Here is a 57671-nt window from a genome sequence, read left to right as displayed (position 1 = left end):
ACCCGATTAGGCTTTGAGGTAGATTATGATCGTGTGATTTTCTCTTCAGCTTTTAGAAGTTTACAAGACAAAACGCAGGTAATCCCACTTTCAAAGACAGACTTTGTTCACACCAGGCTCACGCATAGTTTAGAAGTTTCTGTTGTCGGAAGATCTTTAGGAAGGATTGTTGGTAAAAAAGTAATTGAAAAACATCCTCATCTATCAGCCACGCACGGTTATCATTTTAATGATTTTGGTGCTATTGTTGCCGCAGCAGCATTGGCACACGATATTGGCAATCCGCCTTTCGGTCACTCCGGTGAAAAAGCTATTGGCGAATATTTTAAAAACGGAAATGGCAAGCGTTTTAAAGCACAATTAAGTGAAAAAGAATATCACGATCTTACCCATTTTGAAGGTAATGCAAATGGCTTTAAATTATTAACTGAAACAAAAAACGGAAATAAAGACGGACTCCGATTATCTTACGCTACCTTAGGAGCTTTTACCAAATACCCTAAAGAATCTTTACCACACAAACCTACCACAGAAATTGCCGATAAGAAATTCGGTTACTTTCAAAGTGAAAAAATTATTTTTAAAGACGTTGCTGAAGAATTAGGTTTAATTGAATCCGGCAAAAGTGGCGACATTCACTTTAAACGTCATCCGCTCACTTTTTTAGTTGAAGCTGCCGATGATATTTGTTACACGATTATCGATTTTGAAGACGGCATTAATCTTGGACTTATCGACGAAAGTTTTGCCTTAGAATACCTTATTAAACTCGTAAAAAACAATATTAATACTGAAAAATTTCACGCGTTAACCAACACGCAAAGCAGATTAAGTTATTTACGTTCTCTCGCCATCAATACGCTTATAAAAGATGCTGCACGTGTTTTTATTGAAAATGAAGAAGCCATTCTTGAAGGGAATTTTCACGAATCTCTATTAGACAGATCGAATTATACCGCTCAAATAAAAGATATTATTAGCTTAAGTGTTGAAAAAATTTATCAAAGCCAAGAAGTAATCGAAAAAGAAATTGCCGGTTATAAAATTATCGCTACGCTTTTAGACACTTACACCAAAGCCATTGAAAATAGTGTGAAACATGAAGAAACGAATTATGATCAACTCATTTTAAACAGCTTTCTCAAAGATTTTGAAGTAGAAGAAAAATCGACTTACCAATGGCTTATTCAATTAAGTTCTGAAGTAGCGTCACTCACCGACGGGAATGCGCTAAGAACTTTTCAGAAATTATCGGGAAGTAAATTAGGATAATACCTCTTCTATTTTTTGTTGAATCCTTTCCGCAGAAATGCCAGCTAGATCTCTTAGTTCGGCTGTGGTTCCTTGCTCGATGAATTCATCTGGGATTCCTAGGTTGATAATTTTTGAAGTGAATTGATGTTGATTAGCGAAAGCTAAAACCGCTTCTCCCGCTCCACCGGAAATCACACCATCTTCGACCGTGATCACTGTTTTGTATTGCTGAAAAATTTCAACGAGCATTTCTTCATCTAAAGGTTTTACAAATCCTAGATCATAATGCGCAACTTTTTCCGGTTGTTGAAGTTGTTGGAGCGCTTCTTCAACTTCTGTTCTAATCGTTCCGACAGAAATAATCGCGAGTTCACTTCCGCTTTGAAGTTTTTTTCCTTTACCAATTTCAACTTTCTGAAAATCTTTTTGCCAATCGGTTATTAATCCTCGACCTCTTGGGTAGCGAATTGCGATCGGATTTTCCAAACCTAAAGATGCGGTGTAAAGAATATTGCGAAGTTCAATTTCATTTGAAGGGGTTGCAATAATTAAATTGGGAATGCAACGTAAATACGCAAGATCAAAAACTCCGTGATGCGTAGCGCCATCGGCACCCACTAAGCCGGCTCGGTCTATACAAAATATTACCGGTAAATTTTGCAAAGCCACATCGTGAATTAATTGATCGTAAGCGCGTTGTAAAAATGTTGAATAGATCGTGCAAAAAACGATTTTTCCCTGCGTAGCCATTCCTGCAGCGAGTGTTACCGCGTGTTGTTCTGCAATACCAACATCAAAAGCACGATCGGGAAACTCATTCATCATATATTTTAAAGAACTTCCCGTAGGCATTGCCGGAGTAATCCCGATAATTTGCTCGTTGGTTTTTGCTAATTCAACGAGCGTGAGACCAAAAACGTCTTGAAATTTAGGGGATAAATTTTCATTATTCTTCGGAAGTAATTCACCTGTGGTCTTATCAAATTTCCCCGGAGCGTGATAAGTCACTTGGTTTTCTTCCGCTTGCTGTAAACCTTTTCCTTTTTTGGTGATGAGATGAAGAAATTTAGGTCCTTTCACCTTTTCTAACTCTTCAAAAGCTTTAAAAATAGCTTCAAAATCGTGCCCGTCGATAGGTCCGGAATAATGAAAATTTAAAGCTTCGATCATATTATCTTGCTTGGGTTTTACGCCAATCTTTGATTTTGATAAATATGCTTTCAACGCACCAACACTTGGGTCGATTCCAATCGCATTATCATTTAAAATCACCCATAAATTCACTTTCGTGACCCCGGCGTGATTAAGACCTTCAAAAGCCATTCCGCTAGCGATCGAAGCATCACCGATCACTGCAATATGATTTTTTTCTGATTTTCCATTTAACTTCGAGGCAATCGCCATCCCCAATGCGGCAGATATTGAAGTTGAACTATGGCCAACTCCAAATGTATCAAAAATACTTTCATTGCGTTTTGGAAAACCGCTTAAACCATTCAGTTTTCTGTTCGTTTCAAAAATATCTCGGCGACCGGTTAAAATTTTATGTCCGTAAGCTTGATGACCAACATCCCAAACCAACAGATCTTCCGGGGTTTTAAAATAATAATGCAAAGCAATGGTTAATTCAACCACGCCCAAACTCGCTCCCAAATGCCCTTCTTTGGTAGCCACAATATCTATAATAAATTCTCGTAATTCTTTAGCGACTTGCAACAAGTCTTGCTTGTCGAGCTTTCTTAAATCTTCCGGAGAATTGATGTTTTGCAATAATCTTGATGCCATACGACAAAGGTAAAGTTTGAAATTGTATTTTTGGCTTATGTTAACTCCTTTTGACGATACTTATTTTATGAAAAAAGCGCTTATCGAAGCGCAAGAGGCTTACGACCGTAATGAAATTCCGGTAGGAGCAATTATTGTGAGTAACAATACAGTGATCGCTCGTGGGCATAATCTTACAGAAATGCTTAACGATGTGACTGCTCACGCAGAAATGCAAGCCATTACTGCTGCTGCTAATTTTTTAGGCGGAAAGTATTTAACCAATTGCACCCTTTACGTGACTTTAGAGCCTTGCCAAATGTGTGCCGGTGCGTTGTATTGGAGCCAGATCTCTCACGTAGTTTTTGCGGCAAAGGATGAACATCGCGGCTATCGCGTAATGGGTGGAAAATTACACCCGAAAACAAAAATCACCGAAGGTTTACTAGAAGAAGAAGCTTCTACATTGCTGAAAAAGTTTTTTATTAAAAAACGAAATTTGAATTAAACACGTAATGGGAAATTCAATTTATAAAAAGATAGGACTGGTTGCCGGTCCGCTATTATTTTTACTTACCCAATTATTTTTTCAACCGGAAGGACTTTCAGAAAAAGCAATTTCTGTATTAGCGATCACACTTTGGGTGGCCGTTTGGTGGACGCTAGAAGTGGTGCCGATCGCAGTTACATCCTTACTGCCCATTATACTTTTTCCGTTAACCGGTGCGATCGATATTAGCACGACTACCCAAGCTTATGGTCATAAATATGTGTTTTTGTATTTAGGCGGATTTATTCTTGCGATCTCTATAGAACGATGGAATTTACATAAAAGGATCGCACTTTATATTATAAGTGTGATCGGTACGGGACTGAAAAAAATTATTCTCGGTTTTATGGTTGCTACAGGTTTTCTCTCGATGTGGATCTCTAATACTGCAACCGCCGTAATGATGTTACCGATCGGTATGGCAATTATTTCTCAGCTTAAAGAAACAAAAACCGATCAAAAAGAAAGTGAGCGTTTTGCCAAAGCTTTGATGTTAGGTATTGGCTATTCAGCATCGATCGGCGGAATGGCAACACTCATCGGAACGCCGCCAAATATTGTTTTGGCGAGTATTTTAGAAAAAACTTATCAGGTTGAAATTTCATTTTTTCAATGGATGTTGTTAGGGGTTCCGTTAGCGGTTTTATTAATGTTTATCGCTTGGAAGTATTTAACCTCGTTCGCGTTTAGCTTTCAGCAGAATCAATTCCCTGGAGGGAAAGAAGAAATTAAACGTTTACAGAAAGAATTAGGTCCGCTAGGTTTTGAAGAAAAAACTGTTTTAGTGGTATTTTGCTTGACCGCAATTTGTTGGATGACGAGAAGCTATTTATTAGCGCCTATTTTACCGGGAATCGATGATACCATTATTGCTATTGCCGCGGCATTACTTATTTTCTTATTACCTACAAAAAATAAAACGCAGAAAAGTTTATTAACCTGGGAACAAGCGGTAGAATTACCGTGGGGAGTTTTGCTATTATTTGGTGGCGGTTTGGCTTTAGCAGAAGGATTTGCAACTACTGGTTTAGCAGAATGGATCGGTCAACAAATGACGTCTTTCGAGCATATTTCGTTATTCTTGATGCTGATTTTGATTGTAGCATCCGTAAACTTTTTAACTGAAATTACTTCGAACACCGCCACAACTTCGATGATGTTACCGGTTATTGTGCCAACCGCTTTGGTTTTAAATGTTCATCCTTATCCGTTAATGATCGGCGTTGCTTTGGCCGCTTCTTGTGCGTTTATGCTTCCGGTGGCAACACCGCCGAATGCGATTGTGTTCGGTTCAGGATATTTGACCATACCCAATATGCTGAAAACCGGCGTTTGGATGAATATTCTTTCGATTATTCTAATTGTGCTGTTAATTTATTTGGGGTTGCCTATTATTTGGGGTTTAGAGCTGAATGAATTTCCGAAGTATTTAAAGTAAATCGGCTAATTCTTCTATGTTTTTAATGTTGTAAGTTGGTTTTTCTGCTAACGGAAACCAACTTTTACCTTCTCGTTTTACAAAAGCAGTTTGCCAACCACACGATTTTGCTCCCATAATGTCCCAAGCGTGTGCGGCGACCAGCAAACACTCTTTAGCTTCAATAGATTTTGGTTGAATTTTCTTATACACTTTTTGATTTGGTTTGTAGGTCTGAAATTTTTCAACGCTAATAATTTCATCGAAAAGAGAAGTTAATTTAGCTAAATTGGATTCATTATTCAAATAATTTTCAACAGAAACTTTGAGCGGGTTTAAATCTAGCAAGGTTTCATTTACATCAAAAAAACAGTGTTTTGGGCTTCATTATGAATTTATTTAAATTGAATTGTTAAGGTACAAGATGTATTTCGATTTTTTTTGAAGTAAATTATATGTTTAAGAATATTTTATCTTTGAATAATGTAGTTGCCCCAATTTCATTTTATGAATAAGCTAATTCTGTTATTTCTATTGGTAAGTTTTGTTGGTTTTTCGCAACAGACGACTCCTTTTTTTAAAAGTTATACAAAAAATGACTATCAGGGAGAAAATTCGAATTGGGATATTTCTCAAGATAGTTGCGGTACCATTTACACGGCCAATAATTATAAGTTGTTAGAATTTAATGGTGATGAATGGAAGAAATACAGCTTGCCAAAAGATGTGGTTATTCGTTCTACAGAAGTGATTAACGACACTTTATATACAGGAGCTTATCAGGAATTTGGATATTGGACGCATAATGAAAAGAATGAATTAATTTACACCAGCTTATCCCCAAAACTGAAAAGTGGTTTTTTTAAAAACGATGAGATTTGGAAGATTTTTCCGTATAAAGAAAATATCGTATTTCAATCGTTTAAAGGGATTTATATGTTGAATAACCGTACGAAACAAGTGAGTAAAATCGCTTTTCCGGAGGTCTCAGCAATTTTCACGTATGAGTTTAATGATCAGATTTATTTAACTACAAAAAACGCCGGTGTTTTTAAACTGAAAGATGGGGTTTTTGAGTTTGAAACCTGGAGTTTACCGCTTCAAAATTATACTTTACAATCACTTGTTGCGTACAAAGGAGGAGTTTTATTGGGAACTCAGCTCAACGGAATTTACTACGTAAAAAACGGAGAGATTACTGAATGGATCCCTAAAGATTCTGAGATTATTAACGGGATAGAAATTAATAATTTAAGCTGGATCGATAACAAATTATGTATTGGTACCATTAATAATGGTTTATTAATCGTTAATGCTGAAAAGGAATTGTTATACACCATTAACACGACCAACGGATTGTTGAACAATACTATTTTGAGTCAGTTTGAAGATAAAAACGGTAATCTATGGCTTGGTTTAGATAATGGTTTGGCGTGTGTTTTTCTTAGCTCGCCCTTGTATATGTTTACCGATAAAAGCGGTCAATTAGGAACGCTTTATGCTGTGGAACGTGGTAACGACAAATACACGGAGTATCTAGGAAGTAACCACGGAGTATTTATAAAAAATCAAAACGGACTTCATTTTCTTGAAAACTCTAACGGACAAGTTTGGAATTTAAACCGAATTGATGATGAAATAATTTGCGGGCACAACAATGGTACTTTTCTGATTAAGAATAAGGTTTTTAAGCCTATTAGTGATTTAAGTGGTGGTGTACGTTTTATTACTACGGAAGAAGAAAACACCTATTTACAGGCGAATTACACAGGCCTAAGTGAATTTAAAAAAACTAACGATTCTTGGGAAATCGATAGCTATGATAAGGTTAAATTTAGAATTAATGAAGTAGCCATCGATGAAAACGGAAACTATTGGGTAAACTCTCCTCACAATGGTGTTAGTCATTACAAATTCAAAAATAACTCTTTGCAATTAGAGCGTTTTTACGATGAGAATGAGGTAAAACATATATTTCAATTAAAAAATGTGGTTTACCTAACTTCTAAAAACAAAATTCTAAAATACGACATTATTAACGACACGATTATTAAAGATCAATTGTTAACCGATAAGCTATTCCCTTTTGAAGATGTGATGGCATTTCAGGATAAATTTATTGTCACCAAAAACGGGAGTAACGTTAATATTTTAGATATCACTTCTAGCAAAACCTTAAAACTTTCTGCTAAAATTACCGAAAATAAACTGGTGCAAGATTTTGACTACGCCAAGGCTATCAACGATTCTATCTATCTTTTTTTAGATGACGGTTATTTGTTAGCAGATATGAGCAGTCACGAAATAGAAGTGCAAGAAAATACTTCGCCATCGATTTCAAGTTTAAGCATTAACGGTGAATTAAAGAAGATAGATAGCTTATATGAAATTCCGTATAAAAAGAACTCTATCAATATTTCGCTTACCAATTATAAACCTGCCAATTACATTCAGCATCAATATAAATATAAGTTGGTGGGTTACGACAAATCTTGGAACACGTTAGACGATAATAAATTAAATTTTGAAAATCTTCCGCGTGGTGATTATGAACTTTTGGTGAAAAATATCTCCGGAAACAGAGAGAGCAAAACACTCCATTACCAATTTATAATTTTGCCTCCTTGGTACTTTAGCAATCAAGCGATTATAGGTTATATCATTTTAGCGATCCTTTCTTTTTACCTCGTTAACCTTTACAACAAGAAAAGGTATAACAGAAAGCAAAAGCGTTTTGAGCGAGAACTGGCTTATAAAAACGAACTCGAATTAAAAGAAGAAAAACTAGAAAACAATAAACGCTTAGCTGAATTAGAAAAGAAACAGCTAAAAGACCAGTTAGATTCTAAACGTAGAGAGCTGGCTACTTATGCAGCAAGTATGGCGAAAAAAGAAGAAATTCTGAATCAGCTTGAAAGTGAAATTAACAAGGAAGAAATTAAAAATGAGCATAGTAAACTTTATGATCGTTTAAACAATTTCAAAGAAAATCAATCTCACTCGGATGATGATTGGAAACTTTTTGAACGAAACTTCAATGAGGTTCACGATGATTTCTTCAAAAAATTACAGGAGCAATTCCCCGAGCTTACTCCAAAAGATCTAAAATTATGTGCCTACTTAAAAATGAATTTAAGTTCTAAAGAAATTGCACCACTAATAGGCATTACTTACAGAAGTGTAGAACTACATCGTTATCGCTTAAGAAAAAAGCTTGACCTCGATAAAAAAGAAAATCTAGTTAAGTTTTTATTGTCGATAGACTAGAAGAGTTAAAGCGAAAACGTTGTAATTAACAGTTTTAAAACTCATCAATAACACATCATTTGAGATATTTCGGCAAAATATTATTCATCAAAAGAATATATAAATTACTGATATTAAATAATTTATATATTTTTTACTTCTTGATGAGTTTAGATATATTTTAAAATAATCTTCGAAAACATCCTCTTTATAAATTTGACAATCAATAAGGCTTTAAATTAACATATCGTTAATATTTAGGCTTCTTATTGAAAGGTTAATAATCTTATTAATTAAAGCTATTTAAACACACATGAAAACACATTTACTTGCATTGCTATTCCTTTTCACAGGATTTACGCTATTTGCACAAGAAAAGACAGTTACAGGTACGGTAACTTCAGCAGACGATGGTATGCCATTGCCTGGAGCGAATGTATCTGTTCAAGGTTCTACAACCGGAACCACTACAGATTTTGATGGTATTTACGAAATCGTATTAGAAGAAGGCGATGTTCTTACCTTTAGCTATATTGGTTTTGTAACACAAGAAGTTTCTGTTGATGGTCAAGAAATAATAGATGTTTCACTAAAGCCAGATCTAGAATCTTTAAGTGAAGTAGTGGTTGTTGGTTATGGTGAACAAAAAAGAGAAGATTTAACCGGATCGATTGCAACGATCGATTCTGAAGAAATTCAAAAAACACCTAACTCAAACGTGATGCAATCCGTTCAAGGAAAAGTACCTGGAGTTCAGATTGTATCAGCAGGTTCTCCTGGAGCTTCACCTACAGTGCGTATTCGTGGTTTGGGCTCTTTTAACTCAGGAAGTTCTAGCGTATTATACGTAGTAGACGGAGCATTTTACAATAATATTGACTTTTTAGATTCAAAAGATATTAAATCTATTAACGTGCTTAAAGATGCTTCTTCTGCAGCTATTTACGGTGTTCGTGCAGCTAATGGAGTTGTAATTATCGAAACTAAAAAAGGAACAAGAAACAAAAAACCTGTGATTGAATATGATACGTACACTGGTATCCAAGTTGCTCAAAATGTTTTAAAAATGGCAAACGCAGAGCAATTTGCTACAATGGCTTACGAGTCAGGTTCAGAAGCAGATGCTCAATTCATTTTAAACGCAATGCAGCGTTATGGTCGTAGTGAATTAAACCCTAATGTGCCAGATGTAAATACAGATTGGTATAATGAAATTCTTAGAGAAGGTATTATTACTAGTCACGGAATAAGCGTTACCGGTGGTGGTGAAAACTCTACTTATTCGGTAGGAGCAAATTACTTTGATCAAGAAGGTATTCTTGATATGAAAAATGAATACGAAAGATTAAACCTTCGTTCTAAGTTAGATATTAATGTAACTGACAGAATTAAGGTAGGAAGCAGCTTTATTTTTAGTAATGCTACACAATACAGTCCTGAAGGTTCTGCTTGGTTTAAAGCTTATCACGCAGTGCCAATTATGCCGGTGATCGATCCGCAAAATACAGATGCATTTCCTACAAGATATTCTAACGCTCAATTATTAGGATACAGAGGTACTCAAAACCCTTTTCCAGATATGCGTTACAATAAGAACCAGTTAAAAGTAAGAAAGATTTTAGCGAACACTTATTTAGAAACAGAGATTATCGAAGATAAATTAACTTTTAGAACTTCGTATAGTCACGATTATTCAACAATAGAAGGCCATTATGTGAATTTACCTTATACATTAGGTAATAATGTGGAAGGTTTTTCAAGTATAAGAAGAGAACAAAACAATTACTCTAATCAATACTGGGATAATACTCTTACTTACGAAGATAGTTATGGTAAGCATAACCTAACATTAATGGCGGGTCACTCGTATAGAGATGAGGCTGCTAATACGTTTAGCGCAACAGGTAGAGACATCCGAGGAATACGTTTAGAAACTAGTCAATTTTTAAATTTTGCAGACCCTTCTTCATTTAGCGGTAATGTTAACGAAAATGGTGCAAGAATTTATGGATTGTCATTCTTTGGTAGAGCTGCCTATAATTTTGATAGCAAATATTTATTATATGGTACTTTACGTTATGACGGTTCTTCTAAGTTTACACAAGATCCTTGGGGGTTATTCCCTTCTGTAGGTACAGGATGGGTACTTTCTAAAGAAGACTTTTTGAAAGATAGTAGTGCATTAAACTTTCTTAAGTTAAGAGCAAGTTGGGGGCAATTAGGTAATGATAATGTTGGTGCAAGTTCAGGGTCTAACACTATAAATAATGTTTATGGAATTTTTGGCGGACAGCCTTATACAGGCTACACTTCTTCTAGTGTATTCACTGATAATGAATGGGAATTAGTAGAAGAATTTAACTTCGGTTTAGACGCAGAGACTCTAAACAATAGATTATCATTAAGTGCAGATTATTTTATAAGAGATACAGAAAATGCTATTTTACCAATTACAATCCCTGTAATTAATCAAGTTTTAAACCAAAATGCTGGTACTATACGTAACCAAGGTATAGAACTTTCTGCAACTTGGAGTGATAATATTAATGAAGATTTTAGCTATTCTGTGGGAGGTAACTTTACATCGATCAAAAATGAAGTAACTGCTATTCAAAATGAACAAGGTTACATTAACAGTGGTTCTGCAGAATTTAGACAAAGAACTGTCGTAGGAGAGCCTCTTCAATCTTTTTATGGTTTAGAAGTTGTAGGTGTTTTCCAAAATGAGACTCAGGTAAGTAATAGTCCATTTTTAGGAAATAACCCGGAAGCACAATTACAACCGGGAGATTTAATCTTTAGAGATCAAAATGGTGATGGGGTGATTAACGATGAAGATAGAGTTTTCTTAGGTAACTTTTTACCGACCTACACTTATGGAGGAAATATTAGCTTAAATTATAAAAACTGGGATTTTTCTCTAAGTGTTTATGGTCAAGGTGGTAATAAAATTTTAAACAGAAAAAGAGGTGAGATTATTTATACCAACGATACCAATATGGATGCAGATTTAGCAATTAACAGATGGCATGGTGAAGGTACAAGTAACAGCTACCCTTCTTCTGCAGGTTTACGTAAATCTTGGAACCAACAGTTAAGTGATTTCTGGATCGAAGATGGAGATTTCTTCAGAATTCAGAATCTTCAAGTAGGTTACACCATTCGTAACGAAAAATTGCCTGAAATTCGTTTAAACTTTACCGCAGAAAGACCTTTAACTTTTTTCAAGTATAATGGTTTCACCCCAGAAATTACAGATGGTGTAGATCGCCAGACATATCCTATTCCGGCAGTTTATACTGTGGGCTTAAATGTTAAAATCTAAAAAAAACAACTATGAAAAATATATATAAAGTTTTATTAGTATTCGGTTTGTCTGCAAGCATATTCTCTTGTAGTGATGAATTTGATACAAGAACCGGACAATTAAATACCGGAGACCTAGATTATACAGATCCTTCAGAAATGAGCGGAGCTTTAGTAGGAGCTTACAATGCATTTTCTACAAGAGGCTGGGAAGAAGCTCTTCTTTTAGCCGTTCGTGGTGACGATGTTAATGCAGGTGGTCTGGGTGATCAACAGCCATTTGCAGATACAGATAACTTCATTTACAATAACGGGTATTGGATGTACAATTCTTTATGGAATTTACATTATTCAGACATTATCGACCTAAACACTGCTATCGTTCAGTTAGAACGTTATAGAGAGTTTATGGAGGGTGAAGATGATCTTCGTGCTCAGCAATATATCGCAGAAGTTAGAGTTCTTCGTGCTTGGTTACATCTTAACGTAGCTAGAACCTGGGAAGATGTGTTCATTTACAGAACTAACAACCCATTCGAAGAGATCGAGGCAAATGGAGTTTCGTCTAAAGAAGAAGTAATGCAATTTATCATCGATGAAATGGATGAAGCAATACCTAACCTACCTAACGTACGACCAAACGAGCGTACAGATTTTCCTGGTGGTGTAACTGCTTATACGGCTTATGCTTTAAAGGCCATGGCGAATCTAGAATTAGAAAATTATCAAGGTGTTGCCGATGCTGCCGGAGAAATTATTAATAGCGGAAGATTTTCTTTATATCCTGATTTCTACCAATTATTTAAAATTCCTGGAGAGCTTAGTAATGAGTCTTTATTAGAAATGCAGTTTGATGAATTAGGTTCTGATGTTGGAGGTACTTTTTATCACAATTTCGCTCCTTTTGGACCACAAGGTTGGACTCCTGCCAGAGAAAATGCATCATCTGGTTGGGGCTTCTTCGAGCCAAGTATGAAGTACATTAAATTTATGCTAGATCGTAATGAAACTGTACGTTTAGAAACAAGTGTTTTATTTACCGATAGAGGAATAAATGAATTAAATGAAGATGGTTATACAGATTTACCAGCATTTGTATCTAATACAACGCCAAGTGGAGATGTGATCAACGATTATGAAAGAGCATATTTTGCTAGTGGAAAACATTATTTACCATCAGATCAGTTACCAGAAGAGCAAAATAGCTACGGTTCTGCTAAAAACTTTATTGTTACTCGATATGCAGAAGTATTATTAATGTATGCTGAAGCTGTGACAAGAGGAGCAACTCCAACAGCAGGTAGTGCTGCAGAAGCGGTTAACCAGGTTAGAAATAGAGCAGGATTAGCAGATTTACCAAGTGTAACATCAGAAGATGTAATGGATGAAAAGTTTGCAGAATTAGCTATGGAATGGGGTATCCGATATTATGATATGATACGATTAAACAACTATTCAGAGCTTAGTTATGACGGAAGATCTTTTTCAGAAAGTTCAGAATACTTGCCTTATCCTCAAGAACAAGTTGATGCGTTACCATTAACTAATTAATAACTAAAAAAAGGAAGATCATGTTTAAACAGTATATAGTTAAAAAATTAAGCTTGCTATCGTTAGTTTTAGTGATTGCGGCAGCATGTCAACAAGAAGAGATCGACGATATTACAAAAGTAGATCCGGGAGAAGATCAAGCAGCTCCGGAAGTAGAAATTACATCACCAGGTGATGATACAGATTTCCAGACCACTACTGAAACTGTGATGATTAATATTGCCTTTGAAGCCACCGACGATATAGAAATCACTGAAATTTCTGTAGACTTAAACGGCGAAGAACTCGAATTTTACGATGAATTTACGGATTACAGAATTGTAGATAAAGAAGTCCCTTACGAACTTAGTGATGGAGAATACACCCTTACTGTAACAGTAACCGATATTGCGGGGAATACTACTTCAGAAACCATTAATTTCAGTAAAGAAACAGTGCCGTATGTTCCGCAATTTGACGGAGAAGCTTTTTATATGAATTTAAACGGCGGTTACGCTGACTTAATTTCCAATCGAGAAATTACAGCAGTTGGTGAACCAGGCTTTGCAGGCGAAGCACAAATTGGCTCTAATGCGTATGCAGGAAATACAGATTCATATCTTACCGCTCCTGTCGAGGGTTTAACATCATTAACTTTTAGTGCTACTTTTTGGTATAAATTAGATGCTGATCAAGAAAAAGCAGGCATTATAACTGCAAGTGCATTACAGAACCCAGAAAATCCTGAAGGACCACAAAACCTTAGAACAAGTGGCTTTAGATTTTTCAGAGAAGGTACAGACGTTTTTAAACTTAATATTGGTAATGGTTCAGCTGAAGCTTGGAACGATCCGGGCTCTTCAAACATATCTTCAGGTGAATGGACACATATTGCTTTTACTATCTCTGAAACAGAAACTGTTATATATTTTAACGGAGAGGCTATAAATACTTCAACTTTAGACGCTCCTATGAGTTGGGAAGGTGTAGATCTTATTTCTATAATGTCTGGTGCGCCAGGATTTACCGAATGGGGACACCTTTCTGATTTAAGCTATATGGATGATCTTAGGTTTTTCAATAAAGCTTTAACTGCGGAAGAAGTAAACGAGGTGATGGGGTATACAGAAGAATAAAATGTGTGTTTAATTAAAACACTTGAATTAGCTATGATCCCGGAACAATCGAACTATAACTTTTAGTTCCGGGATCTCATTTTAAAAATTCATCAATATTAACTTGTTGAAAGTAACTTTTCTTTCTTCAAGATTATCTGTAATTTCTATGAAAAACCTACGCATTTCAATACTATTTTTATTCAGCCTAATTTTTTTTATTAGTTGTTCTGAAGAAGATAACTATACTTATGAAGATCCATATACTGGTGAAGAAGGTCCCGAAGTAGATCCTGTTAGCGACGAAGAGTTATTAGATATCGTACAAACAGAAACTTTCAAATATTTCTGGGATTTTGCAGAACCTAATTCGCAAATGGCCAGGGAACGTTATCACCCAAATGAAGGTACAGACCCAACTGTTACTACCGGTGGTTCCGGCTTTGGTTTAATGGCAATGATTGTAGGTGTAGAAAGAGGTATTGTGTCTAGAGCAGAAGCTTTAGAGCGTTTAGATAATATTGCAGATTTTTTAGCAAACACCGATCGTTTTCACGGCGCTTGGTCACATTGGATCAATGGCGAAACAGGAAACACACAACCCTTTAGCCCAATGGATGATGGCGGAGATTTAGTTGAAACTTCTTTTTTAGCACAAGGGATGATTGTGGTAAGAGAATACCTGAAAAACGGTACGCCAGAAGAACAGGCGATTGCACAAAAATACGACGAGCTTTGGAAAGGGATCGACTGGGAATGGTATACTAATGGTGAAGATGTTCTATACTGGCATTGGTCACCAAACTACCAATTTCAAATGAATATGCCACTCGAAGGTTATAACGAATGTTTAATCACTTACGTCATGGCAGCTTCCTCTCCAGATCACGCGATTGATGCACAAGCCTATCATCAAGGTTGGGCTAGAAATGGTAATATTACAGCTAGTAATTCAACCTATGGTTTACCACTTGTTTTAAGACATAATGGTCATTTACAATATGGCGGACCTTTATTCTGGGCACACTATTCGTATTTAGGTTTAGATCCTAGAAACTTATCAGATCAGTACGCAAACTACTGGCAACTCAACCAAAATCACACATTAATTAACTACAATTATTGTGTTGATAATCCTTCAAATTTTGCAGGTTACGGCGAAGACTTTTGGGGCTTAACCGCAAGTTATACCAGAAATGATGATGGTACAATTGGTTATACCGCACATTCGCCAACCAACGATCGTGGTATCATTTCTCCAACCGCAGCAGTGAGTTCCATCCCATATACTCCGGAAGAATCACTTGCGTTTATGCATAATTTATATGAAAACCACCATAGCCTTAGCTGGGGTCCGGCTGGTTTTTATGATGCAGTAAGTTTAATCGGAAACGATTGGGCAGCAGAGCGCTACTTAGCGATCGATCAAGGACCAATGATCGTAATGATTGAAAATTATAGAACCGGTTTAATCTGGGATCTATTTATGCAAGCACCCGAAATACAAAACGGACTTGATAATCTAGGATTTACCTATTAAAAAAATCAAATGAAAAAATTAACGCTTTTACTCTTATTTATAGCCTTCGGAATTAATTCTGCCTCTGCTCAAATAGAGAAGAAAAAATTTAAAGAGAAAGTAGAAATCGAAACCGAATTAGGCTATCTGCTTTACACTCCGGAAGATTATAAATCTTCAAAAAAAGATTATCCGTTAATCGTTTTTCTGCATGGAGCCGGCGAGAGAGGTAGAGATCTAGATAAAGTAAAAGTTCACGGTCCTTTTGATTATATGCAAAAAGGAAATGAGATCGATGCGGTTATTCTTGCTCCACAATGTCCTGCTGAAACTTATTGGCAACCTCATCAAGTAGCAGGATTAATTAAATCGATCATCAAAAAATACAACATCGATGCGTCTAGAGTTTATCTCACCGGTTTAAGTATGGGTGGTTATGGTACTTGGGCTGTCGGAGGTGAATATCCAGAACTTTTTGCAGCAATGGCACCGGTTTGCGGAGCTATTTACAGACCTATTTATAGAAATGCGCAACATCTAAAAAATATGCCGATCTGGATTTTCCACGGAGCTTTAGACGATGTTGTCCTGCCAGAAAACAGTAATAAGATGGTAATGGCCTTACACAAAGCCGGAAATCAACATGTAAAATACACAGTTTATCCTTTTGCCAATCATAACAGTTGGACAGAGACCTACAACAATCCCGAATTTTACGAGTGGTTACTCAGCCAAAAACAATAAACTTACAATGAAAAAATTAAGCTTAAACATATTCACTGTTTTTACTTTAATATTCTTTTTCGCTTGTAAAGAGAACACGAAGACAAGTGAAACTACTTCTGAAGAGATTAATAAAACTGAAAAAGATGCTACGCAATTAAGCGATGACGAGCTTTTAGATATCGTACAAAAGCAAGCCTTAAAATATTTTTGGGATTATGCTGAACCTAACTCAGGCTTAGGAAGAGAGCGTTTTCATCCTGATGGTAATTATCCAAACAAAGATCCTCAAACGGTTACCACCGGAGGTTCTGGCTTTGGTTTAATGGGCATCGTTGTCGGCATGGAGAGAAACTTTATCGATCGTGAAGAAGCCGTAAATCGTTTAGACAAAATTGCCAATTTCTTAGAAAATACACCTCGTTATCACGGAGCTTGGCCACATTGGATCGATGGGGAAACTGCCAATACCGAAAGTTTCGGTTCAGATAGTAAAGATAATGGTGGCGATATTGTTGAAACCTCTTTTTTAGCACAAGGTTTTATCGTGGTAAGAGAATACCTTAAAAACGGAAACGAGAAAGAAAAAGCCGTAGCTGAAAAATTCAATAAGCTGTGGAACGGTATCGAATGGAATTGGTACACGAATAACAAAAACGGCATCTTTTGGCACTGGTCACCAGATTATGAGTTCGAAAAGAATTTTATGATTGAAGGTTATAATGAATGTTTAATTACTTACGTAATGGCAGCATCCTCTCCAAAACATAGCATCAAACCGGAAGTTTACCACGAAGGTTGGGCACGTGGCGGAAACATCACCACCGATAAAGAAGCCTACGGAATTCCACTAATTTTAAAACACAATACCGTTGGCGACAAAGGTGGGCCTTTATTTTGGGCACATTACTCGTATTTAGGTTTAAATCCAAAAGGATTAGAAGACAAATACGCCAATTATTGGGATTTAAATGTAAATCACTCAAAGATCAATTACGAATACTGCCAAGAAAACCCGAAAAATTCAAAAACTTACGGTAAAGATTCCTGGGGATTAACCGCTAGTTATACGAAGAATAAAGATGGTGGTATTGGCTATGCAGCACATTCTCCAGATGATGATCGTGGAGTAGTCTCTCCAACCGCAGCTGTGAGTTCTTTGCCATATACGCCGGAAGAATCGATGCGTGCTATTCGTCATTTTTATACCGATTTAAATGAACTTACTTGGGGTCCTGCCGGATTTTACGATGCTTTTAGCTTAGATAACGGTGAATGGGCAGCCAAAAGATATTTAGCGATCGATCAAGGGCCGATGATCGTGATGATCGAGAATTACAGAACCGGATTAATTTGGGACTTGTTTATGCAAGCTCCAGAAGTTCAGCAAGGTTTAGATAAACTTGGTTTTACCTATTCAAAATAATAAGAAATGAAATTTAGCCTCAACATATTCGCATTTCTTTGCTTAACAGTTTTAATCGGTTGTAAAGACAATTCTTCCGAAGAAAAAAAAGCTGAAAAGACAGAAGCAAATCAAAAGCCGAATATCGTGTTTATTATGGCCGATGATCACGCGGTGAAAGCGATAAGTGCTTACGGAAGCGAAATAGGTAAACTTGCTCCTACTCCCAACATCGATCGTTTGGCTAAGAACGGAGCTATTTTCAACCAAAATTACAATACCAATTCACTTTGTGGGCCAAGTCGTGCAGTAATTTTAACCGGGAAACACAGTCACCAAAACGGTTTTAGAATGAATGGTGAACGCTTCGATAACACGCAGCAAACTTTGCCGAAAATTCTTCAGCAAAATGGTTATCAAACCGCGGTTATTGGTAAATGGCATTTGTCTGACGAACCTACAGGTTTCGATTATTGGAAAATTTTAGACGATCAGGGAAAATATTATAATCCAGATTTTATTACTGCGGAAGATACCACACGAGTTACCGGTTATGCGCAAGATCTCATCACCGATTATTCTATCGATTGGATGAAGCAGCGAAATGAAGAACAACCCTTCTTTTTAATGGTTCATCACAAAGCGCCGCACCGTAATTGGATGCCTGCTTTACGCCATACTACTTTGTACGATTCAGTTGAATTTCCTTTGCCGGATACATATTTCCCAGATTTTGAAAATCAGCAAGCGGCAGAAGAGCAATTGCAAACCATTTATGAAGATATGTATGAAGGTCACGACCTAAAACTAAGCAAACATAAAGGGACCGACTCGTTAGCAGCCAATCCTTGGAAAGATGATTTTAAGCGAATGACCGCTGAGCAAAAAGAAAAATGGAATGCTGCTTACCGACCTAAAAACGATGCGTTTTGGGAAAAAGATCTACACGGTAAAGATTTAGCCAAGTGGAAAGGTCAGCGCTACTTAAGAGAATATATGGCAACGATCGCTTCAGTAGATGAAAGCGTTGGGCGCATTTTAGATTACTTAGAAGCCCAAGGTTTAGATGAAAATACCTTAGTGGTTTACACTTCAGATCAAGGATTCTATTTAGGCGAAAACGGTTGGTTCGACAAGCGTTATATGTACGAAACTTCGTTTAGAATGCCGCTGTTAATGCAATATCCTAAAGAGATTGAAGCCGGTTCAGTGATTTCTGAAATGACACAAAATTTAGATTTCGCTCCTACCTTTTTAGATATGGCAGGAATAGAAATTCCGGAAGACATGCAAGGAATTTCATTTAAAAAAGTGCTTTACGGTGAAGAAGCTGAAATTGGTAGAGATGTTATTTATTATCATTACTACGATTTCCCGGCATTTCATATGGTAAAACGGCAATACGGAATTAAAACCGATCGCTACAAGCTTATTCATTTTTACGATGATATTGATACTTGGGAATTTTACGATTTAGAAAAAGACCCAAAAGAACAAAACAACCTGATTAATGCCGAAGAATATCAAGATGAAGTTGAAATGATGCATCAAAAATTAGATTCAGTTCAGCAACATTATCAAGTTACCGAAAAAGAGTTTGAAACTACTCCAAAAGAAAAAGTAGATCAAGCCTATAAAAATTTTGAAAGATTAAGAGGAACCCCTATAAAATAAACCTACAGTTATGATCAAGAAAACAATCGCAGCGGTTTCGTTAAGTTTCCTAAGTTTTACACTTAGCGCGCAGCAAAAAGAAAATACCTATACCGGTCCAAAAATCAACAAAACCGAGATGGACCAAAAAGTCAATTCGCTATTAGAAAAAATGACGATTGATGAAAAAATAGGTCAGTTAAACTTATTAACTCCCGGTGGCGGCGTTGCTACTGGAGCTGTAGTAAGTGATAACGTTCAGCAAAAAATTAAAGACGGAAAAGTAGGCGGTTTATTCGGTGTTTCAGGTCCAGAGAAAATTAAGATCGCTCAAGAATATGCGGTAAACGATACCCGTTTAGGTATTCCGTTATTGATCGGTTCCGATGTAATTCACGGGTACAAAACCACCTTTCCAATTCCGTTAGGTTCAGCTTCAAGTTGGGATATGGAGTTATTAAAGCAAACCGCGCAAGTGGCCGCTAAAGAAGCAACTGCCGATGGTATTAACTGGAACTTTTCTCCAATGGTCGATGTTTCTCGCGATCCGCGTTGGGGTCGTGTAGCTGAAGGCGCCGGAGAAGATGCGTATTTAGGTTCGCAGATCGCTCGTGCGATGGTAGAAGGTTACCAAGGTATGGATCTAACCGAAACCAATACGATGCTGGCAACCGTAAAACACTTTGCTTTATACGGAGCTCCAGAAGCAGGAAGAGATTACAACACGGTAGATATGAGCCGTGTAAAAATGTTTAACCAATATTTACCTCCTTACAAAGCAGCAGTCGATGCCGGTGTGGCGAGTGTAATGAGCTCATTTAACGATGTAGATGGTGTTCCTGCCACAGGAAACAGATGGTTGTTAACCGAATTATTACGTGAGCAATGGGGTTTTGATGGTTTTGTAGTTTCAGATTATACTTCTTTAAATGAAATGATCGCCCACGGAATGGGAGATTTACAAGACGTTTCTGCTTTAGCTTTAAAAGCAGGTTTAGATATGGATATGGTAGGTGAAGGATTTGTAACCACTTTGAAAAAATCTTTAGAAGAAGGAAGAGTAACCGAAGAAGAAATTACCACTGCTGCCAGAAGAATTTTAGAAGCAAAATATAAGCTAGGTTTATTTGAAGATCCTTACAAATACTTAGATAAAAAGCGTGTTAAAAAAGACATTCTAACCAAAGAACACAGAGCTCTAGCGAGAAAAGCAGCAGCGCGTTCTTTTGTGTTGTTGAAGAATGATCAAAACGTACTTCCGATCGATAAGAAAGCTAAAATTGCCTTAATCGGTCCGTTAGGAAATAACCAATCTAATATGCCGGGAACTTGGTCTCCAACAGGCGACTTCAAGAACGCAATTCCGGTGTTAGAAGGTTTAAAAAATGTAGCTCCAAAAGCGAAAATCACTTACGCTAAAGGAGCAAATATTACAAATGATGAGCAAATGGCTAAAAACGTAAATGTTTTTGGACCTAAAGTTGAAATTAGCGAAGAATCACCAGAAGAACTTTTAGCAAAAGCCTTAAAAGTGGCTAAAGATGCCGATGTAATTGTGGCAGCGGTTGGTGAAGCTTCAGAAATGAGTGGTGAAGCCTCTAGTAAAACCGATCTGTTAATCCCGGAAAGTCAAAAAGTATTGATTCGTGAATTGGCTAAAACAGGAAAACCGATGGTATTGGTATTAATGAGTGGTCGTCCTTTAAATATTTCAGAAGAAGCACAACTTCCGGTAGATATTCTTCAGGTTTGGCATTCGGGTGTTGAAGCCGGGAATGCAATTGGAGATGTGATTTTTGGAGATTACAATCCTTCAGGAAAATTAACGGCATCTTGGCCAAGAAATGTAGGGCAAGTACCGGTATATTATTCAATGAAAACTACCGGGAGACCGGGGACTCAAGAAGGTTTCGAAAAATTTAAATCGAAATATTTAGATGTAGATAACTCTCCGCTTTATCCTTTTGGTTATGGTTTAAGTTATACTGAATTTGAATATGGAGCAACAAAACTTTCTTCTGAAGAAATGAATATGAGCGGCAACATCACCGTAAGTACTACGGTTACCAATACCGGAGATTATGATGGTGAAGAAGTAGTTCAGCTTTACATTCACGATAAAGTGAGAAGTATTACGCCACCACAAAAGCAACTTATTGGTTTCCAAAAGATCAGTTTAAAGAAAGGAGAATCGAAAACGGTAGAATTTACCATTTCAGCAGAAGATTTAAAATTCTACAACAGCAGCTTAGAATATGTAGCAGAACCAGGTGAATTTGAAGTAGGAATTGCGCCAAGTTCAGATTTTGAATTTACAAGTACTTTCAATTTAAAAAAGTAAAATAAGTTAGTGTTAAGTTGATGAAGTGAGTAGTTGTTTTCTCTAAAACGCTACTCATTTCATTACTTAAAAAGAAGTGAAGCAAAAGCAATAATTCAAGAAAGAAACAATTATTCTTTTTGAAGCAATGAGAATTTTTTAAACCTTATCTTTACAGGTTAATATTCTTATCACACAAACACAATTATACTATGAGCAGAAAATTAATTTTACCGATTATCATATCTACTTTAGGAGGTTTTCTATTTGGTTATGATACCGGGGTAATTAACGGAGCACAGCTTTACTTTAAAGACTATTTTGGTTTTTCTACTGCAGAACAAGGTTGGGCAGTTGGTTCAGCTTTAATTGGCTGTATTTTTGGTGGTTTAGGAGCGGGTGTTCTTGCAGAAGCTATCGGTAGAAAAAAATCACTTCTTTTAGCCGCATTTTTATTTTCAATCTCCGCAATAGGAAGCGCCTTAGCAGATTCTCTTCTAGGTCTTTCAATTTATAGAATTTTAGGCGGTATTGGTATTGGTTTGGCTTCACTCCTTTCTCCAATGTATATTTCTGAAGTTTCTCCAAAAGAAAAACGTGGCGCAATGGTTTCCCTAAACCAAATGGCCATCGTTACCGGATTTTTAGTCGTGTTCTTCGCTAATTATTGGGTGGGTAATCACCTTTCTGAATCCATGATTACCGGAGATATCACAACAGAATCTTTAAGCCAATGGAACATTGATGAAGGTTGGCGCTATATGTTTGGACTAGAAATTATCCCGGCAGTTTTATTTTTTGTATTACTCTTTTTTGTACCGGGTTCTCCACGTTGGTATGTAATTAAAGAAAAATATAACCACGCTATTGTAGCACTAGAAAAACTTGGGTATAGCAATGAAGTTGCTCAACAAAAAGTAAAAGAAATTGAAAACTCACTTGAAGAAAAAGAAAGCAGCAACTGGGCAGCGTTTAAAGGCTTAGGTTTTGCTGTTTTTGTAGGAGTCATGCTTTCAATTTTTCAACAATTAACAGGTATTAATGCCATTTTATATTATGGCTCTACCATTTTTCAGGCGCTAGGTAATTCCGCAGAAAGTGCCATTTTTCAAAATATTTTAATTGCCGTGGTTAACTTCTCGTTTACCATTATTGCAATTTTTACCGTAGATAAATGGGGAAGAAAACCTTTACTAATTTTAGGAGGTTTTGTGATGGCTATCGCTTTAGCATTGCTTACCTACGATATCTACACACAACAATTTAGCTTAGTCGCTGTATTTGGTATTTTACTATTTATTGCCGGCTTTGCGATGACTTGGGGTCCGGTAACTTGGGTATTGTTATCAGAAATTTTCCCAGACAGAGTAAGAGGGCTTGCGATGGGTATTGCAGTAGCTGCACAATGGCTATTCAATTACTTAGTGTCTCAAACCTTCCCGATGATGATGGATAAAGAAAGTGCTGTTTTCGAAATGAGTAATGGTACTTTCCCATATTGGATTTACGGCGTAAGTTGTATTGCCATGTCGTTATTCGTCTGGAAATTTATACCGGAAACCAAAGGTCGTGACTTAAAAGATGTACGTCAACTTTGGATTAAAAAACATAAATCGTGAGAAAATTATTGAGTTTCTTCAGCATAATTCTGCTTCTATCAGGTTGTGCTGAAGGATCTAAAAAACAAGAACAAACTAGCGCTTCTATCACTTCTCCTAACGGAAATTTAGAAGTCCAATTTCAATTAGATAACAATGGGAAACCATTCTATCTAGTAAAGAAGAATAACACCACCGTTATCGATACTTCTTATTTAGGGTTAAAGTTTAAGAACCAATCAGATCTTAATCAAAACTTTAAAATTGCTGAAGTAACTACTACTGAAGCAGACGAAACTTGGGAACAACCTTGGGGCGAGCAACGAGTAATTCGAGATCATCACAAGCAACTTCATCTTCATTTAGAAGAAACCACCGATAAGTCAAGAAAGTTGAATATCATTTTTAAGGTTTTTAACGACGGAGTAGGTTTTCGATACGATATTCCGCAGCAAGAATATTTAAAAGGAGATTTAGTAATTTCAGATGAAGTTACACAGTTTAAACTCACGAACGATCACAAATCCTGGTGGATTCCTGCCGATTACGATAGTTACGAATATACTTATTCTGAAACTAAACTTTCTGAGATCGATGCGCAAAAGGCAGGTTATGCTCAACGTCACGATAGAAATATTACCAATTTTCACGCAGTAAATACGCCAATCACCATGGAAACGGAAGATGGTTTTTACGTGAGTATTCACGAAGCTAATCTTACCGATTATGCGGGAATGACGCTTGGGGTTACAAAAAACAATACGTTGAGTACAGAATTGGTTCCGTGGGAAAATGGCGATAAAGTAAGAACACAAGCACCATTTGTTTCGCCCTGGAGAAGTATTATGATTAACGATGAGGCTAAAGATTTGGTGACCAATTACCTTATTCTGAACTTGAATGAACCTAATAAATTAGAAAATACTTCTTACGCCAAACCGATGAAATACACCGGTATTTGGTGGGAAATGCACTTAGGTAAAAGTACTTGGGGTAGAAAAGACGCCGAAGGAAATTACACGACTCACGGCGCAACTACAGAAAATGCTTTATCTTATATCGATTTCAATAAAAAACACGATATCGAAGGTTTGTTGATCGAAGGTTGGAATACCGGTTGGGAATATTGGGGAGCGCAAGACACCATCGGTTTTTTCGATTTTATTACTCCGTATGACGATTTTGATATTAAGAAAGTAGTCAAGACCGCTAAAGAAAATGGTATTGAAATTATTGGTCATCACGAAACTTCTGGAGATGCAAACAATTATGAAAACCGATTAGAAAAAGCTTATCAATACTACGAAGATTTAGGAATTCACGCTATTAAAACCGGTTATGCCGGGGGTTTAGTACCCAAAGGAGAATTTCATCACGGTCAATATATGGTTCGTCACCACCAAAAAGTTATAGAAACGGCTGCAAAACATCAGCTGGCTATCGATGCGCACGAACCCATTAAAGCAACAGGATTACGCAGAACATACCCTAATTTTATGACGCGTGAAGGTGTTCGTGGGATGGAATTTAACGGATGGGCAGATGAAAATCCGCCTTCCCACACCACCATTTTACCTTTCACCAGAATTCTTGGAGGTCCGGTAGATTATACGCCGGGAATTTTTCAGATCGATCTAGCTGAATATCGTGACGGGCAAGCTATTCAATCTACTCTAGCCAACCAATTGGCGTTGTATGTGATTTTATACAGCCCCATGCAAATGGCAGCAGATTTGCCTGAAAACTATAATAAATATGAAGATGCATTTCAGTTTATTGAAGAAGTTGCGGTCGATTGGGAAACTACCAAAGTGATCGATGCTAAAATTGGCGACCATATTACTATTGCCAGAAAACAACGTGATAGCGATAATTGGTTTGTAGGAAGTGTAACCGATGAAGAAGCTAGAAATATTGAAATTTCTTTTGACTTTTTAGATGAAAATTCAATGTATAAAGCTAGAATTTATCAAGATGCAGCAGATGCCGATTTCGAGAAAAACCCTTCCGCTTACACTATTGAAGAGATGGAAGTAAATTCAACTACCGTTTATAAAGCTAACTTAGCTAGAGGTGGCGGCGTTGCCATTTCAATATTGAAACAATAAAATTTTTAAACCCTGAGTTGTTAAGCTCAGGGTTTTCTTTTTAAATTATTTCAAGCTTCCAATCAATTTAAATTAGATTTCTAAAAGTTAATTCCTTGAAAAAATTTAGTAGGAACTCTAAGTAAATAATAGCTGAAATTTTCAATATATTCTTATAATTAAATATTAATAACCATTTCTTCTTTATAATAAATGGCGACTATAGAACTCTAAAAATCAATATTTTGTTGCTAAATTTCATTTTCAACTTTACAATTTAACCTATCATAAATTTAAGTTATTAAAATATTGATAGGTAGTTTTTTATAGATTAATAAAAATTTAATGCTTCCCGTTAAAAATTATCGAAAACGTTTTCGGAAAGAATAATTATTTCTACTTTTATCTATGCAAATCAAAAAAACACAACAGCAATGACGGCGTATTTAACAGAGTATGAAATTAAAACAAGTTTAAAAACTTTAGTAAAACAGTATTTAGAAAACTGTAAAAACTGCCACCAACTTTCAGATGAATTTGTAGAATTAATTCGATATACTTTAAAAGCGAAGTATGCTAATTATAATGAAGAAACAAGAACTATTGAGGTTGGTGTGAAACAAGAGAACGAAAATTCTTTTTATGACGATATTAAAACCTATTCTTATTCGTTAGAACAAGCAGAACAAGAATTAGGTAAAAGCTTTAATAATTATAGTGGTAAAGAGCTTACCTATTTTGGTAAATTTCTAAACGGGCAACAAAACGATATTAATACCGAAATAAGAGTTATTCGATAGTTATGACAGACTTCGAAAAGCATAAGAAAGCCTTCATTTTTAAATTGAGAATGAAGGCTTTTTTAATTCATTTTTAGCAAAGCAAAAGGGAAATCTTAAACTACATTCATTAATTTTGTAGAAAGCCCTTTCCTTATGTTTAATTACTCCCTTACCTATACCGATCTTTACCAATTAAGTATGGCGCAAGTTTACTTTTTAAAAGGTAAAGCAGATGAAAAAGCAGTATTTGATTATTACTTTAGAAAAATTCCGTACCAAGGTGGTTACGCTATTTTTGCCGGTCTTCAAGATTTTCTAAAACAATTAGAGCAACTTTCTTTTTCTGATGAAGATCTTGATTATTTAAAAACTCAAGATTTTGAAGATTCATTTTTAGAATATTTACGAGATTTTCAGTTTAAAGGAAATATACGTGCTTGCCGAGAAGGAGAAGTAGTATTTTCAACAGCGCCAATTCTTCAAGTAGAAGCATCTTTAATAGAAGCTCAGCTCATTGAGACAATTTTACTCAACTTACTTAACTTTCAGACTTTGGTTGCTACCAAAGCCAGCAGAATTAGACTAATTGCAAAAGACAAAACTTTACTAGATTTTGGATTGAGAAGAGCGCAAGGTCCCGGCGGTTATTATGCAAGTAAAGCAGCAGTTATCGGTGGTTTTAATGGTACAAGTAACGTGGTTGTAGGAAGAGATTTTAAGATTCCGATTTCCGGTACTATGGCGCATTCGTTTATACAAAGTTACGATAGTGAGTTAGAGGCCTTTCGAGATTTTGCTTTGAAGCGTCCTAAGAACTGTGTGCTATTGGTCGATACTTATGATACGCTGAATAGCGGAGTGCCAAACGCAATTAAAGTTGCTAAAGAAATGGAAGAACGCGGAAACAAGCTTTTAGCCATTCGGTTAGATAGTGGTGATTTGGCATATTTTGCAAAAGAAAGCAGAAAGCAATTAGATGCTGCCGGCTTATCTTATGTGAAAATCGCAGCTTCTAATCAGTTAGATGAATATGTGATCAAAAGTTTACAAGAACAAAATGCGTCTATAGATATTTATGGCGTTGGCACCAATTTAGTAATTGGCAAACCCGACGGAGCTTTAGATGGAGTTTATAAATTAGCCTATGCTGCCGGAAAACCCAGAATTAAACTATCTGAAAGTTTAGCAAAAACCACCATCCCGCACGTGAAACAAGTTTTTAGAACTTACGATACTAACGGTCAATTTAATGGAGCTGATGCAATTGCGCTAAAAAATGAAGATCAACCAAAACAGATACATCATCCGTCAGAACCTTTTAAAAAGATGAATGTTGAAAATTTTGAGCAAGAGCCTTTACTTCATTTAGTCATGGAAAACGGTCAAAATTTAACTACGAATTCAAGTTTAGAAGAAATTGCTAATTTTAGTAAAAGCAGACTGGCATTACTTCCTTTAGAATATAAGCGCTTCGACAATCCACATATTTATAAAGTAGGAATCAGTGATGCGCTTAAACAAGAACGTGATCGATTAATTAATGCCCATAAAAGCTAGTATATGAAAGTTCTTATCATTGTAGATGCACAAAACGATTTTATGCCCGGCGGCGCTTTAGAAGTTCCTAAAGGCGATGAAATTATTCCGGTAATCAATCGGTTACAGCCTAAATTTGATCTTGTGATCGCTACGCAAGACTGGCATCCCGAAAACCATATAAGTTTTGCTAAAAATCATTTAGGTAAAAAGGAATTTGAAACTATTCAAGTAGAAGGAATTCAACAAACACTTTGGCCGGCGCATTGTATTCAAAACACCAAAGGTGCCGATTTTCATCCTGAATTAAATACCATCGCTATTGAAGCTATTTTTAGAAAAGGAACCAGTCCTAAAATTGACAGCTATAGTGGCTTTTATGATAATGCCCATTTAAAATCGACAGGACTTGCCGGCTATCTAAAAGAAAAAGAAGCTAAAGAACTTTACTTCTGTGGACTTGCGGGAGATATTTGCGTAAGCTTTACCGTAATCGATGCACTGAATGAAGGCTTTCAACCTGTTCTAATTGAAGATGCTTGCAAGGCTTTAAATGAAGAAAATTTCAGAAAAACTAAGCAACAAATTAAAGATTTGGGAGGAAATGTGATTTTAGCGGAAGAGGTGTTAGAATAAATTTTTCAATTAATTATTCTATCTTGTTGAACAATTAAATTCAAAAAGTTAAATCTTCTTGTTCAATCAAAATTAGTTCTTTATAAATTTTTCAGAAGCTATTATTAACTATCTTGTTATCAGTTGAATGCATTTCATAGCGTATAAACTAGAGTACTTTGTAATTTTATGTACTCGACAATTAACGAAAAACCGCTTGGGTAGCGGTTTTTCTATTATACAGAATAATCAATTCATAAAATAAGTCACAAAAAAAGCCTTACATTTCTGTAAGGCTTTACTTTTTGCTCCTCTTCTTGGGCTCGAACCAAGGACCCTCTGATTAACAGTCAGATGCTCTAACCAACTGAGCTAAAGAGGAGTTTATGTTTTGCTTTGCGTTTAATTGCTTAGCGGATGCAAATATAAATACTTTTTACAATTCACAAAATATTTTTTTAATTTTTTTTAATCAAATAACCAACGGTAAACATCATTACCGTTTGCAAATAACACTAAGCCTATGAGAATGAAGAATCCAACCATTTGAGCGTACTCCATAAATTTATCGTTCGGTTTTCTTCCGGTAATAATTTCATAAAGTAAAAACATTACGTGACCACCATCTAAAGCCGGTATTGGTAGAATATTCATAAAGGCTAAAATAATCGATAATAATGCGGTTTGCATCCAGAAGCTATGCCAATCCCAAATTGGTGCGAACATATTACCAATCGCTCCAAAACCACCTACTTGTGTTGCTCCTTCTTTGGTAAACACAAATTTAAATTGCGCTACATAATCGTGCAACGTCCAATACGCATAATCAAAACCTTTCGTTAAACTTTCACCTAAAGAATATTCTCGTTCTCGTGGACTAATTCTATTATAAGGATTTACACTCATTCCCACCATTCCTGTTGAATCGGCTGTGACTACCACTTCTTTACGCTCATTATTTTCGGTTTCTACGGTTAAAATAAGCTCCTTATTTAGATTCTCTTTTTTATACCTATCAAAGTCTTGCCAAGATGCTAACGCATCTCCATTCACCGCTAAAATTCGGTCTCCCGGTTTTAAGCCTGCTTTTTCAGCATTACTTCCTTCAGTAATACCATTTAAAAGTGGATCGGCTTCAAAAGCAAACGGATTCATATCGCCGGCCTTAAATAATTTAGTATCGATATCTTCAGGAATTTCGATAGTTTCTTTGCTTCCGTCGCTATGTAAAACTTCAACAGTTTTTATATCACGCATCATTAAGTAACGGTTGATCTTTAAACCACCATTCATCGAAAGAATATTATCTAACTCTTCGTCATCGATTTTGGTAATTAGATCGCCGTCTCTAAAACCGTATTCTTTTACATTTTCAGAAACTGAAAGTCCGCCCTGTACATCATCGTTGCTTAATTCTTGACTTCCCCAAACAAATAGCACCATCATATAGATTAAGAAACCTAAAATAATATTTACGGTAACTCCACCGATCATAATGATCAATCTTTGCCAAGCGGGTTTGCTTCTAAATTCCCATTCTTGTGGAGGTTTTGCCATTTGTTCTTTATCCATACTTTCATCGATCATCCCAGAAATTTTCACATAACCTCCTAAGGGTAACCAACCTAAACCATAAACGGTCTCTCCTATTTTCTTTTTGAAAAGCGCAAATTTGACATCAAAAAACAAAAAGAATTTTTCTACACGAGTTTTAAATAATTTAGCAGGGATAAAATGTCCCATTTCGTGTAAAACAATTAAAATAGATAAACTTAATATTAGCTGAAGTGCTTTTATAAAAAATGGACTCATAGTCTTAATTTCAATATTCTAGTGTAAAAAATCGCACAAAAGTAACCTTTTAAATCTGCTTAGAAAAAAAATGTGACTTCAATAGTGCTTTGTATAGCAAATAATTGACCAAAATCAATTTTCATCTGCCCAATAGGTTGTAATTTTGCCAAAAAGTTACAGAAGCTATGCTGAAGTTTTTTACCAAGTATAAATATTTTGCCATTGTACTCTTCGTACTTTCAGCAATCATCATTACCATTATTTATCAACTTCTTAAGCCTGCACCCACGCTGCCTATCTATCAACCCGATATGGTGAATAAAGAATTGGTAGATACCACCGTACAATATGTAAGAAAATATCATAAAGTGCCCGATTTTAAATTGGTTAATCAAAACGGCGATACCATTACTCAAAAAGATTACGAAGACAAGATTTATATTGCCGATTTCTTTTTTACTACCTGTCAAGGTATTTGCCCGATCATGACCGATCATATGGTGAAAATTCAAGAAGAATTTAAAGACGATCCAGAAGTTTTACTGCTCTCTCATTCGGTTACGCCAGAGATCGACAGCGTTGCACAACTAAAAAAATATGCTGAAGAAAAAGGGGTTATCGATGAAAAGTGGAATTTAGTTACCGGAGACAAAAAACAGATCTACGATCTTGCCAGAAAATCATACCTCGTTGCCAAATCTCAAGGAAACGGCGGTAAATACGATATGGTGCATACAGAAAATTTTGCGTTGATCGATAAAAGCAAGCGTGTTCGAGGTTTTTACGACGGCACTAATCCAGAAGCTATTAAGCAATTGGTAGAAGATGTAAAACTGCTGAAAAAACTAGAGAAAGAACACTAATATTCTTCTGTTAAATAAGTTTTTCTAAGAATATTTTTTCTTTTACTTTTGCATTGTTTAAATTCAATCTAAATAAAACTTGAAACTTACCATCGCATCATTAAAAAAGGGGCAAAAAGGGATCATTAAACAATTTTCCCACGACGATATTCCTCTTAAGCTGCTAGAAATGGGATGCTTACCTGGTAATAAAGTAGAGTTGGTACAAACCGCTCCGTTTAGAGATCCTATGTATCTAAACATAAACGGAAGCCACTTAGCCATAAGAAAAGAAACGGCACTGTTGATAGAAATTGAAGTTGTAGAGTAATGCCAAAACAAATAAATGTTGCCCTTATCGGAAACCCCAATACCGGAAAAACTTCGGTATTTAATCACCTTACCGGTCTTAACCAACAAGTAGGGAATTATCCTGGGATCACCGTCGAGAAAAAAGAAGGTATTTGTAAACTCCCACGTGGACTTAAAGCACATATTTTAGACTTGCCGGGAACTTACAGCCTAAACGCATCTTCGCTCGATGAAAATATCGTGATTGAGTTATTGCTTAATAAAAACGATAAAGATTATCCAGATGTTGCTGTTGTAGTAAGTGATGTTGAAAATCTAAAACGAAATTTACTTCTATTTACCCAAATAAAAGACCTAGGCATTCCTACGATTTTGGTGATCAATATGGCAGATCGAATGGAGCGTAAAGGGATTTCGCTAGATGTCGAATTAATGGAAAAGCGATTACAAACGAAAATCGCTTTAGTTAGTGCTCGTAAAAAAACAGGGATCGAAGAGTTAAAAGAACTCATCATTAATCACCGACAAATTTCGACAGAACCTTGCGTAAATGCTTCTTCGATCGCACCCGATTATTTCGATAGACTTCGCAAAGCTTTCCCTAACCAATCGCTTTACAAACTTTGGTTAGTGATCACACAAGACGTAAATTTTGGAAATTTAAATAGAAACAGTTTAGAGAATACTCCAGATTTTCAAACTAAAAAGAAAAGCGACCTTAAACGGCTTCAGCAAAAAGAAACCATTGTTCGCTATCAATTTATCAATGGCGTTTTAAAAGAAACCTTTAAAAAAGATGTTGCTGCCGCTAAAGATTTACGCTCACGTTTAGACCGTATTCTTACGCACCAAGTTTGGGGTTATGTTATTTTCTTCGGAATTTTATTACTCATCTTTCAAGCCATTTACGACTGGTCGAGTTACCCGATGGATTTGATCGACTCTACCTTTGCCTTTTTAGGTGAATGGACAAAAGATGCATTACCTTCTGGTGTTTTTACCAATCTCATTTCTGAAGGAATTATTCCCGGTTTAGGTGGTATTGTTATTTTTATTCCGCAGATCGCATTTTTATTTCTCTTTATATCTTTATTAGAAGAAAGTGGATATATGAGCCGAGTTGTTTTCTTAATGGATCGTGTAATGCGACGTTTCGGCTTAAGTGGTAAAAGTGTCGTTCCATTAGTTTCAGGAACTGCTTGTGCGATTCCTGCTGTAATGGCCACCAGAAATATTGAAGATTGGAAAGAGCGTTTAATTACCATTCTCGTGGTTCCGTTTACAACTTGTTCAGCGCGACTTCCGGTTTACTTAATTATTATTGCGCTCGTCATCCCCAATGAACGTGTTTTAGGTATTTTCAATTTACAAGGACTTACACTGATGTTGCTGTATTTACTCGGTTTTGGGATGTCGGTATTTTCAGCCTGGGTACTCAACAAAATTTTAAAAATAAAAAGCAAGACGTATTTCGTGATCGAAATGCCCGATTATAAACTCCCGCTATTTAAAAACGTAGGAATTAATGTCGTTGAAAAAACCAAATCGTTCGTTTTTGGTGCCGGTAAAATAATTTTAGCGATTTCTATCATCCTTTGGGTGTTAGCTAGCTATGGTCCTACCGACGAATTTGATAGAGCTGAAGAAATTGTGAGCGAACAATATGGCGAAACTTTATCTTCGGAAGAGTTTGAAAATCACGTCGCTTCCGTAAAGCTGGAAAACAGCTACATCGGGATGATGGGCAAAGGTATCGAACCTATCGTTCGACCTTTAGGTTACGATTGGAAAATTGGGATCGCCATTGTGAGTTCTTTTGCGGCAAGAGAGGTTTTTGTAGGTACGTTGGCCACGATTTATAGCGTGGGTAGCGACGAAGAAAAAACGATTAAAGATCGAATGGCGGCAGAAACCAATCCAATTTTGGGCGGACCTTTATTCAACTTCGCCAGCGGAATTAGCTTATTGCTCTTTTATGCCTTTGCTATGCAATGTATGAGCACGCTTGCCATTGTTAAAAGAGAAACCAACTCTTGGAAATGGCCGGCTTTGCAATTGGTTGCGATGTCTGGCATAGCTTATGTAGCAGCATTAGCAGCTTTTCAACTTTTAAAATAAAGAGATGATGATACAGGAAATTTTAGTTTTAGTAACGTTTTTAATCGCTGTAGGATTTCTATTGAAAAAATTCTTTTGGAAATCTCCACAAAAAGCAACCGATACCGGAAGCGCCTGCGGAAAATCTGATTGTGGTTGCCACTAATTATTTTTCTGAAGCAGAAGAAGCTTCCGAAGGAATTTCAACGCGAAGGTAATAATCAATATTTCCTTCTTCTTTCATTTTTGTGGTTGGGTAAGGCATTAAACCATACACCCGAAAAGATTTTTCAGCTAAGTTAAATGAAGTTCCGTTTTGCTCAGGATTAGTAAGTACGATTTCTTTTGAATCGATCAAACTTCCATCTTTTTCTAAGCTCATTTTTACTTTTGCTTGTCCTTGCCAAATGCAAGTAGCATCTTTTGGGCATCGAGAATCTGCCAACATTTTAGTGAACGTTAAGCAATAGTTTTTCCATTTGTACGATTCTCCTTCCGGCAATTTAACTACGATTATAGGAGGTTCAACTTTTTGAATAGCTGTTGAATCGTTTTGCTGTTGCGCATTCATCAAATTTCCGAAAGCCACTACCGTTATTATAAATATCAGAATCTTTTTCATCTTTTAAAGATAAAAATTTTAACCTAATCCAACATCTAGAATCATCATTACCATAAAGCCACCTATAAAACCTAGTGTAGAAATATCGGTGTATTTATCTTGTTGCGACTCCGGCACTACTTCTTCTACCACGACAAAAATCATTGCACCCGCTGCAAAACATAAAGCATAGGGTAAAATTGGTTCAAATGTCATTACGGCATAAGCCCCGATCACCGCGGCTACAGGCTCTACAATAGCAGAAAGTTGTCCAAAATTAAAACTCTTCCAACGGCTTAAACCTTGTCCGCGTAAAGGCATCGCTACCGCAAAACCTTCCGGGAAATTCTGAATACCGATTCCGATTGCTAAAGCAACCGCTCCGCCAATACTTGCTCCTTCAAAACCGGCAGCAACGCCACCAAACAAAACACCGATCGCCAAACCTTCAGGAATATTATGCAAAGTAATTGCTAACGTTAACAATACCGATTTATGCCAAGGAGTTTTTACACCTTCTTTCTCACTCATCTTAAAGTTTACGTGTAAATGCGGTAAAATTTTATCAAGCGAAAAAATAAACAAAGCTCCTAAACCAAAACCAACTACCGCAGGAATGGTTTTCTCGAAACCTTCTCCGGGACTCATTTCGATACCCGGCGCAAGCAAGCTCCAAAAACTCGCTGCAACCATCACACCGCCCGTAAAACCGAGCATACCGTCAAATAATTTTCGGTTCATTTTCTTAAAAAAGAATACCAAAGAAGCACCTAAAGCGGTTAATCCCCAAGTAAACAATGTAGCATAAAGCGCGGCCAAAACCGGATCTATACTTTCAAAATAATTTACAATACTTTCCATATCAAGAAGTCTTTCTTACGTATATATTTTTTGAAGCTAAACTTGAAATGCTAATGGTATTTTCTTCTACTTGAATCACCATCGAATTATCAAAAGCTTCTTTTTCGATCACTTTTATTTTATTACCTAAAGAAATATCGAGTTTATCTAAATATTTCAAAAATGCTGAAGAAGAATCGTCTACCCCAACACAAACTCCTTCATCTTCCTGCTGAAGCTCTGCCAACACTTTCTTTTCGATCTTTGCTATATTTCCTTCTTCGTCTGGTATCGGATCTCCGTGTGGATCTGTTTTAGGGTAGCCTAAAAATTTATCAAGCTGATGAATTAATTTATCTGACTGAATATGTTCTAGTTGCTCTGCCACTTCGTGCACCTCATCCCAAGTAAAGTCTAAGTTCTCAACTAAAAAAGTTTCCCAAAGTCGGTGTTTACGAATAACTTTAACCGCATGACTTTTTCCTTTTGGAGTGAGCCGCGTTCCTTGATAAGGCTTGTACTTCAACAGATCTTTTTCAGAGAGACGTTTGACCATATCGGTAGCCGAAGAGGCTTTGGTTTCCATCATTTCTGCTATTGCATTCGTTGGCACGCCTTTATGCGTTTGTTCTTCTAAATTGAAGATCGCTTTTAAGTAATTTTCTTCAGAAAGTGTCATTCTAAATTTTTGCTTACACAAAAATACATTTTTTTATATAAAAACAAATTTTTAGTTTTGTCTAAAAATTAAGTTTTATAAAACTAATTAAAATGAAACTTATTCATATTCTAATATTTACAATTTCAATGCTGAGTTATTCGCAGCAAAAAACTACAATTAAAGGAAGTATAACCTCCGTAGGAAAACCTATTCCGTTTGCGAATATTAGTATTGAAAATAGCACGTTAGGAACTTCAGCAGATTTAGAGGGCAATTTTGTTTTAGAAATAGAACCGGGAACATATACTTTAAAAATACAAGCGGTTGGTTTTAAGACAGAACAAAAAACGATTTTAACAGAAAACTATAAAAATCAACCTCTCAATATCGAATTGCAGGAAGATATGCTTGGCCTCGATGATGTTGTGATCAGCGCAACTCGAAACCGTGTGAATGTTAAGAAAACTCCGGTCGTGGTGAATGTCTTAAGTCCAAAACTTTTTTACGCCACTCAATCGATTGCCGTGGCAGAAAGTTTAAATTATCAACCCGGCGTTCGTGTTGAAACCAATTGCCAAAATTGCGGTTTTACGCAAGTTCGTCTAAATGGTTTAGACGGGAGTTACACCCAAGTTCTTATTAACAGTCGAGCGGTTTTTAGCGCTTTAAATAGTGTGTATGGTTTAGAGCAAATACCGACTTCCATTTTAGATCGAATTGAAGTTGTTCGCAGTGGCGGTTCTGCTCTTTACGGCTCTAATGCCATTGCAGGAACGGTAAATATTATTACTAAAGATCCTATTTTAAATTCTTGGGAAATTGCTACAAATTTCGGAATTATTGATGGCCAATCGACAGATCGTGTTTTTAATGCCAATGCCACGGTAGTGAGTGAAGATTTAAATTCGGGCATTACCGTTTACGGAATGAAACGCGATCGAGACAGCTATGACGCCAACAACGATGGATTTTCTGAACTCACTGAACTCACCAACACTAGCCTGGGCACCAAATCATTTTTTAAACCCAATGAAAATAGCAAAATCACCTTAGATCTTACTGCGATTGAAGAATACCGACGTGGCGGCGACCGATTAGATCTTGCTCCACATTTAACCGATATTACCGAAGAATTAGATCACAATACGTTGATGGGCGGACTTACCTATGAATTTTCTAATGCTGAAAAAACAAATAATTATTCAATTTACATCTCCGGGCAACACACCCATCGGAAAAGTTTTTACGGCGGTTTAGGTGGCGGAAGAACAGCTCAAGACTCCATCACCGCTGCTAACGCTTACGGAAATACCGACGATCTTGCGATTTTAGTTGGCGGTCAATTTACCCGATATTTCAACAACAATGACGTTCTTACGGTCGGCGCAGAATATAATTTGAATCGCACCGAAGATAATATCGCCGGCTACAATAGATTTATCGATCAAAAAGTAAACTCGATCGGGACTTTTGCGCAATATGAATGGAACCCTTCTGAAGTTTTTTCTGCATTAGTTGGCACAAGATTAGATCACGTAAATGTTGAAGGAAATTATAACATACAACAAGTCAACAGGACTTCAAATATCGATCAGACCGTGTTGAGTCCGCGGTTTACTTTGCTTTATAATTTTGCTGAAAATTGGCGATTACGCGGTGGTTATGCCAGAGGATTTCGAGCACCGCAAGCCTTTAATGAAGATTTACATATTTCATCGGTTGGTGGCGAACCTCAATTCGTGATTCTTTCTGAAGATTTAGAAACCGAATATTCAAATGCGTTTACCGCTTCTTTAAACTACTCGAAAAACTTCAAAAAATTACAAACCAATTTTTTGCTAGAAGGTTTTTACACCGATCTTGAAAATCCGTTTATCACCGTAAGTACAGGAGCAACTTTACCCAATGGTTCAATTTTAGAAGAAGTTAGAAACGGTAGTGGAGCTTATGTTGCCGGGACTAATTTTGAAATGGGTATTTCGCCATCTTCTAAATTTACTTTTCAAATGGGCGGAACGATTCAGCAATCTAAATACCGAGAAGGTCAGGTGCTTTTTCAAGCTGATGGCAACAATCCTGCTGAAACCAATATTGTGATCGAAGACTTTGTTCGAAATCCAACTATTTATGGTTACCTCAACACTAACCTACGCGTTTTTAAAGAATCGAGTATCGATGTTACCGGAACATACACTGGGAAAATGACCGTTCCGTTGGTGGTGAGTGATAGCGGTTTTCTTCAGCTAAATGAAAGTGATCCTTTTTTTGATCTTAATATAAAGCTTAATCATCATCTCGATTTAAGTGAAAACCTACAAATGAACATTTTTACGGGTTTTAAAAATATATTGAATAGTTACCAAGACGATTTTGATACCGGCGCAACCCGAGATTCAGATTATGTTTATGGTCCATCGCTACCGAGAACATTTTTCTTCGGAATTAAATTTGGCAACCTGCATAATTTATAAATGATGAAACTCCTAATTTATATTTTCTTATTACTTAGCTGCGGAAATGCTTTTGCGCAAACTAAAATTGACTGGCTCAATTTTGAACAGTTAGAATTGAAATTAAAAGAAGAGCCCAAACCGGTTTTAATATATTTCTATGCAGATTGGTGTGCGTATTGCAAAAAAATGGATCGTCACGCGTTTAAAGATCAAAAAGTTATTGAATTATTAGCAAAAGATTTTTATGCGGTAAAAATGAATGCTGAAACAAAAGACACGATCATTTTTGACGGAACAACATTTATTAATGATGAAATTGAAACGCATCGCAACCCGACACATCAGCTCGCTAAAGTATTAGCAAGTAGAAAAAATGAAGCTTTTAGTTTGCCGGCACTAATTTTATTGAATAAAGATTTTAAAGTGATCGACAGGAAATTTAGCTACCTTACTTCTAATAAAATGTTGGAATTTCTAAAATATTCGCGTTAGGGATTGTAGTGAAAATCCTTTAGCGACGCTAGGAGCTAAAGATTGTAACGAAAAGCCCGCCCGAAGGGAACGCCCTAAGAAAAAGCACGTTCTTTTTGTATTTGCTCGTAAGCTTCTTGCACTTTATTAAACTTTTCTCGCGCTCCTTGTTGGTGCACTTTATCCATATGTTGCAACTTATCGGGATGGTATTTTTTCACCATCGTTCGATAGGCTTTTTTTACTTCAGCATTTGATACGTTTTTATCGATCTCTAAAATCGTATAGGCGTAAGAAGTATCGCCCGATGGTCGTCCTGCCATCGTAAACATGGCTTTTATACTTTCAAAATCACGCTGACTTAAGCGTAAATGTCCGGCAATTTTAGCAAGTTGTTGCAACTCACCGCTAGAGACATTTCCGTCTGCCTGCGCAATACCGAATAAAAAGTGTAAAATTTGAAGGCGAACTTCGTAAGTGGTTCGCATATGTAGGTAAGCGCAAATTCTTCCGGCGTCGATCTGCCTTTTCTTTACCACATCGTTATAGGTTCTAAACGTGGCGTTAGCACGATCTTTACCGTAAGCTTTTACAAAATAACTACGCACATAATCTAACTCGGTCTGGCTTACTTTACCGTCGGCTTTTACGACAATGGTAGAAAGTGAAAGCAAATTGAGCTCAAAATCTCCCATCGTGACTTCTTGCTCTTGCCCAAACATTTTAGACACATTTCGATGTGCACTCCCGCCTTTTTTTATAAACAGTTCTAATAAAGTACCTAACAAAAAACCTATAACCGCACCGGGAAAACGCATATAAACTAATCCCAATACCGCTAGTACCCATTTAATCATAAACTTAAATTGAACTACAAATATAAAAAGCTTAGCCTAGCTATGTAAACTTTCGGGAGATTTATGATTTAATTGTAATGCTGAAGTTAGTTTTTCGACTTTATAAAAGGTATTTATAAGCCTATAGCTAAACTTACTGATGCTGAGTTCTTAAAGCCATAACTTATTTAATATCTTTGTTCACTTAAAATTAATACAGAAAAAATTTAAAAATATGTATCCAGCAGATTTAGTAAAACCAATGCGTGAAGAATTGACGGCAGTAGGTTTTGAAGAATTACAAAATGTTGAAGCCGTAGATCAAGCGATCGCTAAAGAAGGTACAACCTTAGTGGTTGTTAATTCTGTTTGTGGTTGTGCAGCGGCAAACGCTCGTCCGGGAGCTAGAATGTCTTTAGACAACGCTAAAAAACCAGACCATTTAGTCACTGTTTTTGCAGGTGTAGATAAAGAAGCTACCGATAAAGCGAGAGCGCATATGGTACCATTCCCACCAAGTTCTCCATCGATGGCATTATTTAAAGATGGTGAGTTAGTACATATGTTAGAGCGTCACCACATTGAAGGTAGACCGGCTGATATGATTGCTGAAAATCTTCGTGATGCTTATAACGAATTCTGCTAAAATTTAGCTGAAAAGTATTTCTTAAAGCCGCTTTCTTAATGAAGCGGCTTTTTTTATAATTCAGTTTTTCAAGTAAGTAAAGCTTTCGTTCTAGTTGAATTTATTATGCACGCATATTTGTTTTGAAGCAAATATTAAGAATAGTGCCATTTATAAGCTACTTTTGTCGTCTCAATTGGTTTTGAATGAAGAAGATTATTTCGTACCCCATTTCTGTAATTTATTACTTTTTCTTCGGATTAACGCTTGTTGTATTTCATCCTATTCAATGGGTTTGCTACAACGTATTCGGTTATCAAGCACATAAAAAAAGTGTTGATTACCTTAACTTATGCTTACTGCGTTGTTTAAATATTTTAGGCACCAGAATTACGTTTGAAAATAAGCACGATTTACCGGAAGGTGTTCCGCATATTATTGTGGCCAATCACCAAAGTCCGTACGATATCCCGCCAATTATTTGGTATCTAAGAAAGTTACATCCTAAATTTATAAGTAAACAAGAATTAGGAAGGGGCATCCCGAGTATTTCTTACAATTTAAGAAAAGGAGGTTCCATTTTAATCGATCGTAAAAACCCGCGACAATCTTTACCGGCGATTAAAAATTTTGCAGAATATTTAAATGAAACTAATCGATCGGCGGTGATATTTCCGGAAGGCACACGAAGTAAAACAGGAATGCCGAGAAAATTTTCACCTAACGGATTAAAAATGTTATTCCGTTATTGCCCAAAAGCAGTAATTGTACCGATTACCATAAATAACTCTTGGAAAATCGTTAAGTTTGGCTCTTTTCCGTTAAATTTAGGAGTACACGTAAAACTAACCGTACAAGATCCTATTTTGGTACATCAATTTGATACCGATACCTTAATAGAAAAAGTAGAACAAGAAATTATAAAAGATATTATCAATCAATAAACTATAAATTATGCCTGAAAAAAATGTGAGATTGGAAGTAATGCAGCAACTAGAACCAAAGGTTGATGGCTTTATTGATGAATTTTTAATTCCTGTTGAAAAAATTTGGCAACCAACCGATTTTTTGCCAAACTCTCAACAAGAAACTTTTTACGATGAAGTCACTGAAATTAGAGAATTAGCCAAAGAATTACCTTATGATTTTTGGGTAGTTTTAGTAGGAGATACCATTACCGAAGAAGCATTACCAACCTACGAATCTTGGTTGATGGATGTAGAAGGTATTAACCAACACGATGGCGGAACGGCCTGGTCACGTTGGGTACGTTACTGGACTGGTGAAGAAAACCGACATGGTGATGTGCTTAATAAATACCTTTACCTTTCTGGTCGTGTAAATATGATCGAGGTAGAACGTACGACTCAGCATTTAATTAACGATGGTTTTGATATTGGTACTGATCGTGATCCTTATAAAAACTTTGTGTATACCAGTTTTCAAGAATTAGCGACTTACATTTCTCATAACCGCGTCGCTAAATTGGCAAGACAACACGGTAATAAATCTTTAGCGAAAATGTGTAAGATCATTTCTGGTGATGAGATGAGACATTACAACGCTTATAGCACTTTCGTAAAAGAAATCTTTACGATTGACCCAAGCCAAATGATGATCGCTTTTAAAGATATGATGAAGCATAAAATCGTAATGCCAGCGATGTTCTTAAGAGAATCTGGAGATAGTATTGGCGATGCTTTTGATGAGTTTTCGAATGCCGCACAACGTATTGGCGTTTACACCGGTCAAGATTACATCGATATTATGAAAAAACTTATCGTTCGTTGGGATATTGAAAAAATTACCGGACTTACCGATGAGGCTGAAAAAGCTCGTGATTTTGTCATGAGCTTACCGGCAAGAATGGAACGTATTAACCAGCGAATTAAAATTTCTGAAAAGATCACGCACTTTAAATGGGTAAACCCGGCGATGGTGAAGTAATGTTTTTTTTCTTAATAAAATCTTAAAAAACCTGTTTTAAAACTTTTAAAACAGGTTTTTTTTATTCATTTTTACCTAACTACTAATTATATAACTTTTTATGAAAAAACTACTACTCATCCTTACGTTTACCATATTTATCTATTACCAATCTTATGCTCAATTCTACGGTTATTTTTGCTATGACTGCTATACTTCTATTGAGGTTGGTGGCATTTCATCTAACATTTCAGGATTAGAAAATAATTCAGCAAAAACAGGTTTTTATATTGGCTTTTTTGTTTACAACGAAATTAGTGACAGTTTCTCTTTGCGTTACGGGACCACTTACAATAATATTGGGGCAAAAATCGATGGTTATAAGGAACCGCTCGTGATACATTCGATCAACTTTCCTTTAGGTTTACATTATATTAAAGATTATAAATATCAAGCTTTTGTGGGTGGCGAGTTAGGAACAAATTATTTCGGAAAATATCCTTTATCAAATAATAGTGATCCTTTTTACGATACTTTTGAATTTAGCGAAAACTTTACTTCTTTTGATGCCAGCATTTACTTTGGTGTTGGTTATATTATTGCTGAAGTGATCGATATCAATTTAAAATATAATTTAGGCGTCACGAATATTAGTAAAAACTTAGAAGAAGATTTAAAGAAAAACTGGCTAACGCTAAGTGTTGGTTACTCGTTTAGATAAAATATTATTGAACTTTGATAAAAGAATCTCCACTTATTCTCGTAACAAAAAATTTTGTTCAACAAGAATTAGCAAATGCTGAAGGCGGCCACGATTGGTTTCATATTGAGCGAGTTTATAAAAATGCTTTAGTTATTGCTGAAGGTGAAGACGTAAATCTTGAGATTGTAGCCCTTGGAGCTCTTCTTCACGATATTGCCGATGCTAAATTTCATCAAGGAGACGAAACTGTTGGTCCAAAGAAAGCTCAGCAATTTCTTCAACAGCAAAATGTTGAACCTACAACTATCGAGCACGTGATCAATATCATTGAAAATATCTCTTTTAAAGGTGGTAATTTTCAACAACAATTTCATTCAAAAGAATTAGCTATCGTGCAAGATGCCGACCGTTTAGATGCTTTAGGCGCTATTGGTATTGCCAGAACTTTCAATTACGGAGGCTTTAAAAATCGTAAACTTTACGACCCTGCTATTTCTCCAAAATTAAATATGACCAAAGAAGAATATAAAAAAGGAGAGAACCCGACGATTAATCATTTTTACGAAAAGCTTCTACTCTTAAAAGACCGAATGAACACTCAAAAAGGAAAGCAAATTGCCCAAGAACGCCATCTATTTATGGAAAAATTTCTTGAACAGTTTTATGCTGAATGGGATGCTAATTTATAAATTTACATTATGAAAAAACTATCTATACTTTTTATCGCAGTTGCGCTTCTTTCTTCTTGCAAGAATGAGGATAAAGAAGAACCGGTTTCAGCTAAAGAAAATAAAACCATTGAGGTTGAAGAAAAGAAAAAAACTGTTCTAGAACAATTTTGCTATCTAGCTGTAGTCGGAGAAAAAGAGCATATAAGAGACACATCTGAATTAAGCCTACAATTTACAAGAGACGGAATTAAAGGTGAATATAACTGGATTCCTGCAGAAAAAGATGCCCGTAAAGGAACTTTTAAAGGAGAAAAAGTAGCAAAAAATACCATTAAAGCTAAATATATCTACATGCAAGAAGGGCAAGAACAATCTAAAGTTATGATTATTAGAATGACTGAAAATGCTGCCAAAGTAAGCTTAGACCCGGGTTCTGATTTTGAAACCACTACCAAACTAAAAAAAGTAACTTGCAATTAGAATAACTCATACTGCGGATTTTTAAGCTGCAAATAATGAGAAGTATCCATTTCGGATACTTTTTTATTTTTTAGATACTTTGCTTTTGCTATTTTAAATTGTTGTGCAATTTGTTTAGAGAATTCACCTTCGCCTTTCATTCGCGTTCCAAAGCGGCTGTCGTTTAAATTTCCGCCGTGACAAGCTTCTATTTGATGCAAAACTCTTTCAGCCTTATCGGGTAATGTTTTTTTAATCCAATCGCTAAAAATTTCAGCAATCGCACCGTTTAAACGAACCACTGTATAACCAACAGAAGACGCTCCTGCTTCAGTAACCGCTTTTACGATCGGTAAAATTTCGTGACTGTTGATAAACGGAATGATCGGCGCAACCATCACATTAACAGGAATATCGTTTTCTGCTAGTGTTTCTACCGTTTTTAAACGTTGCTTGATACTTGCAGTACGTGGTTCTAGAATGCGTCGGGTTTCTTCAGCTAAAGAAGTAATCGAAATACTAACTCGAATGCAATTGAGTTTTGCTAATTCTTTTAATAGATCTAAATCCCGAAGTATTAAGCTATTTTTGGTAATTATGCCGGTTGGGTGTTTAAAATTAAGCATGACTTCTAAACATTTTCTAGTGAGTTCAAACTTCTTTTCCGCTGGTTGGTAACAATCGGTATTACCTGAAAAAACAATAGTATTAGGTTCCCAATTTTTCTGTTGAAGTTTTTGAGTAAGTAATTGTGGAGCGTTTTTCTTTACCAAAATTTGTTTTTCAAAATCTAATCCGGCGCTGTAACCCCAATATTCGTGTGAATTTCTGGCATAACAATAAATGCAACCATGTTCACAACCTTGATAAGGGTTGACCGAATACTCCATCCCCACATCGGGACTTTTAACTTTATTCACGATCGTTTTCGGATATACTTCTTGAAAACGAGTTTTTAAATTGTCGGGCTCTTCGCCCTCTTGGTGACAATGCTCTAAAAATTCGGGATCGGTTGTATGCTTTAAGGATTCAAACTTATTATGCACATTTTGTTGTGCTCCACGACCTTTAATGTAATCTTTTAACGACATAAAAAAACTTTGGCTCTTTACAGAACCAAAGTTAATATAATTATTTGGAATTATTCCTAAAAAAAGGATTTAATCCTTACAGAGTAAGTTTTACTACTCGCTTTTTCTTTCCTTTATTTCCTTCTAAAATTACGGCATCATAATTATCGCTAATTACCCCTTCAGCAACTTTATAGGTTACTTTAGATTCATCATTATTAATAACTTGGTCGTAGTTAAATTCTCCACCCGGTAAAATTTCAACAACGTAAAGACTTAATTTTTTCACACGTTTATCGTTAAAACGAATACGGTCGTCACGCATTTTTTTCACCTTATCTGAACCGTTGAGTAAAATTAGCATTCTACCATCTTTCACGGTAGAAAGATAAGAGAAATAATCGATCGCATTACCTCCTGTAGTTTGTCTTTTATTAATATTTCTAGCCCATTCCATCTTGCCTAATGTATTAATTTTACAAGCAAAAATATCGTTGTAATGGTAAACGGTGTTTTGAGTACCGTTATAACCATAGGTGGTGGTTATATAATATTCTTCAGCAGTAAAATAAACTCCGCCATCTGTACCAATATGTAAGCCTCTATATCTTAAATTAGAAAGTTCTTTTCCTTTTTTCTCTTTACGAGAACCTCTTTTTTCTCCGTACTTATCAACCATAAATTGTTTGGTAAATGGGTTGAAAGAAGATGCACCAACACTAAAATCTTCTTTATTGACATTATAATAAACGGTTCCTTTATAGCGGAAATCATTTTTTTCTGAATAAAAACCAACACAAACTAAATTTTCATCATCATTAATTAGCTCCATTGAGCCTACAAAGTTTTCTGCAGTATCGAAAGAAAGTTCTTTGGTTCCGTTGGCGTTGAGTTGGTATAATTTATAAACGTAATTAGACTTTCCTTTCTTCTTCATTTTTCTGCTTTCATATAATTTTCCTAAGAAATAAGCATCGCCGTTGCTATCGTCTATCGTAATGGAATTGTAATGAAATAAATTATCTTTTACTCCTTCTTGTTTAAACTCATTTTCAAAAACTAAGTTCAAGTCATTATCAAAAACTTTTACCAAGTGCGTTTCTTCTTTATCGTCTTTAATATCGAAGTTAAATGCAATATGATTTCTATTTTGTGAAAGATAAACTTCTCCTGTAGGATCGTGATCTACCTGACCTAAATTACCAATCGGAATAAAACCTACTGCAAAGAAAAATGGTTTTTTAACGTCTTTTCTGGATACAGAAAAAATGTTTTGCCCTTCCCCACTAAAATCAAGTTTGTCTAGAGAAGAAGTAAGTAAATTGTAATCGTTGTTATTGGTATCACGGTTACGCTTATATTCTATTAAATTTAACTTCCCATCTTTAACAAATAAGCTTTTGATACTGCTATCGTCAATTTCGTATTCGTATTCGCTTACTAAGTTTAACGCTGCATCATAATGTTCGATATAATAGCCTTTAGGCATTTTCATAAGTCCGGCGCGATAGAGCCTAGCTGAAATAAAGCCCCCTTTACCATCGTCTGCAGTAAACATTAACTCGGTATCTTTTCGTTTATCTTTTTCAATTTTACTTTTTGTAACTTGAATTGGGCTCACTTGTGCCTGAACAGCCACGCAAAAGCATAGCATTACTGCTAAGAGTAGTTTTAATTTCATAAAAAGAGTTTTTTGTTTGCAGCAATATACATTTTTTGTTAAAAATTTAATAACTTTTCATAAAAAAAGTCGAAACTTAATAAGTTTCGACTTTTAGAAATGAATTTATTCTGAATTATTCTCCTGGAAAATCTGCTTTGCGTTTTTCTAAAAAGGCTGAAGTTCCTTCTTTAAAATCTTCGGTCCCAAAACTTTTTCCGAAGCCTTCTATTTCTTGTTCAAAACCGTTTACGCCATCTTCATAATTGGCGTTGATCGCTTCAATCGCCTGAGCGATCGCTACCATCGAGTTTCTCATGATCTTTCCGGCAAGCTTTTCAGCTAAATCGATAAGATCTTCTAATGACGTTACGTGATTTACTAAATTATATTGTAGAGCTTGATTAGCATCGATCATTCCTGCCGTCATAATCATTTCCATCGCGCGACCTTTACCTACTAATTGAGGCAAACGTTGCGTACCGCCGTAACCGGGAATTACTCCTAAAGAGGTTTCTGGCAAGCCTAATTTTGCATTCTCACTGGCAATTCTAAAATGGGCTGCCATCGCTAATTCTAAACCGCCACCTAATGCAAAACCATTAACGGCTGCAATTACCGGCTTTTTAAAATTGGCAATAAAATCGAACACTTCTTGATGACCGCGAGCCGCTAGGTCTTTACCTTCTGCTACAGAATAATTTGCAAATTCTGAAATATCTGCACCGGCAACAAAAGCTTTTTCTCCGCTTCCTGTAATAATGATCACTTTAGTCTCTTCATCGCTTTCTAACCCTACAAAAGCATTGTGAATTTCAGCTAAAGTTTCACGATTTAAAGCGTTTAACTTTTTAGGGCGATTAATGGTTAGCGTTGTAATGTAATTTTCGGTTTCAACTAAAATATTTTGATAACTCATGGTTTGATTATTTTTGGAAATTTAACAATAAAAGTCGTGCCTTCTCCTTCTTCTGAAGTAAAATTTATACTTCCTTGGTAGGCTTCAATAATAGTTTTTATGATTCCGAGTCCAAGTCCCATTCCGCTAGATTTGGTGGTAAACTTGGGTTCGAAAATTTTAGGTTTATTTTCTTCTGAAATTCCGTGGCCATTATCTTTCACCAAGATAATCACATCTTTTTCGTCGGTTTTTACTTTAACTTCAATCTTCGGATTTTCTTTTTCTTCGGAAGCCTGAATGGCATTTTTTACCAAATTAGTGACTACCCGAATTAGCTGAGTACGGTCAAATTTGGCTAAGATCTCTTCGGCTTCAGTTTCAAAATAAATATAAGGTTCATTGAAAATATCTAATCCCAGTTTTACGATTTTAGGAACGTTGAGTTCTTCGTTTTGCTGCGCAGGCATTTTAGCAAAGTTTGAAAAAGCGGATGCGATCGAACTCATCGTATCGATTTGCTGAATTAACGTCGAACTATATTCACGAAGTTTTTCTTTACTATCGGGATCTTCAGGATCAAATCGACGCTCAAAACTTTGCACGCTGAGTCGCATTGGCGTTAACGGATTCTTGATTTCGTGCGCAACTTGTTTAGCCATTTCTCGCCAGGCTTGTTCTCGTTCACTTCGCGCTAATTTTACGGCACTTTCTTCTAACTCATCGATCATCGAGTTATAAGCTTTTACCAGCGATCGAATTTCTTCTGAAGCGTCTTTGAGTTTAATTTTTTTATTCTTGCGGTCTAAGCGAGTCGCATGAATTTTTTCACTGACCGCCTTTAAAGATGAAGTGATATATTTAGATAAGAAATACGACAATAATATTGCCGCAACGATCATCACAATATAAACTTGTGCTAGTATCGACAAAAAACTTTTTAACTGCGTATCGACAAAACCATCGTCTTCAATTTTTGGTAAATTTAAAATTGCTAATGGTTTAAAATATTGGTCGGTAATATAGCTGTAAGACGATTGATAATCTTCGCCTTCGCCTCCAAAATGATATTGTACAAATCGGTTACTCTGAGAACTTTTTAGACCTTTTAAAGCTTCCGCAGGCATTTTTGTACTTAAACTGTCTCTAAAAAATGTAGCTTTTGAAGATTTTAAAAGCTTCCCGTCTAGATCGTAAATATTAATTTCGGTTCCGTGAATATTTTGTAACTCGTAGATCTTTTCTTTAAAGATTAACGGAATATATTTCGTATTTACCGGATAAGTCGTGTATTTAATTTCGTAGTTAATGCTAGCTCGTATTGAAGCTTCTTTACGCTTGAGTTTATCTTTTTGATAAGCTTTAGCTTCGTCCTTATACTGAATTATGGTAACGCCGGCAATGAGAATTGATGCTCCCAAAACCAGAAAAATCATACTGAAAAAAATACGGGTTCGTAAAGAGCGTTTAAAAAACTTCATAGCCAATTTTTAATCTAATTCTACCTCATCAATTTTCTAAAGCTCTTCAAAATCAACGCCAAATTATTCTTCTTTCTTGCGCGTACGATAACGTTTATAAATTTTGAAACCTAACATTAGCATAATCGCCAAAACAAAAATGCCAACAACCCCAAAAATCCAATTGATAGAATTTTTTAAAATTACTAAAAATACTACGGAAAAGAGAATAAGCGTAGAACCTTCATTCCATAATCGCATTTGGCTAGACGTCCATTTTACCATGTCGTTTTGCAACTGCTTAAAAATATGATGCGTTTTAAAATGGTAGGCAAACAGCAACACTACAAACGTAAGTTTTACGTGCATCCAACCTTGTTGCAACCAAACCGGCTGTGCAATTAATAGTAAAACGGCAAAAATAGTCGCTAAAACTGCGGAAGGCCACGTAATAATAAACCATAATCGCTTTGCCATGAGTTTTAATTGTTCACCTAAAATTTCTTTATCGGGCGATGGTTTTTGCGAAGCTTCGATCTGGTAAACAAATAAACGCGGAATGTAAAACAAACCGGCGAACCAGGTTATTACAAAAATTAAGTGAAGCGATTTAAGGTAGTTATAATATTCCATTTAGGATTTCTTTGAAGGATTTTGATGGGTGTTAAAAATAGAAAAAATCAATATAAAGTTTTCATCTATAACTTTATAAATAACTATGAAGGGAAATTTTGTAAACTTTGCCTGTCTAAATTTTCGATTGTTTAATTGAAACTGAAAAGGGTTTTGTGCAATTCGGTTTAAGATTTCCTGTAAATCATTTAAAAATTTAACTTAAAGTTTTTCTTCTTTAAATTTATACCATAAAGCTGCATTAGAAATTTCAAATTCGGCCCTCGACAGTAAGTTCAAACTAAAAGTCATATTTTTCTTTTAATCCTTGTTTGACCTCATCCCAAGATTTTGCTTCTAATTTTCCTTTTTGATAAAGTTCAAAATCTTTTTCCAGCTCATCATAAAAATTTTGAGGAACTACTTCTTCGTTCTTTTTTGCTGCATATTGACTTGTTTCTTCACGAACTGAAAAATGTTTTTTATTCAATATAGCTTTTATCCTATTTAGCTTTTCTACATCATTACAATCAATTAGTGCTAGTAAAAGTTCAATTTTGAAAGCATTTAATTTTTCTTCATTCATAACCACCCGTTTTTACAAATATAAAGATTAAGCTTTAAAGTTTTTGTGAGCTTGCTACTTCTTCCATTTCCTTCGGCTTTAAATGAATTCTAATTTCTCGATTTAGAAAGAAACCTGTAACGATCGTAGAGATCACATCGGCCAACGGAAAAGAGATCCAAACTCCTAATTCTCCAAAATACTTCGGAAGAATTAATATTAACGGAATAAAGAAAAAACCTTGTCTGGTTAACGTAAGTAAAAGTGCCGGTACCGCTTTACCAATTGCCTGAAAATACGCTGAACCGATTAACTGTAAAGCAATGATCGGAATGGCCGCAAAAACCCAACGCATGGCATTTGGTGTTTCTTCTAAAATGTGTTGATCTTTTGTGAATACCGAAACAATTTCCTTCGGAAAAATCATAATTAACGAAAACACCACTAAAGCTAAAATACTTGCATACAAAATTGCCTTATTAATGCTTTCTCGAACACGATGTGGTTGTTCTGCGCCATAATTATAACCTGCGATCGGCAAAAAGCCTTGCGTCACCCCCAATACCGGGAACAATGCAAATATGAGCATTCTGCCAATAATCGCGTAAACGGCTACCGAAGATTCGCCACCTAGTTTAAAAAGAATATTATTCATTAATAAATAGGTAACGCTAACGACCGCCTGTCTGGCTAAGGTTACAAAGCCTAACGCGCCAATTTCTTTTAAAATCGTTAGATTTAAACCGAAGTGATGCGGAACTATTTTTAACTCAGAATTTTTCGATAAGAAAAACCAAAATATATAGAGAAAACAAACCAAATAAGATCCTGTAGTTGCCCAAGCGGCGCCCGCCATTCCTAAGTCAAAAATATTGATCAAGACATAATCGGCAATTAAATTTCCTACGGAAGGGATAATCATCGCGATCATCGCAAAATTGGGTTTGCCTTCTGCTCGCACGACATTATTCCCTAGCATATTTAATGCGAGAACAGGAACTCCATACAAGACAATACGATAATAGATTTTGGCGGGTTCAAAAATTTCACCTTTACCTCCAAACGCAGGAATTAAATCGTTCGCAAAAAACAATCCTCCGGCCACAAAAACAGTGGTTAATAAAATGGTAAGCGTAATTTGGTTCCCAAAGGTTTTGAGTGCCTTTTCTTTGTCATTGGCACCCAAAGCTCTAGAGATCATCGAAGAACCTCCGATCCCAATAGCCATCCCTAAAGCGGCGATAAAAAATGAGATCGGTAAAACCACATTAATCGCTGCGATAGCAGTAGAGCCGATCCAGTTTCCTACAAAAATAGTATCGACAACAATGTTCAACGACATTACCAGAATACCAATTGAAGCCGGTGCCGATTGTTTTACTAATAACTTACTTATCGATTCTTTGCCTAAAGCGGCCGAGTCTACTTTTGGCATTAAGCGTTTTGCGTTTCTGGTTGCATTGCCCACTCGTCAATCCAACGACTTAGGGTTTTCACCCAATCTTCACGATCGTTTAAACACGGAATAAGTGTAAATTCTTCTCCGCCATTTTCTTCAAAAATCTCTTTTCCTTCCATTCCTAATTCTTCTAGAGTTTCTAAACAATCTGAAACAAAAGCAGGAGAAACAATGGCCATTTTTTTCATTCCGTTTAAACCGAAATTCTCAATCGTTCTGTCGGTGTATGGTTTTAACCACGGGTCGAAACCTAATCGAGACTGAAACGAAGTGCTAAACGTTCCTTCTTTAAGCTGAAGGGTTTTTGCTACTTGCTTGGTCGTTTCTAAACATTGATGACGGTAACAAAATTGATGCGCCGGTGATGGCGTGTTGCAACAAGAACCATCGATCTTACAGTGCGAATTGGTGACATCGCTCTTTTTAATATGTCGCTCAGGAACGCCGTGATAACTAAATAATAAATGTTCGTAATCTACGCCTTCCAACTTTTCTGCAATACTTCTGGAAAGTACATTAATATAATCGGGATGATTGTAAAACGGCGGAACGGTGGTAAATTTTATCTGCGGAAAAAACTCTTTTTGCAATTCTTCTGCTAACACCAAAATGGTTTCTGTGGTAGCCATCGCAAATTGCGGATACAACGGCATTAACAAAACTTCATCTACACCTTTATCGACCAATTCTTGCAAACCTTGTTTAATAGAAGGCTCGCCATAACGCATGGCCAAAGCAATGGGCACGCCGGTATAACTATCTACTTTCTCTTGCAAACGTTCTGAAAGTACAATTAACGGTGAACCTTCGTCCCACCAAATACGCTGGTAAGCTTCAGCAGATTTTTTAGGTCTTGTGTTCAAGACAATTCCTTTTACAATAAAAGCTCTTAATAAATAAGGCACGTCGATTACGCGCTCATCCATTAAAAACTGATCGAGGTATTTTTTTACGTCTTTAGGATCGGTACTTTTAGGTGAACCTAAATTAACCAGTAAAACTCCTTTACTCATATTTTTTCTTTTTCCTGATTACAAAAATACAACTATAAATTTCTCTTGAATTAAAGCTTCATCAATTTTATTTATTTCTCGAAAGTCCCCATAAAACGCATTGTAAAAGATGGGTTTTAAAATGAGATTCTTGGTAAGCTTCTTGGGTATGACCGCCACCGGTATAAATGGCAACATTATTATTTTCTAATTCTTGATACCAAGCAACGGGATGATATTTTCCGTTCTCGCCACCTTCGTAAGTGGTTTCATCTAAATTTAGTAAAACTTCGATATCGGGATTTACAAACTTATAATTATACCACTCGTCGGTTCGTCTCCAAACTTCCGGAAGGTGTTCAACAGTTTTGTGAGAAGATTTTTTAAGTTGAATTTCTGCTTCGCAAACTTGCGGATGACTTACAAAATAAGCGCCAACTAATTGTCCATACCATTCCCAATCATATTCTGTGTCTGCTGCAGAATGAACTCCTAGAAAACTTCCGCCTTTAGCTATAAATTTTTCAAAAGCTTTTTCTTGTTTTCGGTTAAGAATATTTCCTGTGGTATTCAAAAAAACAACCAATTTAAAAGCCTTTAGTTCTTTCTTATTGAAAATTGAAGCATCTTCACTTGTGACCACTTCAAAATTATTGTCTTTTCCTAATTGCTGAAAAAACGCACGACCGGCCTCGATCGATTCGTGATGAAAGCCTTCGGTTTTATGAAAAACCAATATTGCATCTTGAGCTTGGCAAATCCCGAAAACAAAACAACTCACTATGAATAAGAAAAACCGCATCATCATGAATTAATTTGAAATGGGTAACGACAGAATATACTTTTTCGGTGTGGTGCCAAAGTTCTTTTTAAAAGCTGCGATAAAATGACTCGCCGTGCTATAACCTACTCGCAACCCGACTTCATTCACATTATGTTGTCCGGTTTCTAAGAGTTTTCTGGCATAGTCCATTTTATAATCGAAGAGAAAACCAAAAACCGTTTCACCATAAATTTCTTTAAAACCTTCTTTTAGCTTTTTTAAACTCAACCCAATTTCATCGGAAAGTTCTTGTAACGATGGCGGTTCTGCCATTCTATTGATCACAATTTCTTTGGCTTTTCTAATTTTTCGAACGTTTTCTTCATCTACCAAAAACGGGCATTGTTCGATATCGGCTTCTTCCGGTCGGTTAAAATATAAACCAATCAATTCGTAGGCTTTTCCCTTCAAATAAATTTTCTTGACCGAAGGATGCAAGTTAAAGTTTAAGATCTGACTTAAAACCACGGCCATCGACGGACTTATATTTTGTTCCTGATAATATTTTTTACCCATATTCTCTTCAGTTAAGAAATGAATATAATCTGCTTCTTCAGAAAATAAAGAGTGTAATTTTTGAATAGAAACTAATACGCAAACCAACCAAGATTTTGGAGAAACTTCAACGTGTAAAGGCAAGTCTTTAATAGGATTATAAAGCAACAAAGCTTTTTCGTCTCCCAAATTTAACGAGTAACTCCCTTCATTAAAGTTGAATTTTGCACTCCCTTTTAAACAAAAATGAAATTGAATAAAATCTCGATGGGTTTCTTCGGTTAAAATTTCAACCTCATCGGTATTATTCTGGTGCGTTAATATCTTAAAACTATCTTCTATCGATACTTTTTGAAAAGTACTTTCAGCGTTATTTTTTTGTATTGAACTCATTTCTTTTCTCTCTTTTTTTATTTAGAATCGTTCTAAAATAAAGCTTTTAGAACTTCTGCCACATCTACAAAAATAGGCTAAAACCAACAAAAATAGACATTTAAGCTAAAAAATAACTTTTATCGACAATAAAAGTACTTTTGCCGTTATTTTTAGAATTCCTTAACGATTAAATTTGCACCCGAATCACGGCTATTTTATTAATGCTAAACGGACATACACCTAAACATACTACTTTTTACGCAATTGGTTTAAGCTACCAAAAAGCAGATGCCGAAGTTAGAGGTCATTTTAGTTTAGATGAAGAGCAAAAACACGCGCTCATCCAAGACGCTAAAAAAGAAGGAATTTCTGGAATTTTAGTGACTTCAACCTGTAACCGAACCGAAATTTACGGTTTTGCACAGCATCCTTTTCAACTAATTAAACTGCTTTGCCAACATACACGCGGCACGGTAGAAGAATTTGAAAAAGTAGCTTACGTTTATAAATCGCAAGACGCTATTGCTCATATTTTTAAAGTGGGAACCGGTTTAGACAGTCAGATTTTAGGAGACTTCGAGATTATAAGTCAGTTAAAATACGCCTTTACGCTTTCTAAAAATTTGGGGATGACGACGCCACTTTTAGAACGTTTATTAAATTCTGTGATTCAGGCGAGCAAACGTATTAAAAACGAGACTGATATCTCTTCCGGAGCAACTTCTGTTTCATTTGCATCGGTTCAATATATTTTAAATGAAGTTGAAAAAGTTTCAGAAAAAAACATTTTACTCTTCGGAACCGGAAAAATAGGAAGAAACACTTGCGAAAACCTGATCAAGCATACGCAAAATGAGCACATCACGCTTATTAACCGTACGAAAGACAAAGCAGAAAAGGTTGCGGGAAAATTCAATTTAATTGTAAAAGATCACGCAGAGCTTCAAGCCGAAATTAGAAATACCGATATTCTAATCGTTGCAACAGGAGCGCAAAACCCAACCATCTCTAAAGAGCTTATTTATTGCAAAAAAGAGCTGTTGATCTTAGACCTTTCGATCCCAAAAAATGTGGCCGATGATGTTGCTGAATTAGAAAATGTGACGCTGGTACATTTAGACGATCTTTCTAGAATGACCGATGAAACTTTGGCAAACCGCAAGAAACACATTCCGCAGGCCGAAGAAATTATTGAAGAAGTAAAAGCAGATTTTAACGCTTGGTTAGAAACCCGAAAATTTGCACCTACCATAAAAGCGCTTAAACGTAAACTTGGTGAAATGAAAGATGCCGAGTTAGACTTTCAGCGTAAAAAAATAAATGATTTTAATAATGAACATGCAGAGATTGTAAGCAATCGCATTATTCAAAAAATCATGAATCAATTTGCGAGCCACTTAAAAAACGGTTCAAATTCTACCGATGAAAGCCTAGAACTTATTCAAAAGGTTTTTCAATTAGACGAAGTTTCCAAATAAGATGAGCAAAACCATACGCATAGGAACCCGCGATAGTGAATTGGCATTATGGCAAGCCAATACCGTGAAAAATAAATTAGAAGCTTTAGGTTACCAAACCAAGTTGCTTCCGGTAAAATCGACCGGCGATCTAAATTTAGATCAACCGCTTTACGAAATGGGCATTACCGGTATTTTCACGAAGACTTTAGATGTCGCAATGGTAAAAGACCAAATCGATATTGCCGTACATTCGATGAAAGATGTTCCCACCAAATTACCTAACGGAATTGTTCAAGGAGCCGTTTTACCAAGAGCGAATGTGAGCGATATTCTTATTCATAAAGGTTTAGATTTTCTTGCTGCGGAAGGAACCATTGCTACGGGAAGTTTACGTAGAAAAGCGCAATGGCTCAATCGTTACCCAACGCATCAAGTAGAGAATTTACGCGGAAATGTAAACACGCGTCTTCAAAAACTAGAAGATAACGATTGGAACGGAGCTATTTTTGCCGCTGCCGGTTTAGAAAGAATTAATCTAAAACCGGAAAATTTTATCGATCTCGATTGGATGATTCCTGCTCCGGCACAAGGCGCGATGCTTATTGTCGCCAAAGAAAATGATGATTTTTGTAAAGAAGCCGTTGCCCAATTAAACGATAAAAACACTGCTATTTGCGTTGAAATTGAACGCGAATTTCTTCGAGTATTAGAAGGTGGTTGTACTGCACCAATCGGAGCTTTAGCAACTATTACTAATGAAACGGTAGAATTTACCGGAGCATTATTCAGCTTAGACGGAAAAACAAAACTAGAAGAAAAAGCCTCGTTTTCCTTAAATAATTACAAAAATCAAGGCGAAAAAGCTGCAAAAGCTATACTTTCAAACGGCGGAAAAGAATTGATGGCCAACATCAAAGCTAAATTGAATGCTTAATGCAACAAAAGTTTACCCGATCTAATATTATTGTCTGGTTTCTAGACCTGTTTTTAATTGCTTTTTTGGTTTTTGATTTCGGGTTTCAGAATTTTAAAGATTTTAGAACGTATAAACTTATCGCACTTCCGGTACTATTGTTATCACTTATTGCATTTAATATTCATAAGTATAGAAGTTTTAACAGCACACTTAAAATAAAAAAAACAGCTCGGGTAAATTTAGTTTTACTTTCGCTGTTAATTGTTTTAGAGATCATTTCGATCATTACCAATTACCAAGGTTCATTTCTCGACACTTTTTTTAAAGAACGGTATATTATAGAATATGGTTTGCTGTTCTATTTTTTTACGCGCTTAACCTTCTTAATGCGTCGTATTTATAGCATTTATTTTAATCCGGCGATTTTATTTGTAGGTAGTTTTGCGCTTATTGCTTTAGCCGGTACTTTCTTGTTAATGCTTCCCGCAGCTACCACTCACGGAATCACTTTTATCGATGCTTTATTTACAGCCACGAGTGCAACTGCCGTAACCGGACTTATTGTTTTAGATACCGCTAAAGATTTTACTCCTTTTGGGCAAACCATCATTATGGTGCTTTTTCAAATTGGCGGTTTAGGGATGTTAACCTTTACTTCTTTCTTTGCTTATTTCTTTAAAAGCGGCGCTTCTTTTAAAGAGAGCTTATATATGAAAGATATTTTGGGGCAAGAAAACCTCAACAGTATTATGCGTGTAGCGATGAGTATTGTGGTGTTCTCGTTAGTTTTAGAAGCTGTTGGAGCTTTGTTTATTTACTCGTCACTTCAGGGGATTGATAGTTATAAAGATCGTGGCTTTTTTGCAGTATTTCACGCCATTTCTGCTTACTGTAATGCCGGGTTTTCAATTTCATCTACCGGACTTTATGATGAATCGCTTCGCTTTAATTATTATATGCAATGGGTGGTTATGATCCTGATTGTCATGGGTGGTTTAGGATATAATATTGCTTCCAATTTCATTCAATATGTAAAGCACTTTTTTTACAATTTATTCAATAAAAACAATAAGAAATTTATTTCTAGGGTAATTACACTCAATACCAAAATAGTGATTTACACGACCATTTTATTGATCGTAGTAGGAACGGGTTTCTTCCTTATTTCTGAACAA

The 57671-nt window shown here is 36.0% G+C and carries 49 protein-coding genes, 1 tRNA gene and 1 pseudogene (2 of these 51 cut by a window edge); 32 read left to right on the top strand and 19 right to left on the bottom strand.

The window, feature by feature from the left end:
- On the top strand, positions 1 to 1272 hold the 3' portion of the coding sequence (locus tag G551_RS0106470; RefSeq protein WP_027884788.1) for a deoxyguanosinetriphosphate triphosphohydrolase. It extends 75 nt beyond the left edge of the window; 1272 of the gene's 1347 nt are visible here — the last part of the coding sequence; its start codon lies beyond the left edge, outside the window; it ends in the stop codon at positions 1270 to 1272.
- Here the strand turns inward: G551_RS0106470 and G551_RS0106465 are convergent.
- The gene (locus G551_RS0106465; protein ID WP_027884787.1) at positions 1264 to 3039 is read right to left on the bottom strand and encodes a 1-deoxy-D-xylulose-5-phosphate synthase; all 1776 of its coding nucleotides are present in this window, start codon (positions 3037 to 3039) and stop codon (positions 1264 to 1266) included. The two genes, G551_RS0106470 and G551_RS0106465, sit on opposite strands and share 9 nt — an antisense overlap.
- A 37-nt stretch (positions 3040 to 3076) precedes the next feature.
- Between G551_RS0106465 and G551_RS0106460 the strand changes: the two genes are divergently transcribed.
- Together G551_RS0106460 and G551_RS0106455 are read left to right on the top strand one after the other, a co-directional pair.
- Positions 3077 to 3526: a nucleoside deaminase gene (locus tag G551_RS0106460; protein WP_027884786.1), complete on the top strand. Its 450-nt coding sequence runs from the start codon at positions 3077 to 3079 to the stop codon at positions 3524 to 3526.
- 7 nt (positions 3527 to 3533) lie between these two features.
- Positions 3534 to 5006, top strand: coding sequence for an SLC13 family permease (locus tag G551_RS0106455; RefSeq protein ID WP_027884785.1), 1473 nt, complete (start codon positions 3534 to 3536; stop codon positions 5004 to 5006).
- Here G551_RS0106455 and G551_RS15525 read toward each other — a convergent pair.
- A complete protein-coding gene (locus tag G551_RS15525; RefSeq protein ID WP_051191310.1) occupies positions 4998 to 5333 on the bottom strand; it encodes an HAD hydrolase-like protein in 336 nt (111 codons plus the stop codon). The two genes, G551_RS0106455 and G551_RS15525, sit on opposite strands and share 9 nt — an antisense overlap.
- A gap of 159 nt (positions 5334 to 5492) precedes the next feature.
- On the opposite strand from G551_RS15525, the gene G551_RS0106445 reads away from it, so the two are divergent.
- The 14 genes from G551_RS0106445 to pncA all read left to right on the top strand — a co-directional run bounded on the left by G551_RS0106445 (position 5493) and on the right by pncA (position 28441).
- Positions 5493 to 8252: a helix-turn-helix and ligand-binding sensor domain-containing protein gene (locus tag G551_RS0106445; protein ID WP_027884784.1), complete on the top strand. Its 2760-nt coding sequence runs from the start codon at positions 5493 to 5495 to the stop codon at positions 8250 to 8252.
- A gap of 292 nt (positions 8253 to 8544) precedes the next feature.
- The gene (locus G551_RS0106440; protein ID WP_027884783.1) at positions 8545 to 11556 is read left to right on the top strand and encodes a SusC/RagA family TonB-linked outer membrane protein; all 3012 of its coding nucleotides are present in this window, start codon (positions 8545 to 8547) and stop codon (positions 11554 to 11556) included.
- Between the two features lie 11 nt (positions 11557 to 11567).
- The gene (locus G551_RS0106435; protein WP_027884782.1) at positions 11568 to 13088 is read left to right on the top strand and encodes a RagB/SusD family nutrient uptake outer membrane protein; all 1521 of its coding nucleotides are present in this window, start codon (positions 11568 to 11570) and stop codon (positions 13086 to 13088) included.
- 20 nt (positions 13089 to 13108) lie between these two features.
- Positions 13109 to 14203, top strand: coding sequence for a LamG-like jellyroll fold domain-containing protein (locus G551_RS0106430; RefSeq protein ID WP_036243442.1), 1095 nt, complete (start codon positions 13109 to 13111; stop codon positions 14201 to 14203).
- Positions 14204 to 14351: 148 nt separating this feature from the next.
- Positions 14352 to 15722: a glucoamylase family protein gene (locus G551_RS0106425; protein ID WP_027884780.1), complete on the top strand. Its 1371-nt coding sequence runs from the start codon at positions 14352 to 14354 to the stop codon at positions 15720 to 15722.
- A 9-nt stretch (positions 15723 to 15731) separates the two neighbouring features.
- On the top strand, positions 15732 to 16445 hold the full coding sequence (locus G551_RS0106420; RefSeq protein WP_027884779.1) for a carboxylesterase family protein: 714 nt from the start codon (positions 15732 to 15734) through the stop codon (positions 16443 to 16445).
- A gap of 7 nt (positions 16446 to 16452) precedes the next feature.
- On the top strand, positions 16453 to 17850 hold the full coding sequence (locus G551_RS0106415; protein ID WP_027884778.1) for a glucoamylase family protein: 1398 nt from the start codon (positions 16453 to 16455) through the stop codon (positions 17848 to 17850).
- A 6-nt stretch (positions 17851 to 17856) separates the two neighbouring features.
- Positions 17857 to 19503, top strand: a complete 1647-nt coding sequence (locus G551_RS0106410) for a sulfatase family protein (protein WP_027884777.1) — start codon at positions 17857 to 17859, stop codon at positions 19501 to 19503.
- A 13-nt stretch (positions 19504 to 19516) separates the two neighbouring features.
- Positions 19517 to 21823: a beta-glucosidase BglX gene (bglX, locus tag G551_RS0106405; RefSeq protein WP_036243462.1), complete on the top strand. Its 2307-nt coding sequence runs from the start codon at positions 19517 to 19519 to the stop codon at positions 21821 to 21823.
- A 191-nt stretch (positions 21824 to 22014) separates the two neighbouring features.
- On the top strand, positions 22015 to 23421 hold the full coding sequence (locus G551_RS0106400) for a sugar porter family MFS transporter (protein ID WP_027884775.1): 1407 nt from the start codon (positions 22015 to 22017) through the stop codon (positions 23419 to 23421).
- Positions 23418 to 25508, top strand: coding sequence for a glycoside hydrolase family 97 protein (locus tag G551_RS0106395; protein WP_027884774.1), 2091 nt, complete (start codon positions 23418 to 23420; stop codon positions 25506 to 25508). Before G551_RS0106400 ends, G551_RS0106395 begins: the two co-directional genes overlap by 4 nt.
- 413 nt (positions 25509 to 25921) lie before the next feature.
- Entirely contained in the window at positions 25922 to 26287 is a 366-nt protein-coding gene (locus G551_RS0106390; protein WP_027884773.1) for a hypothetical protein, read from the top strand.
- Between the two features lie 135 nt (positions 26288 to 26422).
- Positions 26423 to 27826 carry a nicotinate phosphoribosyltransferase gene (locus tag G551_RS0106385; protein ID WP_027884772.1) on the top strand — a complete coding sequence of 468 codons (1404 nt, stop codon included), beginning with the start codon at positions 26423 to 26425 and terminating at the stop codon, positions 27824 to 27826.
- A 3-nt stretch (positions 27827 to 27829) separates the two neighbouring features.
- A complete protein-coding gene (pncA, locus tag G551_RS0106380; protein WP_027884771.1) occupies positions 27830 to 28441 on the top strand; it encodes a bifunctional nicotinamidase/pyrazinamidase in 612 nt (203 codons plus the stop codon).
- 287 nt (positions 28442 to 28728) lie between these two features.
- On the opposite strand, the gene G551_RS0106375 is transcribed toward pncA, so the two are convergent.
- Together G551_RS0106375 and rseP are read right to left on the bottom strand one after the other, a co-directional pair.
- Positions 28729 to 28802: transfer RNA gene (locus G551_RS0106375), tRNA-Asn, on the bottom strand.
- 86 nt (positions 28803 to 28888) lie between these two features.
- Positions 28889 to 30232, bottom strand: coding sequence for an RIP metalloprotease RseP (rseP, locus tag G551_RS0106370; protein ID WP_027884770.1), 1344 nt, complete (start codon positions 30230 to 30232; stop codon positions 28889 to 28891).
- Positions 30233 to 30399: 167 nt separating this feature from the next.
- On the opposite strand from rseP, the gene G551_RS0106365 reads away from it, so the two are divergent.
- The 4 genes from G551_RS0106365 to G551_RS16550 all read left to right on the top strand — a co-directional run bounded on the left by G551_RS0106365 (position 30400) and on the right by G551_RS16550 (position 33631).
- Positions 30400 to 31077, top strand: coding sequence for an SCO family protein (locus tag G551_RS0106365; protein WP_027884769.1), 678 nt, complete (start codon positions 30400 to 30402; stop codon positions 31075 to 31077).
- A gap of 79 nt (positions 31078 to 31156) precedes the next feature.
- Entirely contained in the window at positions 31157 to 31387 is a 231-nt protein-coding gene (locus G551_RS0106360; protein ID WP_027884768.1) for a FeoA family protein, read from the top strand.
- Positions 31387 to 33486, top strand: coding sequence for a ferrous iron transport protein B (gene feoB / locus G551_RS0106355; RefSeq protein ID WP_027884767.1), 2100 nt, complete (start codon positions 31387 to 31389; stop codon positions 33484 to 33486). Before G551_RS0106360 ends, feoB begins: the two co-directional genes overlap by 1 nt.
- Positions 33487 to 33493: 7 nt before the next feature.
- Positions 33494 to 33631: a FeoB-associated Cys-rich membrane protein gene (locus G551_RS16550; protein ID WP_156876765.1), complete on the top strand. Its 138-nt coding sequence runs from the start codon at positions 33494 to 33496 to the stop codon at positions 33629 to 33631.
- Here G551_RS16550 and G551_RS16200 read toward each other — a convergent pair whose 3' ends face one another.
- The 3 genes from G551_RS16200 to G551_RS0106335 are packed head-to-tail and all read right to left on the bottom strand — an operon-like array spanning position 33632 to position 35585.
- Entirely contained in the window at positions 33632 to 34087 is a 456-nt protein-coding gene (locus G551_RS16200; RefSeq protein ID WP_051191307.1) for a hypothetical protein, read from the bottom strand.
- Between the two features lie 18 nt (positions 34088 to 34105).
- Positions 34106 to 34927: a ZIP family metal transporter gene (locus G551_RS0106340; RefSeq protein WP_027884766.1), complete on the bottom strand. Its 822-nt coding sequence runs from the start codon at positions 34925 to 34927 to the stop codon at positions 34106 to 34108.
- 1 nt (position 34928) lies between these two features.
- Positions 34929 to 35585, bottom strand: a complete 657-nt coding sequence (locus G551_RS0106335; protein ID WP_027884765.1) for a metal-dependent transcriptional regulator — start codon at positions 35583 to 35585, stop codon at positions 34929 to 34931.
- A 92-nt stretch (positions 35586 to 35677) separates the two neighbouring features.
- Here G551_RS0106335 and G551_RS0106330 point away from each other — a divergent pair, with 92 nt between their 5' ends.
- Both G551_RS0106330 and G551_RS0106325 read left to right on the top strand, forming a co-directional pair.
- Complete coding sequence (locus tag G551_RS0106330) at positions 35678 to 38038, top strand: TonB-dependent receptor (RefSeq protein WP_027884764.1); 2361 nt, start codon at positions 35678 to 35680, stop codon at positions 38036 to 38038.
- Positions 38039 to 38041: 3 nt separating this feature from the next.
- Positions 38042 to 38512 (top strand): thioredoxin family protein, encoded by a 471-nt coding sequence (locus tag G551_RS0106325; protein ID WP_027884763.1) that lies wholly within the window; start codon positions 38042 to 38044, stop codon positions 38510 to 38512.
- A gap of 74 nt (positions 38513 to 38586) precedes the next feature.
- On the opposite strand, the gene G551_RS0106320 is transcribed toward G551_RS0106325, so the two are convergent.
- Complete coding sequence (locus G551_RS0106320; protein WP_027884762.1) at positions 38587 to 39348, bottom strand: TerB family tellurite resistance protein; 762 nt, start codon at positions 39346 to 39348, stop codon at positions 38587 to 38589.
- Positions 39349 to 39562: 214 nt separating this feature from the next.
- On the opposite strand from G551_RS0106320, the gene G551_RS0106315 reads away from it, so the two are divergent.
- The 6 genes from G551_RS0106315 (at position 39563) to G551_RS0106290 (ending at position 43732) form a co-directional block, all read left to right on the top strand.
- On the top strand, positions 39563 to 39973 hold the full coding sequence (locus tag G551_RS0106315; RefSeq protein ID WP_027884761.1) for a BrxA/BrxB family bacilliredoxin: 411 nt from the start codon (positions 39563 to 39565) through the stop codon (positions 39971 to 39973).
- Positions 39974 to 40158: 185 nt separating this feature from the next.
- A complete protein-coding gene (locus tag G551_RS0106310) occupies positions 40159 to 40896 on the top strand; it encodes a lysophospholipid acyltransferase family protein (RefSeq protein WP_027884760.1) in 738 nt (245 codons plus the stop codon).
- A 10-nt stretch (positions 40897 to 40906) separates the two neighbouring features.
- On the top strand, positions 40907 to 41899 hold the full coding sequence (locus G551_RS0106305) for an acyl-ACP desaturase (protein ID WP_027884759.1): 993 nt from the start codon (positions 40907 to 40909) through the stop codon (positions 41897 to 41899).
- A 100-nt stretch (positions 41900 to 41999) separates the two neighbouring features.
- Complete coding sequence (locus G551_RS0106300) at positions 42000 to 42599, top strand: outer membrane beta-barrel protein (RefSeq protein ID WP_027884758.1); 600 nt, start codon at positions 42000 to 42002, stop codon at positions 42597 to 42599.
- Positions 42600 to 42616: 17 nt separating this feature from the next.
- Positions 42617 to 43270 carry an HD domain-containing protein gene (locus tag G551_RS0106295; protein WP_027884757.1) on the top strand — a complete coding sequence of 218 codons (654 nt, stop codon included), beginning with the start codon at positions 42617 to 42619 and terminating at the stop codon, positions 43268 to 43270.
- A gap of 9 nt (positions 43271 to 43279) precedes the next feature.
- Positions 43280 to 43732, top strand: a complete 453-nt coding sequence (locus G551_RS0106290) for a putative periplasmic lipoprotein (RefSeq protein ID WP_027884756.1) — start codon at positions 43280 to 43282, stop codon at positions 43730 to 43732.
- On the opposite strand, the gene G551_RS0106285 is transcribed toward G551_RS0106290, so the two are convergent.
- The 11 genes and pseudogenes from G551_RS0106285 to G551_RS0106240 all read right to left on the bottom strand — a co-directional run bounded on the left by G551_RS0106285 (position 43729) and on the right by G551_RS0106240 (position 54138).
- On the bottom strand, positions 43729 to 44802 hold the full coding sequence (locus G551_RS0106285) for a PA0069 family radical SAM protein (RefSeq protein ID WP_027884755.1): 1074 nt from the start codon (positions 44800 to 44802) through the stop codon (positions 43729 to 43731). The genes G551_RS0106290 and G551_RS0106285 overlap by 4 nt on opposite strands.
- A 76-nt stretch (positions 44803 to 44878) precedes the next feature.
- The gene (locus G551_RS0106280) at positions 44879 to 46462 is read right to left on the bottom strand and encodes a hypothetical protein (RefSeq protein WP_156876764.1); all 1584 of its coding nucleotides are present in this window, start codon (positions 46460 to 46462) and stop codon (positions 44879 to 44881) included.
- 115 nt (positions 46463 to 46577) lie between these two features.
- Positions 46578 to 47360, bottom strand: a complete 783-nt coding sequence (locus G551_RS0106275; protein ID WP_027884753.1) for an enoyl-CoA hydratase/isomerase family protein — start codon at positions 47358 to 47360, stop codon at positions 46578 to 46580.
- Positions 47357 to 48820: a sensor histidine kinase gene (locus tag G551_RS0106270; protein ID WP_027884752.1), complete on the bottom strand. Its 1464-nt coding sequence runs from the start codon at positions 48818 to 48820 to the stop codon at positions 47357 to 47359. Before G551_RS0106270 ends, G551_RS0106275 begins: the two co-directional genes overlap by 4 nt.
- A gap of 63 nt (positions 48821 to 48883) precedes the next feature.
- The gene (locus tag G551_RS0106265) at positions 48884 to 49432 is read right to left on the bottom strand and encodes a CopD family protein (protein WP_027884751.1); all 549 of its coding nucleotides are present in this window, start codon (positions 49430 to 49432) and stop codon (positions 48884 to 48886) included.
- A pseudogene (locus G551_RS16940) lies at positions 49433 to 49618 on the bottom strand (type II toxin-antitoxin system RelE/ParE family toxin); the annotation flags it as partial.
- Positions 49619 to 49712: 94 nt separating this feature from the next.
- Entirely contained in the window at positions 49713 to 49997 is a 285-nt protein-coding gene (locus G551_RS0106260; RefSeq protein WP_027884750.1) for a hypothetical protein, read from the bottom strand.
- Positions 49998 to 50031: 34 nt separating this feature from the next.
- Entirely contained in the window at positions 50032 to 51411 is a 1380-nt protein-coding gene (locus G551_RS0106255; RefSeq protein WP_027884749.1) for an MATE family efflux transporter, read from the bottom strand.
- A complete protein-coding gene (gene hemH, locus G551_RS0106250) occupies positions 51411 to 52448 on the bottom strand; it encodes a ferrochelatase (protein ID WP_027884748.1) in 1038 nt (345 codons plus the stop codon). The genes G551_RS0106255 and hemH overlap by 1 nt, the downstream gene beginning before the upstream one ends.
- Before the next feature lie 67 nt (positions 52449 to 52515).
- Complete coding sequence (locus G551_RS0106245) at positions 52516 to 53232, bottom strand: ThuA domain-containing protein (RefSeq protein ID WP_229797272.1); 717 nt, start codon at positions 53230 to 53232, stop codon at positions 52516 to 52518.
- Between the two features lie 6 nt (positions 53233 to 53238).
- Positions 53239 to 54138: an AraC family transcriptional regulator gene (locus G551_RS0106240; RefSeq protein ID WP_027884746.1), complete on the bottom strand. Its 900-nt coding sequence runs from the start codon at positions 54136 to 54138 to the stop codon at positions 53239 to 53241.
- Positions 54139 to 54341: 203 nt separating this feature from the next.
- On the opposite strand from G551_RS0106240, the gene hemA reads away from it, so the two are divergent.
- The 3 genes in view from hemA to G551_RS0106225 are tightly spaced (at most 1 nt apart) and all read left to right on the top strand, a layout consistent with a single transcriptional unit that may run on beyond the window.
- The gene (gene hemA, locus G551_RS0106235) at positions 54342 to 55598 is read left to right on the top strand and encodes a glutamyl-tRNA reductase (protein ID WP_027884745.1); all 1257 of its coding nucleotides are present in this window, start codon (positions 54342 to 54344) and stop codon (positions 55596 to 55598) included.
- Between the two features lies 1 nt (position 55599).
- Positions 55600 to 56514, top strand: a complete 915-nt coding sequence (gene hemC, locus G551_RS0106230; protein WP_027884744.1) for a hydroxymethylbilane synthase — start codon at positions 55600 to 55602, stop codon at positions 56512 to 56514.
- A protein-coding gene (locus G551_RS0106225; RefSeq protein ID WP_027884743.1) for a TrkH family potassium uptake protein crosses the window boundary here: on the top strand, positions 56514 to 57671 show its 5' portion. Its footprint extends 588 nt past the window's final position; only the first 1158 of its 1746 coding nucleotides appear in the window; it begins with the start codon at positions 56514 to 56516; its stop codon lies beyond the right edge, outside the window. The genes hemC and G551_RS0106225 overlap by 1 nt, the downstream gene beginning before the upstream one ends.

Source organism: Mesonia mobilis DSM 19841 (assembly GCF_000423405.1).
Lineage (GTDB): Bacteria > Bacteroidota > Bacteroidia > Flavobacteriales > Flavobacteriaceae > Mesonia > Mesonia mobilis.
This window is presented reverse-complemented; position numbering and strand designations above follow the sequence as displayed.

Coding starts and splice junctions, on each gene's coding strand:
- G551_RS0106465 (WP_027884787.1), bottom strand. CDS start 3,039: ATGGCATCAAGATTATTGCAAAACATCAATTCTCCGGAAGATTTAAGA.
- G551_RS0106460 (WP_027884786.1), top strand. CDS start 3,077: ATGTTAACTCCTTTTGACGATACTTATTTTATGAAAAAAGCGCTTATC.
- G551_RS0106455 (WP_027884785.1), top strand. CDS start 3,534: ATGGGAAATTCAATTTATAAAAAGATAGGACTGGTTGCCGGTCCGCTA.
- G551_RS0106445 (WP_027884784.1), top strand. CDS start 5,493: ATGAATAAGCTAATTCTGTTATTTCTATTGGTAAGTTTTGTTGGTTTT.
- G551_RS0106440 (WP_027884783.1), top strand. CDS start 8,545: ATGAAAACACATTTACTTGCATTGCTATTCCTTTTCACAGGATTTACG.
- G551_RS0106435 (WP_027884782.1), top strand. CDS start 11,568: ATGAAAAATATATATAAAGTTTTATTAGTATTCGGTTTGTCTGCAAGC.
- G551_RS0106430 (WP_036243442.1), top strand. CDS start 13,109: ATGTTTAAACAGTATATAGTTAAAAAATTAAGCTTGCTATCGTTAGTT.
- G551_RS0106425 (WP_027884780.1), top strand. CDS start 14,352: ATGAAAAACCTACGCATTTCAATACTATTTTTATTCAGCCTAATTTTT.
- G551_RS0106420 (WP_027884779.1), top strand. CDS start 15,732: ATGAAAAAATTAACGCTTTTACTCTTATTTATAGCCTTCGGAATTAAT.
- G551_RS0106415 (WP_027884778.1), top strand. CDS start 16,453: ATGAAAAAATTAAGCTTAAACATATTCACTGTTTTTACTTTAATATTC.
- G551_RS0106410 (WP_027884777.1), top strand. CDS start 17,857: ATGAAATTTAGCCTCAACATATTCGCATTTCTTTGCTTAACAGTTTTA.
- G551_RS0106400 (WP_027884775.1), top strand. CDS start 22,015: ATGAGCAGAAAATTAATTTTACCGATTATCATATCTACTTTAGGAGGT.
- G551_RS0106390 (WP_027884773.1), top strand. CDS start 25,922: ATGACGGCGTATTTAACAGAGTATGAAATTAAAACAAGTTTAAAAACT.
- G551_RS0106385 (WP_027884772.1), top strand. CDS start 26,423: ATGTTTAATTACTCCCTTACCTATACCGATCTTTACCAATTAAGTATG.
- pncA (WP_027884771.1), top strand. CDS start 27,830: ATGAAAGTTCTTATCATTGTAGATGCACAAAACGATTTTATGCCCGGC.
- rseP (WP_027884770.1), bottom strand. CDS start 30,232: ATGAGTCCATTTTTTATAAAAGCACTTCAGCTAATATTAAGTTTATCT.
- G551_RS0106365 (WP_027884769.1), top strand. CDS start 30,400: ATGCTGAAGTTTTTTACCAAGTATAAATATTTTGCCATTGTACTCTTC.
- feoB (WP_027884767.1), top strand. CDS start 31,387: ATGCCAAAACAAATAAATGTTGCCCTTATCGGAAACCCCAATACCGGA.
- G551_RS16550 (WP_156876765.1), top strand. CDS start 33,494: ATGATACAGGAAATTTTAGTTTTAGTAACGTTTTTAATCGCTGTAGGA.
- G551_RS16200 (WP_051191307.1), bottom strand. CDS start 34,087: ATGAAAAAGATTCTGATATTTATAATAACGGTAGTGGCTTTCGGAAAT.
- G551_RS0106340 (WP_027884766.1), bottom strand. CDS start 34,927: ATGGAAAGTATTGTAAATTATTTTGAAAGTATAGATCCGGTTTTGGCC.
- G551_RS0106335 (WP_027884765.1), bottom strand. CDS start 35,585: ATGACACTTTCTGAAGAAAATTACTTAAAAGCGATCTTCAATTTAGAA.
- G551_RS0106330 (WP_027884764.1), top strand. CDS start 35,678: ATGAAACTTATTCATATTCTAATATTTACAATTTCAATGCTGAGTTAT.
- G551_RS0106325 (WP_027884763.1), top strand. CDS start 38,042: ATGAAACTCCTAATTTATATTTTCTTATTACTTAGCTGCGGAAATGCT.
- G551_RS0106320 (WP_027884762.1), bottom strand. CDS start 39,348: ATGATTAAATGGGTACTAGCGGTATTGGGATTAGTTTATATGCGTTTT.
- G551_RS0106315 (WP_027884761.1), top strand. CDS start 39,563: ATGTATCCAGCAGATTTAGTAAAACCAATGCGTGAAGAATTGACGGCA.
- G551_RS0106310 (WP_027884760.1), top strand. CDS start 40,159: ATGAAGAAGATTATTTCGTACCCCATTTCTGTAATTTATTACTTTTTC.
- G551_RS0106305 (WP_027884759.1), top strand. CDS start 40,907: ATGCCTGAAAAAAATGTGAGATTGGAAGTAATGCAGCAACTAGAACCA.
- G551_RS0106300 (WP_027884758.1), top strand. CDS start 42,000: ATGAAAAAACTACTACTCATCCTTACGTTTACCATATTTATCTATTAC.
- G551_RS0106290 (WP_027884756.1), top strand. CDS start 43,280: ATGAAAAAACTATCTATACTTTTTATCGCAGTTGCGCTTCTTTCTTCT.
- G551_RS0106285 (WP_027884755.1), bottom strand. CDS start 44,802: ATGTCGTTAAAAGATTACATTAAAGGTCGTGGAGCACAACAAAATGTG.
- G551_RS0106280 (WP_156876764.1), bottom strand. CDS start 46,462: ATGAAATTAAAACTACTCTTAGCAGTAATGCTATGCTTTTGCGTGGCT.
- G551_RS0106275 (WP_027884753.1), bottom strand. CDS start 47,360: ATGAGTTATCAAAATATTTTAGTTGAAACCGAAAATTACATTACAACG.
- G551_RS0106270 (WP_027884752.1), bottom strand. CDS start 48,820: ATGAAGTTTTTTAAACGCTCTTTACGAACCCGTATTTTTTTCAGTATG.
- G551_RS0106265 (WP_027884751.1), bottom strand. CDS start 49,432: ATGGAATATTATAACTACCTTAAATCGCTTCACTTAATTTTTGTAATA.
- G551_RS0106260 (WP_027884750.1), bottom strand. CDS start 49,997: ATGAATGAAGAAAAATTAAATGCTTTCAAAATTGAACTTTTACTAGCA.
- G551_RS0106255 (WP_027884749.1), bottom strand. CDS start 51,411: ATGCCAAAAGTAGACTCGGCCGCTTTAGGCAAAGAATCGATAAGTAAG.
- hemH (WP_027884748.1), bottom strand. CDS start 52,448: ATGAGTAAAGGAGTTTTACTGGTTAATTTAGGTTCACCTAAAAGTACC.
- G551_RS0106245 (WP_229797272.1), bottom strand. CDS start 53,232: ATGATGCGGTTTTTCTTATTCATAGTGAGTTGTTTTGTTTTCGGGATT.
- G551_RS0106240 (WP_027884746.1), bottom strand. CDS start 54,138: ATGAGTTCAATACAAAAAAATAACGCTGAAAGTACTTTTCAAAAAGTA.
- hemA (WP_027884745.1), top strand. CDS start 54,342: ATGCTAAACGGACATACACCTAAACATACTACTTTTTACGCAATTGGT.
- hemC (WP_027884744.1), top strand. CDS start 55,600: ATGAGCAAAACCATACGCATAGGAACCCGCGATAGTGAATTGGCATTA.